Here is a 57,671-nt window from a genome sequence, read left to right on the forward strand (position 1 = left end):
GATACTAAACCTTTCCGTGACGATGTTAAGAGTGGTGAGGATACTTCATTGATTTCTGTCGATGTGACAGATCGCGAAGTCATCTTGGTGGATGATGTGCTCTATACAGGTCGTACAATTCGAGCTGCTATCGATAACATTGTCGGACATGGTCGCCCAGCGCGCGTGAGTCTTGCGGTGTTAGTTGACCGTGGACACAGAGAATTGCCAATTCGACCAGATTACGTTGGGAAAAATATTCCAACCAGTCGTTCTGAAGAAATCATCGTTGAGATGACAGAACTTGATGGCCAAGATAGAGTTTTGATTACTGAAGAAGCTTAATAGCTAAAGGAGTAGCCATGTCAGAAAATCAACAAGTACTGAAACATGTGGTGTCCATGGAAGATCTCACTGTGGATCAGGTTATGAAATTGATTAAACGAGGGATTGAGTTTAAGAATGGAGCTCAGTTGCCTTACGAAGACCATCCCATTGTTTCCAATCTTTTCTTTGAAAATTCGACAAGAACGCATAAATCGTTCGAAGTTGCAGAGATTAAACTAGGATTGGAACGACTTGACTTTGATGTAAAGACAAGTTCAGTCAACAAGGGTGAGACACTCTATGATACCATCCTGACTTTGTCAGCGCTTGGTGTAGATGTCTGCGTTATTCGTCACCCTGAAGTTGATTACTACAGAGAATTGATTGCGAGTCCGACGATCACGACTTCGATTATCAACGGTGGCGACGGTTCAGGGCAACATCCTAGTCAGAGTCTGCTTGATTTAATGACAATTTACGAAGAATTCGGACATTTTGAAGGACTCAAGGTCGCGATTGCTGGAGACTTGGATCATTCACGTGTTGCCAAATCCAATATGCAGATTTTGAAACGCTTGGGAGCTGAACTTTACTTTGCAGGACCTGAGGAATGGAGAAGCCAAGAATTTGCGGACTATGGACAGTTTGTTACCATTGATGAGATTGTTGACCAGGTGGATGTTTTGATGTTGCTTCGGGTTCAACATGAACGTCACGAGAGTGGAGCCGTCTTTTCAAAAGAAGGCTATCATGCGCAACATGGCTTGAACCAAGAACGCTACAATCGCTTAAAAGAAGAAGCAATCATTATGCATCCTGCTCCAGTAAATCGGGATGTAGAAATTGCTGACCACTTGGTTGAAGCTCCAAAATCACGCATTGTCCAACAAATGACCAATGGAGTCTTTGTTCGAATGGCAATCTTAGAATCCGTATTGGCAAGTAGAAAAGCCAAATAAGACACAAAACGTTAAAAGACGCCAGTGAGCGTCCACGAGAGGTGAGAATATGACAAAACGACTTCTAGTTTTAGAAGATGGCACAGTTTTTGAAGGTAAAGCCTTCGGTGCAGATATTGATGTAACAGGGGAAATCGTCTTTAATACAGGGATGACAGGCTATCAAGAATCCATTACAGACCAGTCTTATAATGGGCAAATCTTGACCTTCACTTATCCATTGGTGGGGAATTATGGGATTAACCGTGATGATTACGAATCTATTAGCCCAACTTGTAAGGGTGTTGTAGTTTTCGAAGAGGCACGTAGAGCAAGTAACTGGCGGAATCAAATGACGCTGGATGAGTTCTTGAAAGCTAAGAAAATTCCTGGTATTTCAGGAATTGATACACGTGCGCTTACAAAGATTATCCGTAAACATGGAACCATGCGAGCAACCTTGACACACGCTGGAGACAGTATGGATCATGTTGCTGATCAACTTAAAGCGACTGTTTTACCGACTGATAATATCAGACAAGTTTCTACCAAGACTTCTTATCCAGCTCCAGGAGTTGGTTTGAGTGTTGTTCTAGTAGACTTTGGTCTTAAGCATTCTATTTTACGAGAACTTTCAAAACGTGATTGTAACGTGACTGTAGTTCCATACACAACTACGGCTGAGGAAATCCTACATTTGAATCCTGACGGAGTTATGTTATCAAACGGTCCGGGGAATCCAGAAGATGTTCCAGAAGCGCTCGACATGATTCGTGGGATTCTAGGCAAAATTCCAATCTTTGGTATTTGTATGGGTCACCAGCTCTTTGCAATGGCAAATGGTGCAAAGACTTACAAGATGAAGTTTGGTCACCGTGGCTTTAACCATGCAGTTCGAGAAATTGCAACTGGGCGAGTGGACTTTACTAGTCAAAACCATGGTTACGCCGTTAGCCGTGAGGATTTACCAGAGCACTTGATTATCACCCATGAAGAAATTAATGATAAGTCAGTTGAAGGGGTACGCCACAGATACCAACCAGGTTTCTCTGTGCAATTTCACCCAGACGCAGCTCCTGGTCCTCATGATGCAAGTTATCTATTTGATGAATTCATCGAGATGATGGAAGCCTTCAAACAAACAAATTAATGACGAGTGTGAAATCGTCGGAGAATTTATTTAATGTCGCCCTGTGAGGCGACGAATAGAAAGGAGAAGGGTGGTCCGTATTTGCTGAACTGAATACGGGCTACGGACGGTGCTAAAAAGATAGTTATTTCTAGAACTGACAGTTCTTCGTCATAACTCCTATTTTAGCTTTGTCCGCTTGACGCCCTTAATATCTTATAAATGCCTAAACGTACTGATATTCAAAAAATTATGGTGATTGGTTCTGGTCCAATTATTATTGGTCAAGCTGCTGAGTTTGACTATGCTGGAACCCAGGCTTGCTTGTCTTTGAAAGAGGAAGGTTACGAGGTTGTCTTGGTAAACTCAAACCCTGCGACCATCATGACTGATAAAGAAATTGCAGACAAGGTTTACATCGAACCAATCACACTTGAGTTTGTGACTCGTATTCTCCGCAAGGAACGTCCAGATGCTTTGCTTCCAACTCTTGGAGGTCAAACAGGGCTTAACATGGCAATGGAATTGTCTAAAAACGGTATTCTTGATGAATTGGGAGTAGAACTTCTCGGTACTAAATTGTCTGCCATTGATCAAGCGGAGGACCGTGATCTCTTTAAACAATTGATGGAAGAATTGAAGCAACCGATTCCAGAATCAGAAATTGTAAATACAGTTGAAGAAGCTGTTGCCTTTGCTGCGACGATTGGATACCCAGTTATCGTCCGTCCTGCCTTTACTCTAGGTGGTACTGGTGGTGGTATGTGTGCCAACGAAGCAGAATTGCGAGAGATTGCTGAAAATGGTTTGAAGTTGTCACCTGTTACCCAGTGTTTGATTGAACGTTCCATTGCTGGTTTCAAGGAAATTGAGTATGAAGTCATGCGTGACTCAGCTGACAATGCCCTTGTTGTATGTAACATGGAAAACTTTGACCCAGTTGGGATCCACACAGGGGATTCCATTGTATTTGCTCCAGCGCAAACCATGTCAGATTATGAAAACCAAATGCTTCGTGATGCAAGTTTGAGCATTATCCGCGCTCTCAAGATTGAAGGTGGATGTAACGTTCAATTAGCTCTGGATCCGCACAGCTTTAAGTATTATGTCATCGAAGTAAATCCTCGTGTATCTCGTTCTTCTGCCCTTGCTTCTAAGGCGACAGGTTACCCAATCGCTAAATTGGCTGCTAAGATTGCAGTAGGATTGACATTGGATGAGGTTATTAACCCTGTTACAGGTTCAACTTATGCTATGTTTGAACCAGCCCTTGACTATGTGGTTGCAAAGATTCCACGCTTCCCATTTGACAAGTTTGAAAAGGGTGAACGTCGTCTTGGTACTCAGATGAAGGCAACTGGAGAAGTTATGGCTATCGGTCGTAACATCGAGGAATCACTTCTTAAGGCTTGTCGTTCTCTTGAAATTGGAGTTCACCACAATGAAATGCCTGAACTTGCAGAAGTCTCAGATGATGCCTTGATTGAAAAAGTTGTCAAAGCTCAAGATGACCGTCTTTTCTACGTATCTGAAGCCATTCGTCGTGGTTATACACCAGAAGAGATTGCTGACTTGACTAAGATTGATATCTTCTATCTTGATAAACTCTTGCATATCTTTGAAATTGAGCAAGAATTGGGTTCTCATCCACAAGATCTAGCAGTCCTAAAAACAGCAAAACTCAATGGTTTCTCAGATCGTAAAATTGCTGAACTCTGGAACACTACAGCTGACCAAGTTCGCCAACTTCGTTTGGAAAATAAGATTGTTCCAGTTTACAAGATGGTGGATACTTGTGCGGCAGAATTTGAATCAGAAACTCCATATTTCTATTCTACTTATGGTTGGGAAAATGAATCTATTAAGTCAGATAAGGAATCTGTACTTGTCCTAGGTTCTGGTCCAATCCGTATCGGTCAAGGGGTTGAGTTTGACTACGCAACTGTTCACTCTGTTAAGGCAATCCAAGCTGCTGGCTATGAAGCTATCATCATGAACTCAAACCCAGAGACAGTTTCAACAGACTTCTCTGTATCTGATAAACTCTACTTTGAACCATTAACGTTCGAAGATGTTATGAATGTTATCGATTTAGAGCAACCAAAAGGTGTTATCGTTCAATTTGGTGGTCAAACAGCTATCAACCTTGCTGAGCCTTTAGCCAAAGCTGGTGTGACCATTCTTGGTACACAAGTCGCTGACCTAGACCGTGCCGAAGACCGTGACCTCTTCGAACAAGCCCTCAAAGACTTGGATATTCCACAACCTCCTGGACAAACAGCAACCAATGAAGAAGAAGCGGTGCTTGCAGCTCGTAAGATTGGTTTCCCAGTCCTTGTTCGTCCTTCATATGTTTTGGGTGGACGTGCTATGGAAATCGTAGAGAACGAAGAAGACCTTCGTTCTTACATGCGTACAGCCGTTAAGGCAAGCCCAGACCATCCAGTTCTTGTCGACTCTTATATCGTTGGACAAGAATGTGAAGTTGATGCCATCTCAGACGGACAAAATTTTCTCATTCCAGGTATCATGGAACATATCGAACGTGCTGGTGTCCACTCAGGTGACTCCATGGCTGTTTACCCTCCACAAACCTTGTCTCAAAAGGTGCAAGAAACGATTGCAGATTACACTAAGCGTCTTGCAATTGGCCTCAACTGTCTTGGTATGATGAACATTCAGTTTGTTATCAAGGATGAGAAAGTATACGTCATTGAAGTAAACCCTCGTGCTAGCCGTACCGTACCGTTCCTTTCAAAAGTAACCAATATCCCTATGGCACAGGTAGCGACTAAGTTGATTCTTGGTCAAAGTCTCGAAGAACTTGGTTACCAAGATGGACTTTACCCAGAAAGTACTCGCGTCCATATCAAGGCACCAGTCTTCTCCTTTACCAAACTAGCTAAGGTAGACAGCCTTCTTGGTCCTGAAATGAAGTCAACAGGGGAAGTTATGGGGTCTGATACCACTCTAGAAAAAGCCCTCTATAAAGCTTTTGAAGCTTCATACCTCCACTTGCCAACCTTTGGGAACGTTGTCTTTACCATCGCAGACGATGCAAAAGAAGAAGCTTTAGATTTAGCGCGTCGTTTCCAAAATATTGGTTACGGAATCCTTGCAACTGCAGGAACAGCGGAGTTCTTTGCAAGTCATGGATTACAGACTCAACTTGTTGGTAAAATCGGTCATGATGAACACGATATCCCAAGCTACGTCCGCAAAGGAAAAATTCAAGCAATCATCAATACTGTCGGTACCAAACGGACAGCCGACGAAGACGGAGAACAAATCCGTCGATCTGCCATCGAACATGGGGTGCCTCTCTTTACAGCTTTGGATACAGCAGATGCCATGCTAAAAGTATTAGAAAGCAGAAGTTTTGTCACAGAAGCGATTTAAAAAATAAGATTCTCTTTGGAGAATCTTTTTTTATTTATGAAAACAATGATAAGGTTTTCACAATCATTAAAATGTAATCAAATTGAAATATTTAGAAAAAGAAATATAATAAATGAAAAGATTATTAAATAAAAAATCTTGTATATAAGGACTGATTTATGCATACATGTAAATATATATTATAAATTATAGATAGCTAAAAATACTGTTAAAATCCATAAGAAAGCGTTTTCCAGAGTATATAATTAATTGAATTAATATTTATTTTTTGATATGATAGAAATGCTAAAGTGGGTAAATTCTAGCTTTCAATTATTGTGCATAGGGTACAAGATTTGTAGAAATATTACCTTCTGTTAGTAAAATATATAAAGGAGAACTTATCCATATGATAAGAAAGGAACAACAACGTTTTTCTTTGCGAAAATATAAGGTAGGTGTTGCATCTGTATTTTTAGGGACAACTCTTAGCTTTTTGATGGCTAATGGTGGTGCAGTTCAAGCTTCTGAGCTTCCTACACAACCAGCTTCTGAAGAAAAAACTGAGTTGGTGAAAAAGGATGTCAGCAGTGAGGATTCCTCTAAAAAAGAACAAGATATTGTAGCAAATGTTGCAACAGCTGAGCTTGCTGAAGAAAATAAAGTAGAAGAAGCAAAACCTACTTCTGAGTCTAAAGTAGAAGAAGCTAAATCTGAAGCGACTACTTCAGAAAAAGCATCAGAGGTAAAACCTGCTTCAACTGAGACTGAGGTTGCTAATAAGGAAACTGCTAAGCCGGTTGAAAAAGCTGAAGAAACTAAGCCAGCTATTTCAGAAGGTGATAAACCTAAAGTTCGTAATCGTCGTGCTACAACGGAAGATGCAGTTTCTGGAGATCACAACTCTAAACCAGTCAGTGTTAGTACCTATCTAAAAGATGGTGAAACAGTTGATCCAACTATACAGAATCCAAATGGAGCTAAGGTTGAGTCACAAACTGTTCCTTCTGGTTATGCAAGAAAAGAAGGTGATTACTATACATACAGTATTGTAGACCTTACTCGCTTCAACGAACGTTACAACACAAAATATTACTCTCGTGCTTATAAGAGATTTGATGATTCTACAGATACAGTTGTTGAATTGATTGATAAAACGACTGGTAATGTAGTAGAAACTAGAACTATTACTTCATCAAGTGGTATTCAAAAATTTACAACTACTGCTACTGCATCAAAGGGAGAGTTAACTTATCAAGTAGATTATGATAAAGGGACACCTGCTAGTAAAGCTGAACCAGCTCAACCATTCCTACAATACGGTTATGAAGTTGGCGCGAGTATCCAAGCTTTAGTCGCTCCTGGTCACAACCTTACTCCAGATGAGAAAAAATTATACGATGCTGTATATGCTGCTCGTACATCAACAGATATTATTAACGTTGTAGAACCTGCTTATAATGGTCGTACAATTACCGACTCAAACGCTAAAATCCCAGAAGCAATTAATAAAACAACTTACTATAGAGTAGTTGATAAAAACAATGCGACATTTAACGCCAATAAAACAGATAAAACTGTTCAAGACTACGTTCCAAATGGCAATGAAGAAGATTTGGCTAGATATACCACTAAAGCTATGGAAGGACAAAACTTCACAGCATCTGGTGAGCGTCAATTTGATGGCTACAAATTGTACCAAACGGCAGATTCAGATACAACATCTGGTTATGTAAGTCGCCCATACAAAGTCGGTACTAAATTTATGGACGCTGAGCGTGCAGGAATTAAACGGATTAAAGAAATCGTAGGTGAAGATGGATCTGTAGTTGTTCGTGTTTATCTTCTTGATCCAAAACAACAAAGCAAACGTTCTGATGGTACATTGAGCACTGACGGCTACATGTTGCTAGCAGAAACGAAGCCTATTAAACCAGGTGATTACAATAAAGAAGATTTAGTTGTTAAGAAATCACCTCTTAACACAATTGCTTTCACAGATAGTAAAGGTGTAAACTATCCAAACGGTAAAGAAGTTCCATTTGACTTCCAAACAGCTGCTGGATATACACCTAAGAAAACAGTCTTTGTACCATTCTTAGGAGATAAGATTGGTCACCTTTCTCCAAACGAACAATTGGTTCGTGGAGTAAACGGTATCGGTACAAACGTTGACTTGCTCAACTCATTAACACCATACAAACAACCAATTTATTACTACGTCAAACAAAATCCAGTTGAAGTGACTCCGGAAGTTGAAAAACAATTGGACGGACGTGTCTTGACAGACGGTGAGTTTACATTCAAATTAACAGAAGAGAAAAGTACACCTGACAAACATGAAGAAACAGTTAGCAATAAAGATGGAAAAGCTACATTCAGCAAGCTTTCCTTTAACAAAGTTGGTACTTATAAATACAAGATCACTGAACAGAAGGGCTCTGATGCAAATGTAGATTACGATTCAATGACAGTTACCATGACTGTCAATGTAACTGAGAACACTCAGGGTGACTTGGAAGCTACAGTTAAATACAGTTCAGAAGGTGGATTTAGCGCAAGTAATGATGATAAAATCTTCAATAACTATGTTGTTGCTCCAGTTGTTACAAGATTTGACTTTACTAAAAAATTAGCCGGTCGTAAGTTAAAAGCTGGTGAATTCAGCTTTGTTCTCAAAGATCAAGATGGTAATGTTATTGAAACAGTTAAGAATGATGAAGAAGGAAATGTGACCTTTACTGAATTGTCATATGACAATACTAAAATTGGTACCCACTCATACTCTGTTGAGGAAGTTATCCCAGCTGATGCAGATAAAGAATTTGGTATGACATACGATACCATGAAAGCATTTGTCCGTGTAAAAGTTGCTAAAAATGGCCATACCTTAACAACTGTTACAGATATTGCTTCAACAGGTGGTAAGAATGCTGCTGGGGAATCAACTGACACTCAAGAAGATACTGAATTCAACAACAAAGTCAATCCTCCAGCAACACCTGAATTCCAACCAGAAAAATTTGTCGTTTCTAAAGAGAAATATGATATTACTGGCAACAAGTTGATGAACGACGACGACGAGTTGGCAAATGAATACACTGAAACAAATGCAGATCCATATGTAGACAAGACCACTAACAACGAACCAGAAAACTTGAATACCAAGACAGTTAAACGTGGTTCTAAATTAGTTTACCAAGTATGGCTTGATACTACTAAATTCACTGAAGCAAATAACATCCAATACGTTGGTGTATCTGATACATACGACGCTGATAAATTGGACGTCAATGCAGCGGATATTAAAGCATATGATTCAGTAACTGGTGCAGAAGTAACCAATAAATTCGACATCAAAGTTGAAAATGGTACGATTACTGCAACTTCAAAAGATGAATTTATCAAAGATAAAGTGCATGCTCCTGTTATCGACACAACTGAGTTCGAATTTGGACGTTACTATAAATTTGATATTCCAGCAACTGTGAAAGAATCTGTTAAAGCTGGTGCTGATATTGAAAATACAGCCAACCAAACAGTTCACGTTTACAACCCAGTAAGTAAGACAGTTGAAAAACCTGAAAAACCAACACAAAAACGTGTCAACAGCGTTCCAGTTCCAGTGGAAATGAACTTCACTAAACGTTTGGATGGTCGTGAACTTCAAGCCAACGAATTCGAATTCGTATTAAAGAAAGACGGCGTTGAAGTTGAACGCGTGAAGAATGATGCTGCTGGTAATGTTGTCTTCAAGACTCTCGAGTTCGGTCGCGATGATCTTGGTAAGACATACAACTACACAGTAGAAGAAACTCCTGGTGCAGATGCAACTGTCAATTATGACACAATGGTTGCTACTGTTAAAGTAGTTGTATCACATGATGGTACCGCAAAGGCAATTGTTGCCAACGTAACAGATGCTGCTGATAAAGAGTTCAACAATACAGTTACTCCTCCAGAAGAACCTAAGTTCCAACCAGAGAAATACGTTGTTTCTAAAGAGAAATACGATATCACTGGTGATAAGCTCATTGATGACGATTCTGAGTTGACAGATAAATATGGTGAAACAAACGCGAATCCATACGCGGATAATACCATCAATAATGAAGTGGAAAACTTAAATACTAAGACTGTTGAACGTGGTTCTAAATTAGTTTACCAAGTATGGTTGGATACAACTAAATTTGATGCTGCTAACAAGGACAACATCCAAACAGTTGGTATCTCAGATAACTATGATGAAGCTAAATTAAATCTTAATGCAGCTGACATCAAAGCCTACGACTCTGTAACAGGTGCAGAAGTAACCAATAAATTCGATATCGCTGTAAATGATGGTGTGATTACTGCAACCCTTAAAGATGGCTTCACGAAGTCACTTGGTGACGCAGAAAACACACAAGTGATCGATACAACTAAATTCGAATTCGGACGTTACTACAAGTTCGATATCCCAACAACAGTGAAAGCTGATGTTCCTGGTGGTGTAGACATCGAGAATAGTGCGGCTCAAGTAGTAAACTACTACAACCCAACGACTAAAAAAGTTGAAAAACCAAGCAAACCAACTGAAAAACGTGTAAACAACGTCCCAATTCAAATTGAACTTGACTTCAAGAAAGCTCTTGCAGGTCGTCAATTGAAAGCGAATGAGTTTACTTTCCAATTGTTAGACGATGATGAATTCAATGTTCTTGAAACAGCAACTAATGATAAGGATGGTAAGATTAAATTCACTAGCCTTAAATACACAAACAATGATCTCGGTGTTTACCGTTACAAAGTAGTAGAAGTTGCTGGTACAGACTCAACCGTTACGTATGACAATATGAAGGCTGTTGTAACAGTCACTGTTTCTCATGATGGTACAGCTAAAGCTTTAGTTGCTAAGGTCGGAGATATTGCCGATAAAGAATTTAATAACACAGTTCGCCCTCCAGAAGAGCCTAAGTTCCAACCAGAGAAATACGTTGTTTCTAAAGCGAAATTCGATATTACAGGTACTAAGCTCGCTGATGACGATTCTGAGTTGACAGATAAATATGGTGAAACAAATACAAACCCATATGTGGATACAACTAACAACAACGAAGATGAAAATTTGAATACGAAACCAGTTGAACGTGGTCAAAAACTTTACTATCAAGTATGGTTGGATACAACTAAATTTGACGCAAACAACAAAGACAATATCCAAACAGTAGGAATCACAGATAACTACGACAAGGATAAATTGACTGTTAATGCTTCAGATATCAAGGTTTACGATTCCGTTACTGGTGCAGACGTTACGACGAAATTCGATATCTCTGATAACAATGGTGTTCTGACAGCTAACCTGAAAGATGGCTTCACGAAGTCACTTGGCGACGCTGAAAACACACAAGTGATCGATACAACTAAATTCGAATTCGGACGTTACTACAAGTTCGATATCCCAGCAACAGTGAAAGACGATGTCGTAGCTGGTGCAGATATTGAAAACAAGGCAGCACAAGTCGTTAACTACTACAACCCAGTAAGCAAGACTGTTGAAAAACCAAACAAACCAACTGAAAAACGTGTCAACAGTGTTCCAATCTCAGTAGAATTTAACTTCACTAAGAAATTGGAAGGTCGTGAACTGAAAGCTAACGAATTCACATTCGAGTTGAAAGACAGCGACAATGTTGTGATTGCGACTGCAACCAACGATGCAGCTGGCAAGATCAAGTTTGATCCAGTAGATTACACTAATAAAGCTGGTGAAACTGTTACTGCCCTTAAATACAAGAAGGGTCAAGAAGGTACTTACAAGTACACTGTAACAGAGGTTAAGGGTACAGACGCAACTGTATCATACGATACAATGAAAGCAGAAGTAACTGTAACAGTATCTCATGACGGTACTGCGAAAGCCTTGATCACAAACGTGACAGAACCTGCGGATAAAGAATTTAACAACCGTGTGACTCCACCAGAAACTCCTGAGTTTAACCCAGAAAAATACATCCTTAATGAAGAAAAATTTGATATTACTGGAACTAAACTTCTGGATGATGATAAAGAGTTGACTGATAAAGTAGCTGATACCAACAAAGATCCATATGTGGACAATGTTGATAATAATGAAAAGCAAAATATCAATACACAAACACTCCATAAAGGTGATAAGGTTGTTTACCAAGTATGGTTGGATACAACTAAATTCAAAGAAGGTCACAATATTCAATCTGTAGGAATTACAGATAAATATGACAACGAAAACTTGGATGTTAATGTATCTGAAATTAAGGCTTACGATTCAGTAACTGGAGCTGATGTGACTGACAAGTTCGATATCAAGGTTGAAGATGGTGTTATTACTGCTACGTCTAAGGTTGATTTGACTAAATCACTCGGTGATGCGGAAGATACACAAGTAATTGATACTACTAAGCTAGCGTTTGGTCGTTACTATAAGTTTGATATTCTTGCACGTATCAAGGACACTGCTAAGGAAGGTGTAGATATTGAAAATACAGCTTCACAAATTGTTCACCAATACGATCCAACTAAGAAATCAGTTGAAAAACCAGAAAAACCAACTGAAAAACGTGTTGTAAATATTCCAGTTAAAGTTGAATTCAACTTCACTAAGAAATTGGAAGGTCGTGCGTTGAAAGCTGGAGAATTCAGCTTCGTATTGAAAGACAAAGATGGCAACGTAATTGAAACTGTAAGCAACGATTCAGAAGGTAAGATCAAGTTCTCAGCTCTTGAGTTCAAACGTGGTCAAGAAGGCACTCATATCTATCATGTAGAAGAAGTGAAAGGTACAGAGGCTGGAGTTGAGTATGACAAGATGGTAGTGACTGTTGGAGTTACTGTAACTAAGGATGGTAAAGTGTTGACCCTTACTTCACAAATGCCTGAAGATACTGAGTTTAACAACAAGGTAACACCACCAACACCACCAACACCACCAACACCACCAACACCACCAACACCACCAACGCCGCCAACACCGCCAACACCACCAACACCGCCAACGCCGCCAACGCCGCCAACACCACCAACGCCGCCAACACCGCCAACACCGCCAACACCGCCAACGCCGCCAACGCCGCCAACACCGCCAACACCACCAACACCGCCAACACCACCAACACCACCAACACCACCAACACCACCAACACCGCCAACACCACCAACACCACCAACACCACCAACGCCGCCAACACCACCAACGCCGCCAACACCGCCAACACCGCCAACACCACCAACACCGCCAACACCACCAACACCACCAACACCAGAAAAACCTAAAGGTCCTGAGTTGCCAAATACTGGTGAACAATCTAAATCTGGAGTTGCCGCACTTGGTGCTGCGCTTGGTCTTGTAGGTCTAGGTTTGGTTGTAAAACGTAAAAAACGTGAAGAATAAAATATACAAAATCGAATTCATTTAGCGATGAACTAACGATTTTAGCTCTAAAATGAAGAGGCTTTGCTCGTAAGAGCAAGGCCTTTTTATTATTTTTAAATGTCTATGAAATTTTATTGAAAGAAAATAAAAATTATTGAAATCACATATTTTTTTTGATAAAATTAGTATGTTTTTAAGAATCAAATCTTTTTCTTGAGAATGTTTTAAATCTTAAATAAAAGAAGGAATTGTCATGTCATCGTTAAAGAATAATAAAACGATTAAGTATGCCTTGAGAAAAACCTCAGTTGCTTTTGGTTCTGTTGCAGTCGCAACAGTGATTGCTGCTTCAGGTATTGCCACTGTATCAGCCGATGAAACTTCATCAGTAACGACACCTGTTACTTCAACTACAACAGTAGCTGGAGAAGAAACAAAAGAAGTTGCGGTTCCAGAGAAGTTGGAAGAAGCTAAAACTGCTGCCACAAATGAAGGTCTTGAAGTTAAAGAAACTGAGACTAAAAAGCAAGATTCAGAGGAAGCTGCTGCTAAAGATTACGAAAAACAAGTTACTGATATTAATAAAACTGTAGCTGATTATAAAGCTGAAGTAGCAGCAAATCAAGAAGCTTACGAAAAAGAAAAAGCTGAAGTTGATGCTAAAAACGCTGCTGCACAAGCAAACTACGATAAAGAGCTTGAAGCTTACAACGAAAAACTTACTGCTTATAAAAAAGAATTGACTGAAAAATCAGCAGAAAAAACAGCAGTAGAACAGAGTAATGAAGAGGCACGTGTTGCTTATGAAAAAGCTCTTGAAGAATATAACACAGCACTTGCAGCATACAATGCATCTGTAACAGCAAATCAAGAAGCTACTGAAAGCAATAAATTAGCTCAAGCAGAATATGAAGCTAAATTAGCTGACTACAAGACTAAAAAAGCTGCTTATGATGAAGCACAAGCTGCTTACTTGATTGAGCTCGAAATTTACAACAAGAAAAAAGCACAATACGATGACGCTAAAGATGCCTTTAATAAGATGGTTGCAGAGCGTGGCGGAAATCCTGAGAAATACAAACAAGATTTGACATTCCTCTCTGAAGAACTTACTGATGGTGAAACAACTAAAATTACACACCAAACAACTGGATTAACAAATTACTTGACAAAAGAAGGTCAATCTCGTATGTACGGTGATGGTAAAGCTACTAAGATGTATGAAACAAAGAATCTTCAAGATTCTGATTTGACAGCTACAAATCCATATGCCAACAATGAAATTGAGTGGGGTCTTGTAAAAGTCGGAGACAAATTTGATGTGACATACACAGGACTTACTCAAGCTAAAATTGTAAAAGGTAGCGAAGAAAAACGTATTGCAAAAGTTGTTTATAAATACGAAGTGAAGAGCCTTCCATCATCAGATGGAAAAGGAATCGTTCAAATTTATAACGATCCAGCAGTTACAATGACAATTGGTAGCTCAACAGATACTGAAAACCCAGTAACTGTTGGTGTTGATATTGAGTTTTACGATGAAAATGACCAATTGATTGATTTGTCACAACACAATGCAATCCTTGCCCTTAACTCACTTAACCACTGGAATGGTGCATCTTATGTAGAAAATGACAAACCTCGTCCTCTAGTTGTTGAAGCTAAAGATAGCGAAGGCAATACAGTTCGTGGAACTTGGGATCCATATTCAGATGGAAGTGAACCAAAACTTGATGGTGCAGACGTTGTTGTGAAAAGCGGTAAAGCTGACTTCGGTAGTGCAGAAGTTGATATCAATGCTGATAATCCTTTGAAAATTGTTGCTCAAAAAGCAACATGGGATGCTGATGCCTTCAAAGTAACTGAAGAAACAGTAGTTGATGCTACAACAGTGAATGCATCTGGTGGCGGAAATGGTCACTCAGTTGGTACTGAAGATTACACATTCGGTGATAAATCAGACGTTATCGGTTCTTACACTGTAGACGCTAAATCAGGTGTTTTGAGATACACACCAAAAATGAAACACCAAGATACTCCTCACATTGAGTCTGTAAACATTGGTGACAAAGAGTTTATTAAACTTCCAAATTCAAGTGTAGACCAAGATTCATCGACAAAAGAAGTATCTGCTAAAGAACAAAATCAATACATGGCTCAAGGTGCTACATTTAATGCAGACTCTTCAAGTGAAACTAAGGGTTGGGATGATCCTAAGAGCCCTTACCTTTACTATGGTGGTGGTGCTGTTATTTTGAAAGATGGTCATCTTGAATTTACAGCAAAAGGTGCTAACGCAACAGGCGAAGCAACTCTCTATTGGTTCTCTATCAACTCAAACGTTGGCTTCCCTCAAGATCCAGGTGAAGAGCCAGTTAAACCAACAGAACCAACACCTCCAGTTAAACCTGAAAAACCAGAATTGACAGAAGTACCAACTGTTAAAGAAAAACCAGTTCCACCGACAGAACCAGAATATAAAACAGTACCTGTCTTACCAAGTGAACCGGTTAAACCAGAAACACCTGAGTTGGTGAAGGATCCTGTTAAGAAAGAAACAGAAAAACCAGTTGTTGAATGGAATAAAAATGTTGTGGTTATCAAGAAAGATGAAAAACCACAACCAAAACCAGAGCCTAAGCCGGAACCAAAACCAGAACCAAAACCAGAGCCTAAGCCGGAACCAAAACCAGAACCAAAACCAGAGCCTAAGCCGGAACCAAAACCAGAACCAAAACCAGAGCCTAAGCCGGAACCAAAACCAGAGCCAAAACCAGAGCCAAAACCAGAGCCTAAGCCAGAACCAAAACCAGAACCAAAGCTAGAGTTTAAGTCAGAGTCAAAATCAGAAACTAATCAAAAAGATTCAGAGAGAGTATTACCAAATACTAGTTCAGCTGATCAATCATTCATGACTTATTCAGCACTTATTGGTTTAGCTACTGCCGGTTATGCTTTGTCAAGAAAGAAAAAAGAAGACTAATTCATTCTGACAGTTTTAAAAGAGAAGACTAGTTTAGTCTTCTTTTTTTACTTAACTTTATCCAATAAAATTTAAAATATTAAACCGTTTACACTTGACAAAAATTGGTCTATACCATATAATGAAGTAAAGAAATGTGGAGGAACAATTATGAAAGTTATTCAAGTAAAAAATCCTGAAGAAGGTGGAAAAGTAGCTTTTGAAATTTTAAAAGAAAAGTTAGCAAAGGGTGCTCAAACATTAGGACTTGCGACAGGTAGCAGTCCACTTGAGTTCTACAGAGAAATCGTAGAGAGTGACCTTGATTTTTCAAATCTTACAAGTGTCAACTTGGACGAATATGTAGGATTAGATGGAGATAATCCTCAATCTTATCGTTATTTCATGCAAGAACATCTGTTCAATAAAAAGCCATTTAAAGAAAGCTTTTTGCCTCGTGGAGTTAAAGACAATGCAGAAGAAGAAGTAGAACGCTATAATCAAATTCTTGCTGATCATCCGGTTGATTTGCAAATCTTGGGAATTGGTCGAAATGGTCACATTGGATTTAACGAACCAGGAACTCCGTTCGATAGCCAAACTCATCTTGTAGACCTTGATCAGTCTACCATTGAGGCTAATGCTCGTTTCTTTGATAAAATCGAAGACGTACCAACACAAGCTATTTCAATGGGTATTAAAAATATCTTAGATGCCAAATCTATTCTTCTCTTCGCTTATGGCCCATCAAAAGCAGAAGCTATTGCCGGAACTGTTGAAGGTCCAGTGACTGAAAATCTACCAGCAAGTAGTTTGCAAAATCATTCGGATGTGACTATTATTGCGGATGCAGAAGCACTAAGTTTATTAAAGAAATAAGTTAATCTAAAAGCCATTCATCTAATAAAGTTGGGATGGCTTTTTTGTTGAAAACATTTAAGAAATTGTTATATTGTTTTTTAAAAAGTATAAAAATAAGAAAAAAAGCAATCTTTATATACAGTAATTTTATAATAACAATTTTTTAGTAAATAATTCAAATTATTTCAATTATAAAACTAGACTTTTAAAATAAATATTGCTACAATAAACATTAAATAATAACTAATTAGAAACAAAGGAGACAGATAGAAATGAATATGAAAAAAATTGGATTTTTTTCTATCATCATGTGTTTATTAACAGTCATAATTTCTCTTACTTTAACAAAGGCTTCTGCCGAAGTATCAGAGTTGACTGGTTCTAGTAAGTCTGTAGATGCGATTACTTCGCTTAACATCACAAATAATAAAGGTGGAAATCTTGATGGGGACCTGCCACAATGGGTTACATTCAGATTAAACGCAAACTTTGATTTATCAGGTAAAGATGTTAAAGCCGGTGATACAACTACTATTGATGTTTCAGATGCTCTTTATATAGAATCACAAAACTTTGAAATTCGAGATACAGCAACTAATAATCTCATCGCAACTGGTAAAATTGATGAAACTAAAAAACATATCATCTTAACCTATACTGATTATGCTGAAAAGCACTCTGACACCAGTGGTTCTTTCTTTGTCTATACTCGAGTGGACTTTCAAAAGAATCCTGAAAAAGGAGAAATTCCTGTTCAAATTACTATCAATGGTAAAGTATATAATGCCGGTAAGGTGAATTTTACTGGAGTTGGAGAAGCCAAACCAGAGTTGTTCTCAAAAACTGGATGGATAAGTAATGAAGAACAAAGAATTCTTTCTTATTCCATTTCAATCAACCAGACAAAAGAGAGTTATAAAGATGCAATAGTTGAAGACGCATTGAAGTTCTCTAACGCATCTTACATCAAAGATAGTATTCATATTTATAAAGGGAAATTCAACTATGTAAATGGAGAATGGGAATTTAACGATAAAACAGATGTAACTAATCAACATACTGTTACAGTTAGTGAAGATGGTCGATCATTTGTTATTCAACTTGGAGATATCACTGAAGCTGATCAATACCGTATTGAATATAATGTTCAAGCAAATTATGCATTTGCAGATGGTGAAAAATTAGATAATGATGCTGTTTTAAAAGCAAAAGAAAAAACTTTGGAAAATGCGACTCAAACTACCGTTGCTCAGATAGCAGGTGGTTCAGGTATTGGATATGTCTTCTCGATTAATATCCATAAAGTAGATGAAACGAACCAACCACTAGCGGGGGCTAAGTTTAAAGTTGTACGACAAGCTAATAATCAAGTGATTGGTGAGTTTACCACAGATGCTGAAGGGAAAATTACAGTAACTGGCCTTTTGAAAGACAAGTATATCTTAACTGAAGTTGAAGCACCAAAGGGGTATGTGATAAATACAGCAGACACAGAAGTGAATGCAACAGATTTTGGAGCTGATAAATCAGTTACAAAAACAATCGTCAATCCAAAAGAACAAACCACAACTACGACAACCACAACAGAAGCGCCGACAACAACCACAACGACAACAACGACAGAAGCGCCGACAACAACCACAACGACAACAACGACAGAAGCGCCGACGACAACATCAACGACAACAACGACAGAAGCGCCGACAACAACCACAACGACAACAACGACAGAAGCGCCGACAACAACCACAACGACAACAACGACAGAAGCGCCGACAACAACCACAACGACAACAACGACAGAAGCGCCGACAACAACCACAACGACTACAACGACGGAAGCTCCGATGACAACATCAACGACAACAACGACAGAAGCGCCGACGACAACATCAACGACTACAACGACAGAAGCGTCGACGACAACATCAACGACAACAACGACAGAAGCGCCGACGACAACATCAACGACTACAACGACAGAAGAGTCGACGACAACATCAACGACTACAACAACAGAAGAGTCAACGACAACATCAACAACCACTTCAAAACCAGAAGTATCTGAGACAACTACTACAGAAGATAAGCCAGGTCTTCCATATACTGGTGAGTCTACAGGTATTGCATTAGTAATTGCTGGTGTATCTATCTTGGCAGGTAGTCTCGTTATGAAAAAGAAATTTTCTAAATAATTGAGTTTAGAAAAAGATAGTTAATAAAAAGGACTTTAGGGTCCTTTTTATTTGTCAATGAAAAATAATGAAATGCACTATTTTTCTTGACAATTTTCATCAATACATGTAAAATAGAATAGATCTTGAACTTGAAGGGAGTGAAAATAATGTCTAAAACAGTAGTACGTAAGAATGAATCTCTTGACGATGCACTTCGTCGTTTCAAACGTGCGGTTACTAAAGCTGGTACTCTTCAAGAAACACGCAAACGTGAATTCTATGAAAAACCTTCTGTAAAACGTAAACGTAAATCAGAAGCAGCTCGTAAACGTAAAAAATTCTAATTTGAAATGAAAGACTAGACTTATCTAGTCTTTTTTTGCTAATCACAAAGAGTAAAATCACAGTGAAGATTGTTAATTCAGTGTTAAACAGATATTCTAAACTTGGAAGCTTTTTGATTGTAGTTATGTGTTTTATATAAAGTTAAAATGTTGACGTTGAGAAAGTATCCTCGTTGAGGAAATTAAAAACATACTGACAGAAGTATAGGAAAACTGCTAGATATAGGTGCTGACAAAAACTATTAAAAGTCAATTTTTGAGAATAGATTTACTGATAAAAGAAAATTAAAACTCATCAATTAATCTGAAACAGTGTTGCTAAAGTCATTTGGCGCAGTAAAAATGACATTTTGTATTTTACCCCCCCTTTTTTCTTGTTTTTTTGGTATAATTAAAAATATCAGTAGAAAAAATCTGAGAGGGCTTTATCATGAGAAAAACAAAAGTCGCAGTCGCTTTAGGAGCATTTTTGTTTCTTAGTGTCGGCGCGAGAGTAGAGGCGGACACAACTTCGCGGTCCGACGTCAATCGGATTCATTTCATTAATACCAAAGGAAGTCCAGGGACTGATGCCATTTTACTTGAAAGTAACGGGCATTATGCGTTGATAGATATGGGTGAAGACTATGACTTTCCAGATGGGAGCGATCCGCTTTATCCATTAAGATCGGGTATTATTACTTCAAATGTCTATGCAATTGAAGATCGACTTTTCCGTCATCTTGACCATGTAGGTGTTAAGAAGTTGGACTTTATGCTTGGAACGCATGTCCATAGTGACCATATTGGTGGAGCTGATGAAGTTCTAAAAAAATATAAGGTTGATAAATTTTATCTAAAACGATATTCGGATGATCGAATTTCCACTCAATGGGGCTTGTGGGATAATCTTTTTAACTATAATAATGCACTGAATGCCGCTAGAAAATATGGCGTTAATCTTATTCAAGATATCTCAGATAATGATAGTCATTTCAAATTGGGTGATATGGATATTCAGTTGTATAACTACAAAAATGAATATGGCCCAGATGGGAAATTAAAGAAAGTATATGATGACAATCCCAATTCTATTGTTGCTGTAGTTACAGTAAATGGGAAGAAAATTTATCTGGGTGGGGATCTTGATAACGTTTATGGAGCTGAAGATCGCTTAGGCCCACAAATTGGGAAAGTCGATTTAATGAAATGGAACCATCACCTTGACGGAAAAGTTTCAAACAGCATTAATTTTCTTAATAATCTTTCCCCATCTATTGTTGTGCAAACAACAGGATTGGATATAAATGTCCAAGCAACGAGAGATAAATTGAAACAGATGAATGTCCAAGTTGTTCATGCTTCAAGTGATAAGAAAGATGCGACTGTTTTTGATATAAAAACAGATGGCATTAATAATATTTCTCAAGAATTCCCAGATATTCCGAATACGAATTCACGTTGGATCACTGAAGATGGATATAAGAAGTATTATTTCGCTGATGATCAGATGGCAACAGGTTGGCATACAATTGATGGAGCAAAATACTTCTTCAATGGGAAAGGACATCTGCAACAAGATAAATGGCTTCAAGATTTTGATGACGAAGGTACTCTTAAGTCTTTATATATGGATAAAGATGGGAAGTTACAAACTTCCAAATGGCTTCAAATTGACAAGCAATGGTATTATGTGGATTCTAAAGGATATCGAAAAGAGTCGGAGTTAGCAATCATTGACGGTAAGACCTATTACTTTGACGAAAAAGGGATTATGCAAACTGGTACCAGAACAGTGAATGGAGCAACTCTGGTCTTTGATGATACAGGTGCGCTTTCAAATGAACTAAGAGCATCATCCTGGAATAAAATCGGTAATAAATGGTATTACCTAGATGAAAATAAAAAAATGACCATTGGTTTCAAAGAAATTGATGGAAAGATGTACTATTTCAATGAAGCCGGAGAAATGGGAACTTATTGGCAATATACGCACCAAAAATGGTATTACTTTAGCGCTTCAGGTGAAATGAAACGTGGTTGGCTCAATGATGCAGGTAAATGGTATTATCTAGATCCTAAAACTGGAGAAATGTTCACTGGTTCAAATAAAATTGACGGCAAACTCTATCGCTTTAATGATGGAGGCGTCATGGCAACTGGTTGGGAACAGTTTGATGGCAAATGGTACTATTATACATCTAGTGGCGATCAGAAAAAAGGCTGGCTTAAATACAACAATGACTGGTACTATCTCGAACTGAAAGATGGAGAGATGGTTACAGGAACCAAAGAAATCGATGGGCAACAATATAGCTTTAAAGATAGTGGTGCTATGGTTACTGGCTGGAAACAAACAGATGACAAATGGTACTATTATGCATCAAGTGGTGAACTGAAAAAAGGCTGGATTAAATATGCTGGTGATTGGTACTATCTTGATTCGAAAGATGGAGAGATGGTTACAGGAACCAAAGAAATCGATGGACAACAATATAGCTTTAAGGCTAGTGGTGCTATGGTTACTGGCTGGAAACAAGAAGATGATAAATGGTACTATTATGCATCAAGTGGTGAGCAGAAAAAAGGTTGGATAAAATCTGCAGGTAAGTGGTACTACTTGAATCAAAATGACGGCGTTATGGTGACCGGTAGACAGGAAATTGATGGTGTCAAATATAGCTTTAACCAATCTGGAGCTATGGAAACCGGATGGGTATTTGACGGCAAAGATTGGTACTATCATAAAGAATCTGGAGCCATGGAAACTGGTTGGTTTAAATATTCTGGCAAATGGTTCTTCCTAGATGGTGATTCTGGAAAAATGCTTACTGGTATCCATGAAATCTCTGGAGATAACTATTACTTTAATATTGCAGGTGAAATGCAAGTTGGTTGGATTCAAGAAAAAGGGGACTGGTATTATTTCAAACCAAGTGGTGAAATGCTTCGTGATGGAATTACACCTGATGGCTATAAAGTCGCTAGTGATGGTAGATGGCGTTCAAATGGAGTGACTACCACAACGACGAGTGTAGAAGAAACAACTTCAAAAGATTCATCGCTTAGAGAAGCTTTTGAACCTACAACAGATGCTACCCAAACTAGTGAGGAAAAATCAGTTCCAGTTAGTGATGACAAAGCTTCTAACTAATCACTTTGTCGAATAGATTTTAAAGAAGGGATTAAATAACAGTTTGTTGTTTAATCTCTTTTTCGATAGGTTAAATCTTTTAAAGAGTTCTTCCTAAATAAATAGCGTAAAGACTGTTAAAAACATAAACTTATTTCTACAATCTGATATAATAGTAGGAGAACCTTATTGAAGGAGAAAAATATGTCGGTTTTAGTCAAAGAAGTAATTGATAAACTCAGACTAGACATTGTCTATGGTGAGCCAGAATTACTTGAAAAGGAAATAAATACGGGCGATATTTGTCGACCAGGTCTCGAAATGACGGGCTATTTTGATTACTATACTCCAGAACGTATCCAATTGTTGGGAATGAAGGAGTGGTCCTATCTCATTAGCATGTCTTCTCACAACCGCTACCAGGTTTTGAAGAAATTATTTCAACCAGAAACACCTGCAGTTATTGTTTCGCGTGGTTTAGTAGTTCCAGAAGAAATGCTAAAGGCTGCTAGAGAATGTAAAATCGCTATTTTAACAAGTCGTACTGCAACCAGTCGTCTATCTGGTGAACTATCAAGTTACTTGGACTCTCGTTTGGCCGAACGCGCAAGTGTGCATGGTGTTTTGATGGATATCTATGGTATGGGTGTTCTGATTCAAGGTGATAGTGGTATCGGTAAGAGTGAGACCGGACTTGAGTTGGTCAAACGCGGACATCGTCTAGTCGCAGATGATCGCGTGGATATCTATGCTAAAGACGAGATGACACTTTGGGGTGAGCCAGCAGAAATCTTGAAGCATTTGTTAGAAATTCGCGGCGTTGGTATTATTGATATCATGAGCCTTTATGGGGCTAGTGCCGTTAAGGATTCTTCACAAGTTCAATTGGCTGTCTATTTAGAAAATTACGATACTGATAAGGTCTTTGACCGTTTGGGGAATAATGCGGAAGAATTGGAAATCTCAGGTGTTTCTATTCCACGTATTCGTATCCCAGTAAAAACAGGACGTAATATCTCTGTCGTTATCGAGGCGGCTGCAATGAATTATCGTTCGAAGGAGATGGGCTTTGATGCGACACGCCTCTTTGAAGAACGATTGACAAAACTAATTGAAAGGAACGAGATGAAGAATGATTGATCCAGTTGCTTTTCAAATTGGTCCTTTGGGTATTAGATGGTATGCACTCTGCATCGTTTCAGGTCTTATTTTAGCAGTCTATCTTGCAAGTAAAGAAGCACCAAAAAAGAACATCTTATCCGATGACATTTTAGACTTTATTTTAATTGCTTTTCCTTTAGCTATCATTGGTGCTCGACTTTATTATGTCATTTTTAGATTTGACTACTATAGTCAGCATATGGGAGAGATTTTTGCCATTTGGAATGGAGGTCTTGCCATATACGGCGGTTTAATCACCGGAGCAATCGTACTCTATTTCTTTGCTGATCGTAGATTAATCAACACATGGGATTTCTTGGATATTGCTGCTCCAAGCGTTATGATTGCTCAGAGCCTTGGACGTTGGGGGAATTTCTTTAACCAGGAAGCCTACGGAGCAGTTGTTGAAAATCTTGATTACCTACCTGGTTTTATTAAGAATCAGATGTATATCGATGGCTCCTATCGACAACCAACCTTCCTTTATGAATCTATCTGGAATCTCATTGGGTTTACGTTGATTATTATTTTTAGACGTCGATTAAAGAGTATTCGTCGTGGTTATATCACTGCCTTCTATCTAATTTGGTATGGATTTGGACGTATGATCATTGAAGGTATGCGAACAGATAGTCTCATGTTCTTTGGACTTCGAGTATCTCAATGGTTGTCAGTTCTATTAATTGGACTTGGAATTTATATTATCGTTTATCAAAATCGAAAAAAAGCACCATTTTATAATGTGAAAAAGGAGAATTAAAATGTTAGAAGTTGCTTATATCATTGTGGCAATTGCCTTGGTTGTATTCTTAGTTTATCTGATTATTACCCTTCAAAAAGTTGGTCGTGTAATCGATGAAACTGAAACGACTGTTAAAACCTTAACTTCAGATGTAAATGTTACTCTACATCACACAAACGAACTACTTGCAAAGGTCAATGTTCTTGCTGACGATATCAATGTCAAAGTTGCAACCATTGATCCACTCTTTACAGCAGTTGCAGATCTTTCTGTTTCTGTTTCTGATCTAAATGAGCAAGCTCGTGTCTTGAGTAAAAAAGCTTCATCTGCAGGTTCAAAAACTTTAAAGACTAGTGCTGGTTTGTCTGCCATTCGTGTTGCAAGTAAATTTTTTAAAAAATAAAAAGGAGATAGCTCATGGGTAAATTATCATCAATCCTTTTAGGAACTGTTTCAGGTGTTGCCGTTGCTTTATTCCTAACAAGTGAAAAAGGGAAACGAGTTACGAGTCGAGCACAAGACTTTATTGAAGATTTGAAAGAAGATCCTGAATACGCTAAAGAACAAGTCTGCGAAAAGCTGACTGATGTCAAAGATCAAACCAAAGAATTTGTTCTTAAAACAAAAGAACAAATCGAATCTGGGGAAATTACTCTCGATACCGTCCTCGATAAAGCAAAATATCACGCTCAACAAGCTACTGAAGCTTCGAAAGAAACCTTGAACAGTCTCAAAGAACAATTGGAAGAAAAAGTAGTTGTTGAAGATCAAGAAGATGGTCAAGAAATTGTCATCGATATTCAAGAAGACTAAATAGAATCGCCATTTCCTGATTTTCAAATGAATCAGGAATGGTGATTTTTTTCTTGAGTGAACTCTTTGTGGTATAATAAATACTATGCAGAAGAAACCGACATCAGCTTATGTGCACATTCCATTTTGTACACAAATCTGTTATTATTGTGACTTTTCAAAAGTTTTTATCAAGAATCAACCGGTGGATAGCTATCTAGAGCATCTACTGCAAGAATTTCATTCTTATGATATTCAAAAATTACGTACACTCTATATTGGAGGTGGAACACCGACAGCCTTGTCTGCGCCACAGTTAGAGTTGCTTCTGGATGGATTGACTAAAAACTTAGATTTATCAGTCTTAGAAGAATTGACCATTGAGGCCAATCCCGGTGATTTGGATGCTGATAAGATTGCTGTTTTGAAAAATTCTGCAGTCAATCGTGTTTCACTAGGTGTTCAGACCTTTGATGACAAAATGTTGAAAAAAATAGGGCGTAGTCATTTGGAGAAGGATATTTATGAAAATATTGACCGCCTCAAATTGGCTGGTTTTGATAATATCTCTATTGATTTAATCTACGCACTTCCTGGTCAGACTATGGACCAGGTTAAGGAGAATGTTGCCAAGGCTATCGCTCTGGATATTCCTCATATGAGCCTTTATAGTTTGATTTTGGAAAACCATACGGTCTTTATGAATCGTATGAGACGAGGGAAATTACCTCTTCCTAAGGAAGAATTAGAAGCTGAGATGTTTGAGTATATCATTTCAAAGCTAGAAAAAGCTGGCTTCGAGCATTATGAGATTTCTAATTTTTCTAAACCAGGATTTGAAAGTCGTCACAATCTTATGTACTGGGATAATGCCGAGTATTATGGTATTGGTGCAGGTGCATCTGGCTATGTAGATGGTGTTCGCTATAAAAATCATGGGCCTATTCGCCATTATTTAAAGGCAGTAGAAGATGGGAATGCTCGTATTAACGAAGAACATCTGACTCAAAGGGAGCAAATGGAAGAAGAGATGTTCCTTGGACTTCGCAAGAAGTCTGGAGTTTCCATGGAGAGATTTGAAGAAAAATTTGGACAGTCTTTCCAAGAACTTTATGGAGATATCATCAAAGACTTGATTCAACAAGGTCTTATGCAGGTTGATGGCGATCATGTTCGTATGACTAAGAGAGGTCTCTTCTTAGGTGATACAGTAGCAGAACGATTTATATTGGAGTAAAATTATGGGCTTAACTTATCAAATGAAGATGAAAATTCCTTTTGATATGGCTGACATGAATGGTCATATCAAACTACCAGACGTTATCTTGTTGTCCTTACAGGTATCAGGGATGCAGTCAATTGAACTTGGAGTGAGTGACAAGGATGTTTTAGAACAGTATAATCTAGTCTGGATTATCACAGATTATGATATCGATGTGATACGCTTACCTCAATTTGCTGAGGAAATTACCATCGAAACAGAGGCCTTGAGCTACAATCGTCTATTTTGCTACCGCCGATTTACTATTTATGATGAAGATGGTCAAGAAATCATTCGCATGGTAGCTACATTTGTCCTTATGGATCGTGATAGTCGGAAGGTTCATCCTGTAGAACCTGAAATAGTCGCACCTTATCAATCTGAGTTTTCTAAGAAACTGATCCGTGGACCAAAATACGCTGAGTTGGAAGAAGCGATTAGCAAGGACTATCATGTCCGTTTTTACGACTTAGATATGAATGGCCATGTCAATAATAGCAAATACCTAGACTGGGTTTTTGAAGTTATGGGGGCAGATTTTCTAACCAATCATATTCCTAAAAAAATCAACCTCAAATATGTCAAGGAAGTTCGACCAGGTGGTATGATTACTTCTAGTTACGAATTGAATGGACTGGAAAGCAATCACCAAGTTACAAGTGATGGCGACATCAATGCTCAGGCAAAGATAACTTGGCAAGAAATTAACAAAGATTAGAAAGAAATATATGACTTATAAAGGCTATTTGATAGATTTAGACGGAACAATCTATAAGGGAAAAGATAGAATCCCAGCTGGTGAAGCATTTGTTCACGAGTTGCAAAAAAGAGAGATTCCGTATCTCTTTGTGACAAATAATACCACTCGTACACCAGAAAGTGTTCAGGAGATGTTAGCCAATCACTTTAACATCGACACACCTGTATCGACAATTTATACTGCAACCTTAGCGACTATTGATTACATGAATGATTTGGGGCTTGAAAAGACAGTCTATGTGATTGGAGAAGCGGGGCTCAAGGAAGCAATCAAAGCAGCAGGCTACGTTGAAGATAAAGAAAACCCTGCCTATGTGGTTGTTGGTTTGGACTGGCAAGTTGACTATGAAAAATTTGCTACGGCAACCCTAGCTATTCATAAAGGTGCTCATTTTATCGGCACCAACCCAGATTTGAACATCCCAACGGAACGAGGCCTTTTACCTGGTGCTGGTTCACTGGTTACTCTGCTCGAAGCAGCAACTCGCATAAAACCAGTTTATATTGGAAAACCTAATGCGATTATTATGGACAAAGCTGTTGAACACCTAGGACTTGAGCGCCAAGAAATTGTCATGGTGGGCGATAATTACCTGACTGATATTCGTGCTGGTATTGATAATGAAATCCCTAGCCTTTTGGTGACGACAGGATTTACAAAACCTGAAGAAGTAGCAGACCTGCCAATCGCTCCAACCCATGTTCTCTCAAGTCTAGCGGAGTGGAATTTCGATGAAAACTAAACTAACTTTTGGAGGAAGTCTTTTCTTTCTCCTCTCGCTTGCTATTTTATTGACCATTTATCTAGCTTGGTTTCTTTATCCTCTGGAAATTTCTTGGTTACACCTAACAAGTCGTGTTCCTTTCCAACCTCAGACAATCCAGCATAACTTTAATGTTTTGATGGATTATTTGACAAATCCATTGAATCAAGCATTGAAAATGCCAGATTTTCCTTCGTCTGCTTCTGGCATCCATCATTTTGCGGTTGTGAAGGGGCTCTTTCACCTAACGCAAGGAGTAGCGATGGTTACCCTACCGATTTTCTATCTTTTTTGGAAGCAGGTCATTCAGAAAGGTTTTCTGTCTCTATTTCGCAGAGGCCTCTTGATTATGCTGTCTCTACCTTTGATTCTTGGTTTTGTTGGTGTTTTCATTGGATTTGAACAATTCTTTACTTTGTTTCATCAAATCCTTTTTGTGGGAGATGATACTTGGCTTTTTGATCCTGCAAAAGATCCAGTCATTCTCATCCTACCAGAGGACTTTTTCCTTCATACCTTTCTTTTATTTTTCTGCTTGTATGAATTGATTTTTGGATTTATGTACCTTAAAAGTCGAAAAACAGGCAATTAAAAGAATAAATGCATAAAATTATTTGAACAAATTGTGGGAAAACCTATTTTTCTTGAAAAAATAGGTTTTTTTACGGAAATAACTAGTCAAGCGCTTTATTTTTTTGTATAATAGAGTGAGAAAAGTATGCAAAGAAGAGAATAGCATGATTACACTATTTTTATCACCGAGTTGTACATCATGTCGTAAGGCAAAGGCCTGGCTTAATAATCATAAGGTGCCTTTCCAAGAGCACAATATTATGACCAGTCCTTTATCAAGAAAAGAATTGCAACAAATTCTTTCCTTGACCGAAAACGGTACCGATGACATTATTTCAACTCGTTCAAAAATTTTCCAAAAGTTAAATATCGATGTGGAAAGTATCTCGGTGACTGAGTTGCTTAGTTTAATTGAGCAGTACCCTAGTCTTTTGCGTCGTCCTATTATCATTGATGATAAACGTATGCAGATTGGCTTTAATGAAGATGAAATTCGTGCTTTTCTTCCTCGTAGTTATCGTAAGCAAGAATTGAAAGAAGCTACATTGAGAGCTGGTATTAATTAGATGAATAAACAGTATAGTTACCCACTAGATTTGTCGTGGAGCACTGAAGAACTTGCTTCAGTGCTTTCTTTTTTTAATGATGTTGAAGCCGCCTATGAAACTAAGGTAGAAGCAAAGAAAATATTAGATTCCTATAAATTGTTCAAGTCTGTCGTGCCGAGTAAGAGTGAAGAAAAACGTTTGGGACGTGAATTTGAAGCAGTTAGTGGATATTCTTTCTACCGTGCAGTCCAATTGGCAAAAGAAAAAGGAGAAGGGAAGATTTCACTTGGAAAATAAATTTACATTTGCCAAAGAAATTGTCAGGGAAGCTGGGGATTACATTCTCCAGCATATGAAAGAAGATCTCCATGTTGAGAGAAAGTCTTCCCCTACAGATTTGGTAACTAAGTTAGATAAAGAAGTTCAAGACTTACTCATTGAGAAAATTCGTTCTCGCTATCCAGATGATTTGTTTTGTGCAGAAGAAGGATGTATGCGTGCAGCAGTAGGACAAGGTTGTGTATGGATTATTGATCCTATTGATGGAACCAACAACTTCGTAGCACAAGGTGAAGATTTTGCCGTTATGCTAGCCTATTTTGAGGATGGTGTTGGGAAATTTGGGATTATCTATGATGTCATGAAAGGCGATTGCTATCATGGTGGAGGAGATTTTCCGCCCTGTCGTAATGATGAACCTTTACCAGCATTTAAAAAGAAACCTTTGAGAGAATTTTTGGTAGCTGGGAATTCTGGTATGCTAGAAAGCAACGAATGGGGCTTGGCAGAATTGGGAAATGCTGCACTTGGCACACGAGTTTATGGCAGTGCTGCCATTAGTTTTGCAAAGGTGCTATCAGGTCGACTACTAACGTATATCACTTATCTTCAACCCTGGGATTATGCAGCAGCGAGTATCCTAGGTGAAAGTTTAGGTTATAAGGTTCTTACGATTGCTGGTGAGGAAGTTGATTTCCAAACACGGCAGGCTGTTATGATGGTACCAGTCGAGATGCAAGATGAAATTCAATCCTATATCTACGAAAGGAAATAAACTTACATGCAATTTCCAGAAGGATTTGTAAAAAAATATGAAACAATATTGGGAGATGAGGCAAGAGCTTTTCTTGCCTCTTTTGATGATGAAGCCGTTTCTGCTTTTCGTGTCAATCCCTTAAAAGAAAGTCAAGTTTCTTTTTCAGACGCTATTCCAAATACACCTTGGGGCTACTATGGTAAGGTTTCTGGAAAGTCTCCAGAGCATGTAACTGGTCTGGTCTATTCCCAAGAACCAGCTGCACAAATGGTGGCGCAAGTAGCTCATCCAACTCCTGGCATGAAGGTTTTGGATTTGGCAGCAGCACCAGGTGGAAAATCGACACAATTGGCAGCCTATCTAGAAGGTGAGGGGCTTCTCGTTTCCAATGAAATTTCAAGTAAGCGAGCAAAAATACTGGTTGAAAATATGGAACGTTTTGGTGCGACTAATGTCGTTGTGACCAATGAATCAGCAGACCGTTTAGCCAAGATTTTTAAAGGCTATTTTGACCTAATCGTTTTAGATGCACCTTGCTCAGGAGAAGGGATGTTTCGTAAACAACCTGACGCTATGGATTATTGGAGTGTCGATTATCCTAGTCAGTGCGCTAGTTTACAACGTGAGATTTTAGCAGATGCAGTTACTATGTTGGCTGATGGTGGTCGACTAATCTATTCAACCTGTACCTGGGCGCCAGAAGAAAATGAAGAAATCATTAGCTGGCTCATGGATAATTATGATTTTGAACTCATTCCAGTAGAACATATAAATGGTATGTCACAAGGAATCAACCAAGCTGAGACTGCTAGAATGTACCCTCATCACTTTAAGGGAGAAGGTCAGTTCGTGGCCCATCTTCAGTTTAAAGGTCAAAACAAGGCTGGGAAGTTCAAACCTTCTAAATCAAACCTTTCTCGTGAACAACTTTCCTTGTGGCAGGATTTTGAGAAGAAACATTTAAAAGAAAAATTGACTGGAGTCTTACAAGTTTTTGGAGACCAACTGTATTTGTTACCAGAAGTTCTACCGGATTTAGGAAAACTTAGAATTGCTCGGAATGGACTACATCTTGGAACTTTTAAGAAAAAACGTTTTGAACCAAGCTTTGCTCTTGGCCTGGCTTTAAAACCAAGCCAAGTCAAACAATCAATTGAAATCCATCAAGAAGACTTCGTTAAATACGTGGCCGGTGAGACAGTTCAATTGTCTGAAACTCTACCAAATGGTTGGTACCAAGTTTTGGTTGGTGGGAATGGTCTGGGATTTGCTAAAGTAACCGGAAATACTCTAAAGAATTATTTCCCCAAGGGCTTGAGGTTTAAGGTAAAAAACTAGTCAAAATCAGTATTCTATGTTATAGTGGAAGTATGGATTTTTCGTGAAAAATATTAGAAAATAAGGGCGAAAATCCGGGTTATTCATCATTATTTTCAAGGAGACAAATAGTGAAAAAATTTAAAAAACTCACCATCTCTCTTGCAACTCTTTTACTTGCTGGTTCGCTAGCAGGGTGTGCAAGTTGGATTGACCGTGGAGAGTCTATGACGGCTGTCGGTTCAACTGCCCTTCAACCTTTAGTCGAGGCAGCTGCTGATGAATTTGCGTCAACTAACATCGGTAAAACAGTCAATGTTCAAGGTGGTGGATCTGGTACAGGACTGTCTCAGGTTCAATCAGGAGCAGTAGATGTTGGAAACTCTGATGTATTTGCTGAGGAAAAAGACGGTATTGATGCCTCTGCCTTGGTAGACCATAAGGTAGCCGTTGCTGGAATTGCTGTTATTATTAATAAAGAGGTGGATGTCGATAATCTAACGACAGACCAGCTCCGTCAAATCTTTACAGGAAAAATTACCAACTGGAAAGAAGTTGGTGGGAAAGATTTGGCTATTTCTATTATCAACCGTGCTGCGAGTTCAGGTTCTCGTGCGACCTTTGATAGTGTGATTATGAATGGTCAATCAGCGATTCAGAGTCAGGAGCAAGATTCAAATGGTATGGTTAAATCAATCGTTTCCCAAACCCCTGGGGCTATTTCCTACCTAGCATTTGCATATGTTGATGATTCAGTTGGGACCATCAAACTTAATGGCTATGAACCAAATTCAGAGAATGTAACTACTAATAATTGGCCTTTGTGGTCTTATGAACACATGTATACACTTGGTGAACCAAATGAATTGGTTGCCGAATTCTTAAACTTTGTCCTTTCAGACGAAGTTCAGAACGGAATCGTTAAAGGAATGGGCTATATTTCTGTTAAAGAAATGAAAGTCGAAAAAGATGCTGCAGGTACTGTGACAGCGATAGAAGGGAGTCAATAATGAATCAAGAAGAATTATCAAAAAAATTGCTCTCTCCGTCAAAGAACTCTCGTCTTGAGAAATTAGGGAAAAGTCTGACTTTTGCCTGCCTCTCTTTGATTGTTATTATTGTGGCTATGATTTTAATCTTTGTAGCCCAAAAAGGTTTGTCAACCTTCTTTGTCAATGGTGTGAATATCTTTGATTTTCTCTTTGGTGCAACTTGGAACCCTTCAGGTAAACAGTTTGGCGCCCTTCCAATGATTTTAGGTTCCTTTATCGTTACCATTCTATCAGCTCTGATTGCAACACCATTTGCCATTGGGGCAGCTGTCTTTATGACAGAAGTATCGCCAAAAGGAGCTAAGATTTTGCAACCTGCTATCGAACTTCTAGTTGGGATTCCTTCAGTAGTTTATGGATTTATCGGTTTGCAGGTCGTTGTACCATTTGTACGTAGTGTCTTTGGTGGAACAGGTTTTGGGATTTTGTCAGGGATTTTCGTTCTCTTTGTCATGATTTTGCCGACTGTAACCTTTATGACAACTGATAGCTTACGTGCAGTTCCTCGTCACTACCGTGAAGCTAGTTTAGCAATGGGAGCAACTCGTTGGCAGACCATTTGGCGTGTAACCTTGAAGGCTGCTCGTTCAGGTATTTTTACAGCTGTAGTCTTTGGTATGGCGCGTGCTTTCGGTGAAGCCCTTGCGATTCAGATGGTTGTTGGTAACTCAGCAGTTATCCCAACGTCATTGACAACACCAGCAGCGACTCTGACATCTGTTTTGACCATGGGAATCGGAAATACCGTTATGGGAACTGTTGATAATAATGTTCTTTGGTCACTTGCCTTAGTATTGCTCTTGATGAGCTTGGCCTTCAACAGTGTGATTAAATTGATTACGAAAGAAAGAGGAAAGAAAAACTATGCACGCTAAGAAATTAGATAAACTTGCAACAGCTGTCCTCTATACCATCGCAGGAGTCATTGTGACCATCCTAGCTTCCTTGATTCTCTATATCTTGGTTCGAGGCTTGCCTCATGTTTCATGGTCATTCTTGACTGGGAAATCATCTTCTTATCAAGCAGGTGGTGGTATTGGAATTCAACTTTATAATTCCTTCTTCCTTCTGGTCATCACCCTATTCATTTCTGTACCATTATCCATGGGGGCTGGAATTTACTTGGCTGAGTATGCCAAAAAAGGTCGTGTTACCAATTTCGTTCGTACCTGTATTGAGATTTTGTCTTCATTACCATCAGTCGTTGTAGGTCTCTTTGGTTATCTCATCTTTGTAGTTCAGTTTGAGTATGGATTTTCAATTATTTCAGGTGCCTTGGCTTTAACGGTCTTTAACCTTCCACAGATGACTCGTAATGTTGAAGACAGTTTGAAGCACGTTCACCATACGCAACGTGAAGCTGGTTTGGCTCTAGGACTTTCTCGTTGGGAAACAGTTCTTCATGTTGTCATTCCTGAAGCTTTACCTGGTATCGTTACTGGGGTTGTACTTGCATCAGGTCGTATCTTTGGTGAAGCTGCGGCTCTTATCTACACAGCAGGACAATCAGCACCAGCACTTGACTGGTCTAACTGGAACGTTCTAAGTGTATCTAGTCCAATCTCTATCTTCCGTCAAGCAGAAACCTTGGCTGTTCATATCTGGAAAGTCAACAGTGAAGGAACTATTCCTGATGGAACTCTTGTTTCAGCAGGTTCTGCTGCGGTGCTCCTCATCTTTATCTTAATCTTTAACTTTGGAGCTCGTAAACTTGGAAGCTATCTACATAAGAAATTAACTGCTGCCTAAAGGAGAAGCCATGTCAAAATATAATTGGGATGAAAAGCATATCATTACCTTTCCAGAAGAAAAAGTGGCCCTCTCTACTAAGGATTTACATGTTTACTACGGTAAAAACGAATCCATTAAGGGCGTCGATATGCAATTCGAAAAAAATAAAATCACAGCCTTGATTGGTCCGTCTGGATCAGGGAAATCAACCTACCTTCGCAGTCTCAACCGTATGAATGATACCATTGATATTGCTAAGGTGACAGGACAAATTCTCTATCGAGGTATTGACGTTAACCGTCCTGAAATTAATGTTTATGAAATGCGTAAACATATCGGAATGGTGTTCCAACGTCCAAATCCATTTGCTAAATCAATCTACCGCAACATCACCTTTGCACATGAACGTGCAGGAGTTAAGGACAAGAAAGTTCTTGATGAAATTGTAGAAACCTCACTTCGCCAGGCTGCCCTTTGGGATCAGGTAAAAGATGACCTTCATAAGTCAGCCTTGATGCTTTCAGGTGGTCAGCAGCAACGTCTCTGCATTGCTCGTGCTATTTCTGTAAAACCAGATATTCTCTTGATGGATGAGCCGGCGTCAGCCTTGGATCCGATTGCGACAGCTCAGCTTGAGGAAACCATGTTGGAGTTGAAGAAGAACTTTACCATTATTATCGTAACTCACAGTATGCAACAGGCTGCTCGTGCAAGTGATTATACAGGATTTTTCTACTTGGGTGATTTGATTGAGTATGATAAAACTTCAAATATTTTCCAAAATGCTAAGCTACAGTCTACTAATGACTATGTAACTGGACACTTTGGTTAGAAAGGGAACAGTATGACAGAACCGATTTTGCAGGTTTCAGACCTGTCAGTCTATTACAATAAAAAGAAGGCCTTGAATAGTGTTTCCTTATCATTTCAACCCAAGGAAATTACAGCCCTTATCGGTCCGTCTGGATCTGGGAAGTCAACACTTCTAAAGGCTATTAACCGAATGGGTGACCTTAATCCTGAAGTGACGACAACTGGATCAGTGGTCTATAATGGGCACAATATCTATAGTCCGCGTACCGACACGGTTGAATTACGTAAGGAAATCGGAATGGTTTTCCAACAACCCAATCCATTCCCAATGTCTATCTATGAGAATGTCGTCTATGGTCTCCGTATCAATGGGGAAAAAGACAAGCAAGTCTTGGACGAAGCTGTGGAGAAAGCTTTACAGCGTGCATCAATCTGGGATGAGGTCAAGGATCGCTTGCATGATTCAGCTATTGGTCTATCAGGTGGACAACAACAACGTGTCTGTGTAGCCCGTGTATTGGCGACTAGTCCAAAGATTATCCTCTTGGATGAGCCAACCTCGGCCTTAGACCCTATCTCGGCTGGAAAAATCGAAGAAACCCTATATAGTCTCAAGGACAAGTACACCATGCTATTGGTTACTCGTTCCATGCAGCAAGCATCTCGAATCTCTGATAAAACAGGCTTTTTCCTTAATGGAGATTTGATTGAATTTAACGATACCAAGGAAATGTTCCTCTATCCACAACATAAGGAAACAGAAGATTACATTTCAGGTAAATTTGGATAAGGAGAAAAAGATGTTACGATCTCAATTTGAAGAAGATTTAGAGAAATTGCACAACCAATTCTACGCCATGGGACAAGAAGTTCTTTCCCAAATCAATCGTACTGTACGTGCTTTTGTGACACATGACCGTGACTTGGCAAAAGAAGTCATCGAAGAAGATGCAGAAGTCAATGAATACGAAGTGAAACTTGAAAAGAAATCATTTGAAATCATTGCACTTCAGCAGCCTGTTTCACAAGACTTGCGTACAGTTTTGACAGTACTTAAGGCTGTTTCAGACTTGGAACGTATGGGTGACCATGCTGTATCCATTGCTGAAGCTACCATTCGTATGAAGGGGGAACAACGTATCCCAGCTGTCGAAGAAGAAATCAAAAACATGGGACGTGATGTTAAAGATTTCGTAGAAACAACCCTCGAACTTTACCTAAATGGATCAGTTGATAAGGCCTATGAAGTTGCAACGATGGATGAAAAAATCAACCATTATTTCGAAAATATTCGTGATTTGGCAACTGAAGAAATTAGAAAGAATCCAGATGCTATTGTCACAGGTCGTGATTACTTCCAAGTTATTTCTTACTTGGAACGCATTGGTGACTATGCAAAGAATATCTGTGAATGGGTTGTTTACTTTGAAACAGGTAAAATTGTCGAATTGTAAAATTGATTAAATATACAGAAAAAGGAGCTGAAAATTGAATAAAAGCTCCTTTTTTGTTAGAGAATATAAAAAAAATAAATAAATATTAAATTTATACTTGACAATTAAAGTTTATAGAGTTATAATTATACAAAATTAATATAGAGGTTGTTTATTTATGAAATTTAAAAAATGGATATTTGTTTTATGTAGTTTTCTTGCAAGTTTCTTTTTAGTAGCTTGCCAATCGTCTAGCTCAAGCTCACAGTCTGCAGTAGAGGCTATCAAACAAAAAGGGAAATTGGTGGTCGCAACAAGCCCAGATTATGCTCCATTTGAGTTCCAAGCACTTGTGGATGGTAAGAACCAAGTTGTAGGTGCTGATATTGATATGGCACAAGCAATCGCTGATGAACTTGGTGTGAAACTAGAAGTTTCAAGTATGAGTTTTGACAACGTCTTGACTAGTCTTCAGACAGGAAAAGCAGATTTGGCCATTGCGGGTATCAGTGCCACTGAAGAAAGAAAAGAAGTCTTTGATTTCTCAATTCCTTACTATGAGAACAAAATTAGCTTCCTTATCAGAAAATCTGACCTTGAAAAATACAAGGATTTAGATTCTCTTGCAAGTGCTAATATTGCGGCTCAAAAAGGAACTGTCCCTGAATCTATGGTCAAAGAACAACTTCCTAAAGCGCAGTTAACATCTTTGACTAACATGGGTGAGGCAGTCAATGAGCTTCAATCAGGCAAGGTTGATGCTGTTCATATGGATGAACCAGTTGCTCTAAGCTATGCTGGTAAAAACTCTGATTTGGCAGTTGCTACAGTAAGCTTGACCATGAAAGAAGGCGAAGCAAATGCTGTAGCTATCAAAAAAGGCAATTCAGATTTGAAGGAAGTAGTAGATAAGGTCATCCAAAAATTGAAAGATGACGGAACTTACCAAACCTATCTTGAGAAAGCTTCTAAATTAACCGAAGTAGAACAATAAAAAATAACAGAGTTGGACTTTAGTCCAGCTCTGTTTTTAAGTATTTTAGTGTTGCTTCAATATTTTCAAAGGGAACTTTTGCAAAGTGATAGGGACAAGTCCCTATGTAGGATGATTCGAAAAAGTCGAGATTTAAAGGACTATGTTTGAGACTTGCAATCTTAGGATAGTCTCTAAGATCAAGTAAGGCTCCATCATGGAGAGGATAGATTGGCAAGGAAATGGGATAGTTATTTAAAAGTTGTTGGATGTGCTCCTGACTTTTTTCCTGAAGTGCTAATCTTGCTAGTCTGTTTTTCTCAAAGAGTTGACTATCAATATAAAGAGATAAGGCTTTTTGCATGATAAGGTTGTTATCATAGTCCAGAATATTTTTATAAGTTACAAAAGCATCCTTGATAGCATTTGGAAGAAGAAGTGCAGTTATCCGGAGGGCTGGAAAAAGACTCGTAGAAAAAGATTTAATATAAATGACCAAATCATGCTGGTCCAGATAATGAAAGGTTTGTCCCATTTTAGGATCCAAGTCACCTAGATAGTCATCTTCAACGATATAGATCTGGTGTTTTGCAGCCAAGTCAAGGATAGCAAGTTTTTCCTCCTCGGAATAGGAATGCCCCAGAGGATAATGAAAACGAGGAATGGTATAGAAAAACTTAATCTTTCCACTCTTAAACTGTTTCTCAAGTTCGTTTAAATCAATACCGTCCACCCGACGTTCAATGGTTTGATAGGGAATGTTTTGAGCTAGTAGTAGTTGATTCATCCGATGATAGGTCGGTTGTTCAACCAGTATTTCCTGAGCTTGACCTGGAAAATCAATCTGAGAAAGAATAAACAGTGCTTGCTGGGTTCCAGATGTCATGACTAACTGGTCTGACTTACTATAAATCGCTTGATCAAAAAGTAATGTCTGAACAGATTTTCTTAATTCTTCTAGTCCCTCTTGGTTTTCATAGTAGTTGTAGAGATAATTTTCTCGTCCAATCAAGCTTTCATTGACGCAAAGCCGAAAATCATCATAGGCAGCCACATGTTCATCGTTAACGGAGATAATTAGGTCTTCGTGACTGGTTTGTTGCTCTAAAACATAATAACCACTCTGAGGTTTGGAGTAGATGTAATTTTCGTATCGAAGTTCCATGAGTGCACGCTGAATGGTGTCTTTACTACAGTGGAAATCTTGACTGAGTCTTCGAATAGATGGCAGGCGACTTCCTGTCGCAAATCTACCTGATTCTATCTCATTTTTTAGATAGTGCACGACTTGTTCGTACTTGCTTTCTTGCTTCATCCCAGACCTCCCTTGATTTTGTTACATTGTACCTTTTTTTTAAACGTTTGGCAATGTTATACTTTTCGAAAATTAAATTCAAACCGCGTCAACGTCGCTTTGTCGTATGTGTAGGATACTAACTACGTCAGTTCCATCTACAACCTCAAAACAGTGTTTTGAGCTGACTACGTCAGTTCTATCCACAACTTCAAAGCAGTGCTTCGAGCAACCTGCGGCAAGTTTCCTAGTTTGGTCTTTGATTTTCATTGAGTATTAAAAAGCAGTCTAGCATTCAATTCTAATCAGAAATGTGATATACTTAGTAAGTAAAATTTCAAGAAGAGTGAGATGATAAAGGTGCAAGAACCAGTGAAATTATTCCAATACAATACTTTGGGAGCCTTGATGGCTGGACTTTACGGTGGGACTATGACCGTTGGTGAGTTACTTGAACATGGAGATTTAGGGCTAGGAACCTTAGATTCCATTGACGGGGAATTGATTGTCTTAGATGGAAAGGCTTATCAAGCTAAGGGGTCAGGTGATAAACCTGAAATCGTTGAAGTGTCGCCAGATGCTCTGATTCCTTATGCGGCAGTTGTACCCCACCAGGCAGAAGTTATTTTCCGCCAACGTTTTGAAATGACTGATAAGGAACTAGAAAAACGTATTGAATCCTACTATGATGGAGAAAACCTTTTCCGTTCGATTAAGATTCATGGTGACTTTAAACATATGCATGTTCGCATGATACCAAAATCGACAAGCGAAACGAAGTTTGCTGAGGTTGCGACTCATCAGCCTGAATATAGTTGCGAAAATATCTCTGGGACTATCGTTGGATTCTGGACACCTGAAATTTTCCATGGTGTCAGTGTCGCAGGCTATCATTTGCATTTTATTTCAGATGACCTAACCTTTGGTGGTCACGTTATGGACTTTGTCATCAAGGAGGGAATCGTAGAGGTTGGAGCTGTCGATCAGTTGGATCAACGTTTTCCTGTCCAGGACCGTCAGTATCTCTTTGCTAAGTTTAATGTTGATGAGATGAAAAAAGATATTGATCAGGCAGAATAGAGGGAGTCAAATATGAAAATTCATGTAATAATTACTATGATAGCTTTAGTTGTATTTCTTATAGCAGCCATTTGGTATGCAAGGAAGAAATACAAGATTAATTTTGCAGTTTTGGGACTTGGGGCAGTTGCATTTTTTGTCTCATCTCAAGTACTGGAGAAAATTGTTCACCTTTTGGTGCTTCATCCACAAAAAGATGGAACCATTTCGCTCATGCAGGAGCATCCTTTTTTATATGTCCTTTATGGAATTGCTATGGCAGCTATCTTTGAAGAAACGGCTCGCCTTGTCTTCTTTAAATGGTTAGAGAAGAAGAGAAGCTTAGAAGATTCAGATGCCTTAGCTTATGGGTTGGGGCATGGAGGTTTGGAGTTGCTCTACCTCGGAATGGGAAGTTTGATTAGTCTTTTGATCCTCCTTTCATTATTAGAGTCTCCAAATCCCGATGTAGCAAATCTCCTTCCCAAAACTACACTCGAAACAGTCCAATCTCTATCTGGATGGCAGGTTTATTTACTCGGTGTTGAGCGTGTGCTTGCTCTTGTTATGCAAATTGGTCTCTCTTTCTGGGTTTATCAAGCAGTCCGTCAAAAGAATTGGATTTACCTAGTAGCTGCTTATGGTTTGCACGCCTTATTCGATCTAGCTCCTAGTCTTTCACAGGTTGGTTGGATTTCAAATCCACTTATAGTGGAAGGATTACTAGCCGTGGAAGTTGTCTTATTTGTATACTTTACAAAGTCAATTTTTTATAAAAAACAATAAACGAAAAGAGGCCTAGCCTCTTTTTAATATTGTCAGAGAAAAAGCTTAGAAAATCATCGAAAAAAATCGCTAAAAATGGTATAATGGAATGAATTTTACAAAAGGATAAGAAAAATGACTGTATTAGATAAATTAAAAGAAACCTTAGAAGGAATTGACATTCGATTCGATGAGCCGTTGAAAACTTATACCTATACAAAAGTTGGAGGGAAAGCAGATTACTTAGTTTTTCCTCGTAATCATTATGAGATGGCCCGTGTGGTTAAATTTGCCAATCAAGAAAATACCCCATGGATGGTTCTTGGAAATGCAAGTAATATTATCGTTCGTGAAGGTGGCGTTCGTGGTTTTGTCATCATGTGTGACAAGTTAAATAATGTCACAGTTGATGGTTATACGATTGAGGCAGAAGCTGGAGCTAACTTGATTGAAACGACTCGTATAGCTCTTCGTCATAGTTTGACGGGTTTTGAGTTTGCTTGTGGAATTCCAGGAAGCGTCGGTGGTGCTGTCTTTATGAACGCTGGTGCCTATGGTGGTGAGATTGCTCATATCTTGCAATCGTGTCAGGTTTTAACAAAAGATGGTGAAATCGAGACTTTATCTGCCAAAGACTTAGCCTTTGGTTATCGTCATTCAGCCATTCAAGAATCTGGAGCAGTCGTCTTATCAGCTAAATTCGCACTATCTCCAGGAAATTATGAGACTATCAAACAAGAAATGGAACGCTTGAGTCATTTACGAGAACTCAAACAACCGTTGGAGTATCCATCTTGTGGTTCTGTCTTTAAACGTCCGGTTGGGCATTTTGCAGGGCAATTGATTTCAGAAGCTGGTTTGAAGGGCTACCGTATCGGTGGTGTAGAAGTCTCAGAAAAGCATGCAGGCTTTATGATAAATGTAGCTAATGGAACTGCTAGAGATTATGAAGACTTAATTGAGTCTGTCATTGAAAAAGTTAAAGAACATTCAGGCGTTACGCTCGAGCAAGAAGTTCGTATCCTGGGTGAACACGAATAACATTATTTTTACACATCATTCAAAGATTGGGATTTTATCGCTAGATGAGATTTAGGCCATTTTATGTCCTAAGCTTCTTTCTAGCATTCAAAAAGGTCCCAATCTGTTAATTTACGAAGAAAAAGGAATTTAGAGGAATTGAAAAAACCAATTATCGAATTCAGAAACGTTTCTAAAGTTTTTGAAGATAGCGACACCAAGGTTCTCAAGGATATTAACTTTGAGTTGGAAGAAGGAAAATTTTACACACTGCTAGGAGCGTCTGGTTCAGGGAAATCAACTATTCTCAATATCATCGCAGGTTTGCTGGATGCAACGACTGGTGATATTTTGTTGGACGGCGTGCGAATCAATGATATCCCGACCAATAAGCGTGATGTTCATACTGTCTTCCAGTCTTATGCCTTGTTCCCACATATGAATGTCTTTGAAAATGTTGCCTTTCCATTGCGTTTGCGTAAGGTCGATAAGAAAGAAATCGAACGACGTGTGCTAGAAGTACTTAAGATGGTACAGTTGGAAGGTTTCGAGAAACGTTCCATTCGTAAGCTTTCGGGAGGACAACGTCAACGTGTAGCGATTGCGCGTGCGATTATCAACCAACCACGTGTGGTCCTCTTGGATGAGCCTTTGTCAGCTCTTGACCTGAAGTTACGAACCGACATGCAGTACGAACTCCGTGAATTGCAACAACGATTGGGTATTACCTTTGTTTTTGTTACCCACGATCAGGAAGAAGCTCTTGCCATGAGTGACTGGATTTTCGTTATGAATGACGGTGAAATTGTTCAGTCAGGTACACCAGTGGACATCTACGATGAGCCCATCAACCACTTTGTTGCAACTTTTATCGGTGAATCAAACATCTTGCCAGGAACCATGATTGAGGACTACTTGGTCGAGTTTAACGGCAAACGCTTTGAAGCGGTCGACGGTGGTATGAAGCCAAATGAACCAGTCGAAGTCGTCATTCGTCCAGAAGACTTGCGCATTACCCTTCCAGAAGAAGGGAAGCTCCAAGTGAAGGTTGATACCCAGCTTTTCCGTGGGGTTCACTATGAGATTATCGCCTATGATGAACTCGGCAATGAATGGATGATTCACTCAACTCGTAAGGCTATCGTTGGTGAGGAAATCGGTCTGGACTTTGAACCAGAAGATATCCACATCATGCGTCTCAATGAAACAGAAGAAGAGTTTGATGCTCGTATCGAAGAGTACGTAGAAATCGAAGAGCATGAAGCAGGTTTGATTAACGCTATTGAGGAGGAAAGAGATGAAGAAAACAACCTCTAAACTCTTTGTAGTGCCTTACATGCTTTGGATTGCACTCTTTGTATTGGCCCCCTTGGTCTTGATTTTCGGACAATCCTTTTTCAACATCGAAGGCCAGTTCAGTTTAGAAAACTATAAATCCTACTTTGCGTCACAAAACTTGACCTATCTCAAAATGAGTTTTAACTCAGTGCTCTATGCAGGTATTGTAACTCTAGTGACGCTACTTATCAGCTATCCAACAGCCCTATTTTTGACTCGTCTCAAACACCGTCAACTCTGGCTTATGCTGATTATTTTGCCAACCTGGATCAACTTGCTCCTTAAGGCCTATGCCTTTATCGGTATTTTTGGTCAAAATGGCTCTATTAATCAATTCCTAGAATTTATTGGAATTGGTTCGCAGCAGTTGCTCTTTACAGATTTCTCATTTATCTTTGTTGCAAGCTATATTGAACTTCCATTTATGATTTTGCCCATCTTCAATGTTTTGGATGATATGGATAACAATCTCATTAATGCCAGCTATGACCTCGGTGCAACCAAATGGGAGACTTTCCGTCATGTCATCTTCCCTCTTTCTATGAATGGAGTGCGAAGTGGTGTCCAATCTGTCTTTATCCCTAGTTTAAGTCTTTTCATGTTGACCCGTTTGATTGGGGGGAACCGAGTGATTACCTTGGGGACTGCCATCGAGCAGAACTTCCTAACCAACGACAACTATGGTATGGGTTCAACTATCGGTGTTGTTCTTATCCTGACTATGTTCGTCACTATGTGGGTGACTAAGGAAAGGAGAGAACGATGAAAAAATTATCGAATCTTTACCTAGCCTTCGTCTTTATCGTCCTCTATCTGCCAATCTTCTACTTGATTGGTTATGCCTTCAATGCTGGGGATGATATGAATAGTTTTACAGGTTTTAGCTTATCTCACTTTGAAACTATGTTTGGTGATGGAAGGCTCATGTTAATTTTAGTTCAAACCTTTTTACTAGCTTTTCTATCAGCCTTGATTGCGACAGTGATTGGGACTTTTGGTGCCATCTACATCTACCAATCACGAAAGAGATACCAAGAAGCCTTTCTATCACTCAATAACATTTTGATGGTTGCTCCAGATGTTATGATTGGTGCTAGTTTCTTGATTCTCTTTACACAACTCAAGTTTTCACTTGGATTTTTGACAGTTCTATCTAGTCATGTGGCCTTTTCAATTCCAATCGTAGTGCTCATGGTCTTGCCTCAATTGAAAGAGATGAATGGAGATATGATTCATGCAGCCTATGACCTTGGAGCTAGTCAGTTCCAGATGTTCAAGGAAATTATGCTTCCTTACCTAACACCGTCTATCATTGCAGGTTACTTCATGGCTTTCACCTATTCCTTAGATGACTTTGCCGTGACCTTCTTTGTAACGGGGAATGGTTTTTCAACCTTGTCAGTCGAGATCTACTCTCGAGCTCGTAAGGGAATTTCGCTAGAAATCAATGCCCTTTCAGCCCTAGTCTTTCTTTTTAGTATTATCTTGGTTGTCGGCTATTACTTTATTTCGCGTGAGAAGGAGGAGAAAGCATGAAAAAGCTCTATTCATTTTTAGCAGGAATTCTTGCGATTATTCTCGTCTTGTGGGGAATTTCTTACCATCTTGATAGTAAAATCAATAGCCGTGATAGTCAAAAATTGGTTATCTACAACTGGGGAGACTATATCGACCCTGAACTTCTGGAAAAATTTACAGAAGAAACGGGAATCCAAGTTCAGTACGAAACCTTTGATTCTAACGAAGCCATGTACACGAAAATCAAGCAGGGTGGAACAACCTATGATATTGCTATCCCGAGTGAGTACATGATTAACAAGATGAAGGACGAAGATCTTCTAGTGCCTCTGGATTATAGTAAGATTGAGGGAATTGAGAATATCGGTCCAGAGTTTCTCAACCAGTCTTTTGACCCAAACAACCAGTACTCAATCCCATACTTCTGGGGAACATTGGGAATTGTTTATAATGAAACCATGGTGGAAGAAGCGCCTGAACATTGGGATGACCTCTGGAAACCAGAATACAAGGATTCAATCATGCTCTTTGATGGGGCGCGTGAAGTGCTTGGGTTAGGTCTTAACTCACTAGGCTATAGCCTCAACTCTAAAGATCCACAACAACTGTCACAAACGGTCGATAAACTTTATGAGCTAACTCCTAATATCAAGGCTATTGTAGCCGATGAGATGAAGGGTTACATGATTCAGAATAACGCTGCCATCGGTGTGACTTTCTCAGGGGAAGCTAGCCAGATGTTGGAAAAGAATCCTAACCTCAAATTCGTCGTACCTACAGAAGCAAGTAACCTCTGGTTTGACAATATGGTCATTCCTAAAACAGTTAAGAATCAGGATGCAGCTTATACCTTCATCAACTTCATGTTAAAACCTGAAAATGCTCTCAAGAATGCAGAGTATGTCGGCTATTCAACACCAAATACAGCTGCTAAGGAAATGCTCCCAGAGGAGACAAAAGAAGACAAGTCCTTCTATCCAGATGCAGATACTATGAAACACCTAGAAGTTTATGAGAAGTTTGACCATAAATGGACAGGAATCTACAGCGACCTCTTCCTACAGTTTAAGATGTATCGGAAGTAGTGCTATAAAGTAAACGAATCAGCTAAGCTGGTTCGTTTTTTGAGTAGAAAGTAATTTGTATAGTTGTTTATTTTTACTATCCTATTTGCTTATTTTATAGCCTCGTAGTATACTAAGTTTATACGAATAGAAAGCGGTAACAAATCATGAAAATGTCTACTTTTTTCAAAAAAGTTACTGGCCAACCTTTTTGATTGTTAACGAAACAATTATACTATTCCATTTAAAGGATGGCTTGGATCGGCAATATCTAACAACGGATTCCATACATTTGGTGATAGGTTACTTTATATTTGCAAATATTTTCATAGCTATCCTTAGTAATTCGAAAATTTGGAATAAAAGTTGGGATAAAAAGAAAAATGGCAGTAAGAAAAAATATATCCTAAAAAGTAATCTGAGATTGTAGGGAATGTTTTTTTAATAGAATATAATTTCCAGAAATTTTTGAAAAAAATTAATACCTTGACTGCTATTAAGGTCTTTTTTATAATAATATATGAGAGCGGAATTATGCATATACTCTCTATAAAAATTAAAGGGAAATGCAATATGGATAATAAGATATATTTGAAGGATATTTTCAGATTTAATGAGCTGTTATCGCAATTAGAGTACAAAGGTTGTCGTATTAAGTTGAGATTTAATAAGAATTGGGATGATTACAGTTTTGTTGAAGATTATATCAGTGGATCTGAAGATTTTTTACCTTGGATTTTAAGTAATGGTTCAGATAGAAAAAGTCGAAATCGTAGAAATGAAATTCAGTTTCAATTTATAGAAGTAGAGTACCATAAATGGCTTTTTGTTGGTGCCTATCTTATAAAAGAAAAGAATAGTCAGATAAAGAAAGTGGCCTATGGGAACCATCATGTCAAGTTTGCTTTAGCTGAACGATTAAAAGAGTATGATAAGTTTATAGAAAAAGTTTTGGTCAATCATACCAACACAGGCCAATCATGGTTTTATGTCAATCCTAAAATAATTGAATCAGTTGTAGTAGAATCTGTAAGCAGTATCTCCTATTTTAATCAAACATCTCAATTTCCAGGTTATGAAAATATCTCATTTTCTTACCAAGAATTAAAGAAAAATTGGGCAAATAGTTCTTGGCGACAATATCTTTCAGCTGTTTATGGTGTCTATGTTATTACTGATGCTAAGACAGGAAAGCTTTATGTTGGTTCTGCTTATGGAGATAATGGAGTTTATGGAAGATGGTCTACATACTTAAGTGAAGGTTATGATAAATCCGAAATGGAAGAAAATCGTTATCCAAATAAAAGATTGTATGAAATAGTCGAAAAATATGGAATAAGTTATATTAAAAAGTATTTCCAATATAGTTTATTAGAGATTTTTCCAAAGAATGAAGTTGGAAAACAAAAGGCACTCCAACGTGAACGATATTGGAAGAAAGTATTAAAATCTAAGGAACATGGTTATAATGCAAACTAGGAGGGAATATGAATAGTCTGAATGATTGGGAAAAAGCTCGTCGAGAAGAAGAATTGAATCAAGAGCTAAAAAGACAAAATAACTTGTTGGAACAGCAGAGATGGGAACAGCAGTTTTCTAACCAAAAGCAACAGGCAGCACTAGATGAACAAAATCGTCTTGCTAGAGAACAAAAAGAAACATTAAAAGAGAGAAATGAGTTAGAACGTCAGAGGCAATGGGATGAAGAATCTCGTCATCAAAGAGAAATAGAACTGCGTATAGAACAACAATATAAAGATAATATTTTTGATTTAAAAAAACTGTGGGCTAAAGCTGAATCAGAAGACGAGAGAGGTAGGATACAGATACTTCTAGCAGAAGCAGAAACTGAATATGATGAGTATTTACTTGAGAAAGAGAGAGAACTAGAACGAAAACGTTTAGCTGCGGAGCAATTTCAATTAAAACAACAGGAAGAAATAGAACAGAATGAATTATTAGAGCGTCGTAGACAAAAAATAAGTAGAATAAAGTGGTTTTTCGGAATAGCTATAAGCTTACTTTTATTAGCGATAATTGGAACTTTTCTCATAGGTATGAGCAAGTCTAAATCATCTTATACTCATAACAGTAATAATCATTTAACTCAACCAACTACTTCAGAAACCTCGACTAGTTCAACAACCAAAAGTTCACCTAGTACTAGTAAATCTCAAGATAAACAAACTTCAACAACGTCTCCCACTACTAGACCACAGGCTACAAGAGTATATATTGGAAACTTTATTGGCCGAAAATCAATAGATGTGGTTGCTGAGCTCAAGGAGAAAAAAGTTCCTGAAAATCTCATTAAGATTGTAGAAGAAGAATCAAGTGAAACAGAGGCAGGTCTTGTTATAAAACAAAGTCTGCCAGAAGGAACCACTTATGATCTTAGTAAGGCGACGGAGATTACTTTGACCATTGCCAAGAAGGTAACAAGCGTTCCTATGCCAAGTTATATTGGATCAAGCCTTGAATTTACCAAGAATAACTTGATTCAGATAGTCGGTGTTAAAGAGGCAAATATTGAAGTGATAGAGGTCTCTACAGCACCAGAAGGGACTGTTGAGGATACTGTGGTTAGTCAAAGTCCAAAACCAGGTGAAGGTGTAGATTTGAACAATACACGAATTAAAATTTCAATATATAAGCCCAAAACTACTCAAACATCACAAGGCCGCTCTAGGTAAATTAAGAGATTTAAAGCTAAATTTATGATTCATGGCATTTACCTTGACCCCAAGATAAAAAAACGGTATAATAATAGAGTTGAGAATTGATTTTCTCCCCATCTTAGTTCAGAGAATTGGCGGTGCTGCGAGCCATCTAAGATAGAAAATCATGCTACTCGATTGTAACAATTGCATAAGAATCAAGAATGACAAGTTCATTGAATGAAGGTGGTACCGCGGTTTTTCGCCCTTCGTGATATGGATTTGTCTTTTATTTTTGGAGGTGCTTATGAGAAGATTTCTTGTCAAACAAAAATTTCGCCTAGGTGGTGAACGCTTTGATATCAAGGATGAGTTAGGCAATGTCGCCTATCAGGTTGAAGGTTCTTTCTTTAAGATTCCAAAGACCTTTACCATCTATGATACAGTTGGTGAACAGGTCAGTGGAATTAGTAAAGAAATTCTTACCTTCATGCCACGTTTTGAGATTCAACTAAGTAATGGAGATAGTTTCTATATCCGAAAGAAGTTGACTTTCTTTAGAGATAAGTATGAATTTGACAACCTTGGTCTTCGTATCGAAGGAAATATTTGGGATTTGAATTTTAAACTCCTAGATGATCGTGATCAAGTGATTGCGGAGATTGCCAAGGAACTCTTCCATTTAACCTCTACCTATTCCGTAACAGTCTACGACGAATCTTATGCAGACCTAGTTATTTCCCTCTGCGTTGCTATCGACTATGTGGAAATGCTAGAAAGCCAATCTAATTAGTAAAAAGGAGACATTATGAAACAATTATCTAGTGCACAAGTCCGCCAAATGTGGCTTGATTTCTGGGCAAGTAAAGGCCACTCAGTAGAACCATCTGTTAGCTTGGTTCCAGTAAACGATCCAACACTTTTGTGGATCAACTCAGGGGTCGCAACCCTTAAGAAATACTTTGATGGAACTATCAAACCTGAAAATCCACGTATTACCAATGCGCAAAAAGCCATCCGTACCAATGATATCGAAAACGTAGGGAAGACTGCTCGTCACCATACTATGTTTGAAATGTTGGGGAACTTCTCAATCGGTGATTACTTCCGTGATGAAGCCATTACTTGGGCATATGAGCTTTTGACAAGTCCTGAGTGGTTTGACTTCCCTAAAGACAAACTCTACATGACCTACTATCCAGATGATACAGATTCTTACAACCGCTGGATTGAAGTAGGAGTGGACCCAAGCCACTTGATCCCAATCGAAGACAACTTCTGGGAAATCGGTGCGGGACCTTCTGGACCTGATACAGAAATCTTCTTCGACCGTGGAGAAGCCTTTGACCCAGAAAATATCGGTATTCGCCTTCTTGCAGAAGATATTGAAAACGACCGTTATATCGAAATCTGGAACATCGTTTTATCACAATTTAACGCAGACCCTGCGGTACCTCGTAGCGAATACAAGGAATTGCCACACAAGAACATTGATACGGGCGCTGGTTTGGAGCGTTTGGTAGCAGTGATCCAAGGGGCGAAGACAAACTTTGAAACAGACCTCTTCATGCCAATTATTCGTGAAGTGGAGAAGTTATCTGGTAAGGTCTACGACCAAGATGGCGACAACATGAGCTTCAAGGTTATTGCAGACCACATCCGTTCGCTTTCATTTGCGATTGGGGATGGTGCCCTTCCTGGAAATGAAGGTCGTGGTTATGTCCTTCGTCGTCTCCTCCGTCGTGCCTCTATGCATGGTCAAAAATTGGGAATCAACGAGCCTTTCCTTTACAAACTCGTTCCAACTGTTGGAAAAATCATGGAAAGCTACTACCCAGAAGTGCTTGAAAAACGCGACTTTATCGAAAAAATCGTCAAGAGCGAGGAAGAGTCATTTGCTCGTACACTTCACTCAGGTCAACACTTTGCAGAAACCATCGTAGCAGACTTGAAAGAAAAAGGTCAAACGGTTATCGCTGGTCAAGATGTCTTCAAACTCTATGATACATATGGATTCCCAGTAGAATTGACAGAAGAAATCGCAGAAGAAGCTGGAATGACTGTCGATCGTGAAGGCTTTGAAGCAGCCATGAAAGAACAACAAGAACGTGCGCGTGCGTCAGCTGTTAAAGGTGGCTCAATGGGTATGCAAAACGAAACCCTTCAAAACATCACTGTTGAGAGTGTCTTCAACTACAATGCTAGCCAATTGTCTTCTAAGTTAGTGGCTATCGTAGCGGATAATGCTGAAGTAGAAGCTGTATCAGAAGGGACTGCATCTCTTATCTTTGCAGAAACACCATTTTACGCTGAAATGGGTGGACAGGTTGCGGACCACGGTCAAATCTTGGATGCTGCAGGAAACGTCGTAGCGAATGTGACAGACGTTCAAAAGGCACCAAATGGACAAGCACTCCATACCGTTGAAGTTCTTGCACCACTTGCTTTGAACCAAGAATACACCTTGGCAATTGATACTAATCGTCGTCATCGTGTCATGAAGAACCACACAGCCACTCACTTGCTCCATGCAGCTCTTCATAATATCCTTGGCCACCATGCTACTCAAGCAGGATCTCTGAATGAAGTGGAATTCCTTCGCTTTGACTTCACCCACTTCCAAGCTGTGACTCCTGAAGAATTGCGCGCCATTGAGCAACAAGTCAATGAAAAGATTTGGGAAGCCATTGCAGTGGAAACTGTTGAGACAGACATTGACACCGCTAAAGAAATGGGAGCTATGGCCCTCTTTGGTGAGAAATACGGTAAAGAAGTCCGTGTTGTCACCATTGGTAATTACTCAGTTGAGCTCTGTGGTGGTACTCACGTAGGTAATACATCTGAAATTGGTCTCTTCAAGATTGTCAAAGAAGAAGGTATCGGATCAGGAACTCGTCGTATCTTGGCAGTAACTGGTAAGGAAGCCTTTGAAGCTTATCGTGACCAAGAAGATGCACTGAAAGCAGTCGCAGTAACCTTGAAAGCCCCTCAACTCAAGGAAGTTCCTCATAAGGTTGAAGGACTTCAAGAACAACTCCGTCAATTGCAAAAAGAAAATGCAGAATTGAAGGAAAAAGCGGCAGCAGCGGCAGCAGGCGATGTCTTCAAGAATGTTCAAGAAGCAAACGGCCACCGTTACATTGCCAGCCAAGTATCTGTTTCAGACGCGGGTGCCCTTCGTACCTTTGCGGATAACTGGAAACAAAAAGACTATTCGGATGTGCTTGTTCTTGTCGCAGCCATCGGTGACAAGGTGAATGTCCTTGTAGCCAGCAAGACAAAAGAGGTCCATGCAGGTAATGTGATCAAAGAATTGGCTCCAATCGTTGATGGACGTGGTGGTGGTAAACCAGACATGGCCATGGCAGGAGGAAGCAACCAAGCGAAAATCCAAGAATTGTTGGATGCGGTAGCAGGTAAATTATAATCAAGTAAATACCTATCCATTTGGATAGGTATTTTTTGTATAAGAAAAACTCCTCGCTGAAAGTGAGGAGTTCATTTTTGGAATTACACAATCCCTTGAGCGATCATAGCGTTTGCTACGTTTTCGAAGGCTGCAATGTTTGCACCTGCAAGGTAGTCAGTACCAAGACCGTATGTTTCTGCAGTTGTTTTAGCAGTGTTGAAGATATTAGTCATAATATCTTTCAAACGACCGTCAACTTCTTCACGTGTCCATGAAAGGCGGAGGCTGTTTTGGCTCATTTCAAGAGCTGATACAGCTACACCACCAGCATTGGCAGCTTTGGCAGGTCCGTAAAGGATTCCATTTTCCTTATAGACTTTGATAGCTTCAAGATCGCTAGGCATGTTAGCTCCTTCAGATACACAGATAACTCCTTGAGCAACCAAGCGTTTAGCAGCTTCACCGTTGATTTCGTTTTGAGTCGCACATGGAAGAGCGATATCGTAGTTTCCAGTGTAAGTCCATACAGAACCTTCGTGGTATGTAGCAGTTGGTTTTTCTGCAGCATACTCAGTCAAACGAGCACGACGTTTTTCTTTAACATCTGTAAGAAGGTCAAAGTCGATACCATTTTCATCGATGACATAACCGTTTGAGTCAGAGACTGAGATAACAGTTGCACCTAGTTCAGTTGCTTTTTGAAGAGCGTATTGTGCAACGTTACCAGAACCTGAAATCACCACTTTCTTACCAGCAAAACTGTTTCCGTTAGCTTTAAGCATTTCTTCAGTGTAGTATACCAATCCATAACCAGTTGCTTCTGGACGAATCAAGCTACCACCAAATCCAAGCGGTTTACCAGTCAAGACACCAGCATCAAATTGGTTGAGGCGTTTGTATTGTCCGTAAAGGTAACCAATCTCACGTCCTCCAACACCGATATCACCAGCAGGTACGTCAAGAGATGGTCCGATGTATTTTTGCAATTCAGTCATGAAGCTTTGGCAGAAACACATTACTTCAGCATCAGTTTTGCCTTTAGGATCGAAGTCTGATCCACCTTTACCTCCACCGATTGGAAGTCCAGTCAAAACGTTTTTAAAGATTTGTTCGAATCCGAGGAATTTCAAGATCCCTTGGTTTACAGTTGGGTGGAAACGAAGTCCGCCTTTATATGGTCCAACAGCTGAGTTAAATTGAACACGGTAACCACGGTTAACTTGAACTTTTCCATCACGGTCAACCCAAGGAACACGGAAAGAAATTACGCGCTCAGGCTCAGTGATACGTGCCAAGATATTTTCTTCAATATACTCAGGGTGTTTTTCAAAGACAGGCTCCAAAGTGCTGAAGAATTCTTCAACCGCCTGGAGAAATTCAGCCTCATGCCCGTTACGAGTTTTTACAGTTTCAAACACGCTTTGGATATATTCTTTAGCAGATGTCATATCGTTCTCCTTTTTGTTGTCATATTTTATTACATGAGACATTATAGCAGAAAAATTTTTTACTGTAAAGGAAAAAACACAAATTTTCTAAAAATTCTTTCAATTTAGCAACAGCTCTATTTTTCAGCTAAAAAAGCCAACATTTTTATAAGGTCAGTTTTATTAAAAAGGTCCTATCAAAGTATGGTATAATAGTAGAGATATTAAGGAATCTGGAGGAATAGAATCATGGTATCAACTAAAACACAGATTGCTGGTTTTGAATTTGATAATTGCTTGATGAATGCGGCAGGAGTTGCTTGTATGACCATTGAGGAATTGGAAGGTGTTAAAAACTCAGCAGCAGGAACCTTTGTCACTAAAACAGCAACCTTGGAATTTCGTCAGGGGAATCCTGAACCACGCTACCAAGATGTTCCACTTGGCTCTATCAACTCTATGGGTCTGCCAAATAATGGTTTAGACTATTACTTGAACTACCTTTTGGAATTGCAAGAAAAGGAACCAAATCGTACCTTCTTTCTATCTTTAGTTGGAATGTCTCCAGAGGAAACTCATACCATTTTGAAGAAGGTTCAAGAGAGTGATTTCCGTGGTTTAACTGAACTCAATCTCTCATGCCCAAATGTTCCAGGAAAACCTCAGATTGCCTATGATTTTGAAACAACAGACCGTATCTTATCAGAAGTCTTTGAGTATTTTACAAAACCTCTAGGAATTAAGCTTCCACCTTATTTTGATATTGTACATTTTGATCAAGCAGCAGCTATTTTTAACAAATATCCACTTAAGTTTGTCAATTGTGTCAACTCTATCGGAAATGGTCTTTATATTCAAGATGAGTCGGTCGTGATTCGTCCAAAGAACGGCTTTGGTGGAATCGGTGGAGAATACATCAAACCTACTGCCCTTGCAAATGTCCATGCTTTCTACCAACGCTTAAATCCAGAAATCCAAATCATTGGAACTGGTGGGGTGCTTACAGGACGTGATGCTTTTGAACATATTTTATGTGGTGCTAGCATGGTACAAGTAGGAACTACTCTTCATAAAGAAGGAGTAGGTGCTTTTGAGCGTATTACCAAGGAACTCAAAGAAATCATGGTGGAAAAAGGTTACGAAAACTTAGATGATTTCCGTGGAAAATTACATTATATTGATTAAAGAAAAGCGAAACTAAAAAGAAAGGAGAATAGATGCTAGCCATAGAAGAAAGCCGAAAACTGTCCTTAGCTAACCTCCCGAGTTTGACTATGTTTACAGGGGTCGATCAAGGTCAGTATGACGTCATGAAAACACAGGTTCTTAAGCAAATCGGCTACGATCCTGCAGATTTGAACTTTGCTTATTTTGACATGAAAGAAGTAGACTACAAAAGCTTGGAACTAGAGCTAGTTAGTCTTCCTTTCTTTGCGGATGAAAAGATTGTTATTTTAGATCATTTTCTCGATATAACGACAGCTAAAAAACGCTATCTATCTGATGATGAACTTAAGTCTTTTGAAGCCTATCTGGAAAATCCTTTACCTTCTAGTAAACTAGTCATTTTTGCTGAAGGGAAGTTGGATAGTAAGAGACGTTTGGTTAAATTGCTCAAGCGGGATGCGACAGTTTTTGAAGCCATCGAGCCAAAAGAGCAAGAAATACGAGCTTATTTTCAAAAGTGGGCTCAAGAATTAGGACTGACTTTTGCTGGAAAGTCCTTTGAACAGTTGCTTATCAAATCAGGTTTTCAATTTAGTGAAATTCAGAAAAATCTACTCTTCTTACAGACCTACAAGGATAATGGTGACATTACAGAAGAAGACATTGTTGAGGCCATACCAAAGACTTTGCAGGATAATATCTTTGATTTAACCCAATTGATTTTAGGGAAGAAGATTGATCAGGCGCGAGATTTAGTGAAAGATTTGACCTTGCAGGGAGAAGATGAGATTAAACTGATTGCCATTATGCTGGGACAGTTCAGACTCTATACACAGGTAAAAATATTGCAAGAGTCTGGTCAGACAGAGACTCAGATGGTCAGCAGTTTAGGTCACTATCTTGGTCGCAATCCTAATCCTTACCAAATCAAATTTGCCCTTCGTGACACGCGAGGATTGTCCTTGAATTTCTTACAGGATTCTATTCGTTATCTCATCCAGTCAGATTATCAAATTAAGACTGGTGTTTACGAAAAAGGCTACCTATTTGAGAAGGCTTTATTGCAGATTGCTAGCCAGTCGAATTGAGCAAAAAACTTGAAAAAACAGGATGATTGCGTTATCATTTTTATATAGAAAGAAAAAGAGGTATTACAGATGGCTATTATCTTACCAGATCTTCCATACGCATACGATGCATTGGAACCATACATTGATGCTGAAACAATGCACTTGCACCATGACAAACACCACCAAACATACGTAAACAACGCAAATGCAGCTCTTGAAAAACACCCTGAAATTGGTGAAGACCTCGAAGCATTGCTTGCTGACGTAGACTCTATCCCTGCTGATATCCGTCAAGCGCTTATCAACAACGGTGGTGGACACTTGAACCACGCTCTTTTCTGGGAATTAATGACTCCTGAAAAGACAGCTCCTTCAGCAGAACTTGCAGCAGCAATTGATGAAGCTTTTGGTTCATTCGAAGAATTCCAAGCAGCCTTCACTGCAGCAGCAACAACTCGTTTCGGTTCTGGATGGGCATGGTTGGTTGTTAACAAAGAAGGTAAACTTGAAGTGACTTCAACAGCAAACCAAGACACTCCAATCTCAGAAGGTAAAAAACCAATCTTGGGCTTGGACGTTTGGGAACATGCTTACTACGTGAAATACCGCAACGTTCGTCCTGACTACATCAAAGCTTTCTTCTCAGTGATTAACTGGAATAAAGTAGACGAGCTTTACGCAGCAGCTAAATAATAGTAACACTAACACCTTTTGGTTAGAATTTTATCTACCTTAAAAGGTGTTTTTTGTTTGCTTTGATTAGAACTATCTGCCTCATGATTTTCCTTTGTTGGATAGGCTTTATTTATGGTATAATGATAAGATAGAAAACGAAGGAGAAATCATGAATATTCAACAATTACGCTACGTTGTGGCTATTGCTAATAGTGGTACTTTTCGTGAAGCGGCTGAGAAGATGTACGTTAGCCAACCGAGTCTATCTATTTCTGTAAGAGACTTGGAAAAAGAGCTCGGATTCAAGATTTTCCGCAGAACCAGTTCTGGAACTTTCCTTACTCGTCGAGGTATGGAATTTTATGAAAAGGCACAAGAGTTGGTCAAAGGATTTGATGTTTTTCAGAACCAGTATGCCAATCCTGAAGAGGAAAAGGATGAGTTTTCAATAGCCAGCCAGCACTATGATTTCTTGCCACCAACCATTACAGCTTTTTCGCAACAATATCCTGAATATAAGAATTTCCGTATTTTTGAATCTACAACTGTTCAGATTTTGGATGAAGTAGCTCAAGGACATAGTGAGATTGGGATTATCTATCTCAACAATCAAAACCAAAAGGGAATCATGCAACGGGTTGAAAAGTTAGGACTTGAAGTAATTGAATTGATTCCTTTCCAAACCCATATCTATCTGCGTGAAGGACATCCTTTAGCCAAGAAAAAAGAGTTGGTTATGGAAGATTTGGCAGATTTACCAACGGTTCGATTCACACAAGAGAAGGATGAATATCTATATTACTCAGAAAACTTTGTGGATACAAGTGCCAGCTCTCAAATGTTTAATGTAACAGACCGAGCTACTTTAAATGGGATTCTTGAAAGAACAAATGCTTATGCGACTGGTTCTGGATTCTTAGATAGCGACAGTGTGAACGGAATCACCGTTATTCCATTAAATGATAATCTCAATAATCGCATGGTTTATGTGAAACGTGAAGAAGTAGACTTGAGCCAAGCAGGGACTTTATTTGTAGAGGTCATGCAAGAGTATTTTGATCAGAAGAGGAAAGCATGAAAAAAAGAGGAATAGTAGCAGGGATTATAGCAGCCTTGATTGTCTTAGATCAATTGGTAAAGTCTTATGTCGTTAAGAATATTGCTCTTGGTGAAATCAAGTCATGGATCCCAAATCTAGTCAGTTTAACCTATCTACAAAATAGGGGGGCGGCATTCTCGATGCTTCAAGATCAACAGTGGTTTTTTGCAGTGATTACCCTGGTAGTCATGGTTGGAGCTATCTGGTATCTACATAAGCATATAGAGGATTCCTCCTGGACAGTCTTTGGATTGATTTTGATTATTGCAGGTGGCCTTGGGAACTTTATCGATCGCATCAGTCAAGGATTTGTCGTGGATATGTTCCACTTAGACTTTATCAATTTCGCGATTTTCAATGTAGCTGATAGTTATCTGACAGTAGGAGTAGTTGTGTTATTGATTGCAATGCTAAAAGAGGAAATGAATGGAAATTAAAATTGAAACCGGTGGAGTACGCTTAGATAAGGCTTTGTCCGATTTGACAGAATTGTCTCGTAGTCTCGCCAATGAACAAATCAAGTCTGGTCAGGTCTTGGTCAATGGTCAGTTAAA

The 57,671-nt window shown here is 38.9% G+C and carries 47 protein-coding genes and 2 pseudogenes (2 of these 49 cut by a window edge); 47 read left to right on the forward strand and 2 right to left on the reverse strand.

The annotated features are described in order from the left end of the window. The 29 genes from pyrR to GOM46_RS03325 form a co-directional block, all read left to right on the forward strand. Positions 1-324: the 3' portion of a bifunctional pyr operon transcriptional regulator/uracil phosphoribosyltransferase PyrR gene (gene pyrR / locus GOM46_RS03185; RefSeq protein WP_000850019.1), read on the forward strand. Its footprint begins 198 nt before the window's first position; 324 of the gene's 522 nt are visible here — the last part of the coding sequence; its start codon lies off the left edge, out of view; the stop codon is at positions 322-324. Positions 325-341: 17 nt separating this feature from the next. After that, positions 342-1,265: an aspartate carbamoyltransferase catalytic subunit gene (locus GOM46_RS03190; protein ID WP_235084009.1), complete on the forward strand. Its 924-nt coding sequence runs from the start codon at positions 342-344 to the stop codon at positions 1,263-1,265. 49 nt (positions 1,266-1,314) lie between these two features. After that, positions 1,315-2,394 (forward strand): carbamoyl phosphate synthase small subunit, encoded by a 1,080-nt coding sequence (locus GOM46_RS03195; RefSeq protein WP_006150768.1) that lies wholly within the window; start codon positions 1,315-1,317, stop codon positions 2,392-2,394. Between the two features lie 201 nt (positions 2,395-2,595). Further along, entirely contained in the window at positions 2,596-5,772 is a 3,177-nt protein-coding gene (gene carB / locus GOM46_RS03200; RefSeq protein ID WP_235084010.1) for a carbamoyl-phosphate synthase large subunit, read from the forward strand. Positions 5,773-6,160: 388 nt separating this feature from the next. Beyond that, positions 6,161-13,162 carry a Spy0128 family protein gene (locus tag GOM46_RS03205; RefSeq protein WP_235084011.1) on the forward strand — a complete coding sequence of 2,334 codons (7,002 nt, stop codon included), beginning with the start codon at positions 6,161-6,163 and terminating at the stop codon, positions 13,160-13,162. Positions 13,163-13,397: 235 nt separating this feature from the next. Further along, positions 13,398-16,127, forward strand: coding sequence for a GbpC/Spa domain-containing protein (locus GOM46_RS03210; RefSeq protein ID WP_235084012.1), 2,730 nt, complete (start codon positions 13,398-13,400; stop codon positions 16,125-16,127). Between the two features lie 150 nt (positions 16,128-16,277). Continuing rightward, entirely contained in the window at positions 16,278-16,985 is a 708-nt protein-coding gene (locus GOM46_RS03215; protein WP_006150776.1) for a glucosamine-6-phosphate deaminase, read from the forward strand. Positions 16,986-17,239: 254 nt separating this feature from the next. Continuing rightward, on the forward strand, positions 17,240-19,162 hold the full coding sequence (locus tag GOM46_RS03220) for an LPXTG cell wall anchor domain-containing protein (RefSeq protein WP_235084013.1): 1,923 nt from the start codon (positions 17,240-17,242) through the stop codon (positions 19,160-19,162). Positions 19,163-19,311: 149 nt separating this feature from the next. Continuing rightward, a complete protein-coding gene (gene rpsU / locus GOM46_RS03225) occupies positions 19,312-19,488 on the forward strand; it encodes a 30S ribosomal protein S21 (protein WP_000048054.1) in 177 nt (58 codons plus the stop codon). Between the two features lie 430 nt (positions 19,489-19,918). Continuing rightward, positions 19,919-22,621, forward strand: coding sequence for an MBL fold metallo-hydrolase (locus GOM46_RS03230; protein WP_235084014.1), 2,703 nt, complete (start codon positions 19,919-19,921; stop codon positions 22,619-22,621). Positions 22,622-22,804: 183 nt separating this feature from the next. Next, positions 22,805-23,740, forward strand: a complete 936-nt coding sequence (gene hprK, locus GOM46_RS03235; protein ID WP_235084015.1) for an HPr(Ser) kinase/phosphatase — start codon at positions 22,805-22,807, stop codon at positions 23,738-23,740. After that, positions 23,733-24,521, forward strand: coding sequence for a prolipoprotein diacylglyceryl transferase (lgt, locus tag GOM46_RS03240; protein ID WP_235084016.1), 789 nt, complete (start codon positions 23,733-23,735; stop codon positions 24,519-24,521). Before hprK ends, lgt begins: the two co-directional genes overlap by 8 nt. A gap of 1 nt (position 24,522) precedes the next feature. Continuing rightward, entirely contained in the window at positions 24,523-24,906 is a 384-nt protein-coding gene (locus GOM46_RS03245; protein ID WP_045615599.1) for a DUF948 domain-containing protein, read from the forward strand. A 14-nt stretch (positions 24,907-24,920) separates the two neighbouring features. Then, complete coding sequence (locus GOM46_RS03250; RefSeq protein WP_006150786.1) at positions 24,921-25,316, forward strand: YtxH domain-containing protein; 396 nt, start codon at positions 24,921-24,923, stop codon at positions 25,314-25,316. Between the two features lie 85 nt (positions 25,317-25,401). Next, positions 25,402-26,532, forward strand: coding sequence for a radical SAM family heme chaperone HemW (gene hemW / locus GOM46_RS03255; protein WP_235084017.1), 1,131 nt, complete (start codon positions 25,402-25,404; stop codon positions 26,530-26,532). Positions 26,533-26,536: 4 nt separating this feature from the next. Then, complete coding sequence (locus GOM46_RS03260; RefSeq protein ID WP_235084018.1) at positions 26,537-27,274, forward strand: acyl-[acyl-carrier-protein] thioesterase; 738 nt, start codon at positions 26,537-26,539, stop codon at positions 27,272-27,274. A gap of 10 nt (positions 27,275-27,284) precedes the next feature. Continuing rightward, positions 27,285-28,058, forward strand: a complete 774-nt coding sequence (locus GOM46_RS03265) for a TIGR01457 family HAD-type hydrolase (protein ID WP_235084019.1) — start codon at positions 27,285-27,287, stop codon at positions 28,056-28,058. Then, a complete protein-coding gene (locus GOM46_RS03270) occupies positions 28,048-28,671 on the forward strand; it encodes a TIGR01906 family membrane protein (RefSeq protein WP_235084020.1) in 624 nt (207 codons plus the stop codon). The genes GOM46_RS03265 and GOM46_RS03270 overlap by 11 nt, the downstream gene beginning before the upstream one ends. Before the next feature lie 145 nt (positions 28,672-28,816). Then, entirely contained in the window at positions 28,817-29,218 is a 402-nt protein-coding gene (locus GOM46_RS03275; RefSeq protein ID WP_025170030.1) for a Spx/MgsR family RNA polymerase-binding regulatory protein, read from the forward strand. Further along, positions 29,219-29,497 (forward strand): UPF0223 family protein, encoded by a 279-nt coding sequence (locus tag GOM46_RS03280; RefSeq protein ID WP_235084021.1) that lies wholly within the window; start codon positions 29,219-29,221, stop codon positions 29,495-29,497. Then, the gene (locus tag GOM46_RS03285) at positions 29,487-30,254 is read left to right on the forward strand and encodes an inositol monophosphatase family protein (protein WP_235084022.1); all 768 of its coding nucleotides are present in this window, start codon (positions 29,487-29,489) and stop codon (positions 30,252-30,254) included. The genes GOM46_RS03280 and GOM46_RS03285 overlap by 11 nt, the downstream gene beginning before the upstream one ends. A gap of 6 nt (positions 30,255-30,260) precedes the next feature. Then, a complete protein-coding gene (locus tag GOM46_RS03290) occupies positions 30,261-31,574 on the forward strand; it encodes an RsmF rRNA methyltransferase first C-terminal domain-containing protein (protein ID WP_235084023.1) in 1,314 nt (437 codons plus the stop codon). 110 nt (positions 31,575-31,684) lie between these two features. Next, positions 31,685-32,563: a phosphate ABC transporter substrate-binding protein PstS gene (locus GOM46_RS03295; protein WP_235084024.1), complete on the forward strand. Its 879-nt coding sequence runs from the start codon at positions 31,685-31,687 to the stop codon at positions 32,561-32,563. After that, positions 32,563-33,480 carry a phosphate ABC transporter permease subunit PstC gene (gene pstC, locus GOM46_RS03300; protein WP_235084025.1) on the forward strand — a complete coding sequence of 306 codons (918 nt, stop codon included), beginning with the start codon at positions 32,563-32,565 and terminating at the stop codon, positions 33,478-33,480. The genes GOM46_RS03295 and pstC overlap by 1 nt, the downstream gene beginning before the upstream one ends. Continuing rightward, the gene (gene pstA, locus GOM46_RS03305) at positions 33,470-34,354 is read left to right on the forward strand and encodes a phosphate ABC transporter permease PstA (RefSeq protein ID WP_235084026.1); all 885 of its coding nucleotides are present in this window, start codon (positions 33,470-33,472) and stop codon (positions 34,352-34,354) included. The genes pstC and pstA overlap by 11 nt, the downstream gene beginning before the upstream one ends. 10 nt (positions 34,355-34,364) lie before the next feature. Continuing rightward, positions 34,365-35,168 (forward strand): phosphate ABC transporter ATP-binding protein PstB, encoded by an 804-nt coding sequence (gene pstB, locus GOM46_RS03310; RefSeq protein ID WP_235084027.1) that lies wholly within the window; start codon positions 34,365-34,367, stop codon positions 35,166-35,168. Positions 35,169-35,180: 12 nt separating this feature from the next. Beyond that, entirely contained in the window at positions 35,181-35,939 is a 759-nt protein-coding gene (gene pstB / locus GOM46_RS03315) for a phosphate ABC transporter ATP-binding protein PstB (protein WP_016466007.1), read from the forward strand. Between the two features lie 10 nt (positions 35,940-35,949). After that, positions 35,950-36,603 carry a phosphate signaling complex protein PhoU gene (phoU, locus tag GOM46_RS03320; protein WP_178895157.1) on the forward strand — a complete coding sequence of 218 codons (654 nt, stop codon included), beginning with the start codon at positions 35,950-35,952 and terminating at the stop codon, positions 36,601-36,603. 157 nt (positions 36,604-36,760) lie between these two features. Further along, complete coding sequence (locus tag GOM46_RS03325) at positions 36,761-37,576, forward strand: ABC transporter substrate-binding protein (protein ID WP_235084028.1); 816 nt, start codon at positions 36,761-36,763, stop codon at positions 37,574-37,576. Between the two features lie 19 nt (positions 37,577-37,595). On the opposite strand, the gene GOM46_RS03330 is transcribed toward GOM46_RS03325, so the two are convergent. Next, positions 37,596-38,870: a PLP-dependent aminotransferase family protein gene (locus tag GOM46_RS03330; protein WP_235084029.1), complete on the reverse strand. Its 1,275-nt coding sequence runs from the start codon at positions 38,868-38,870 to the stop codon at positions 37,596-37,598. A gap of 330 nt (positions 38,871-39,200) precedes the next feature. Between GOM46_RS03330 and budA the strand changes: the two genes are divergently transcribed. The 12 genes and pseudogenes from budA to alaS all read left to right on the forward strand — a co-directional run bounded on the left by budA (position 39,201) and on the right by alaS (position 51,697). Next, a complete protein-coding gene (gene budA, locus GOM46_RS03335; RefSeq protein ID WP_235084030.1) occupies positions 39,201-39,929 on the forward strand; it encodes an acetolactate decarboxylase in 729 nt (242 codons plus the stop codon). Positions 39,930-39,941: 12 nt separating this feature from the next. After that, positions 39,942-40,694, forward strand: coding sequence for a YhfC family intramembrane metalloprotease (locus GOM46_RS03340; protein ID WP_235084031.1), 753 nt, complete (start codon positions 39,942-39,944; stop codon positions 40,692-40,694). A 114-nt stretch (positions 40,695-40,808) separates the two neighbouring features. Next, on the forward strand, positions 40,809-41,714 hold the full coding sequence (gene murB, locus GOM46_RS03345) for a UDP-N-acetylmuramate dehydrogenase (RefSeq protein WP_235084032.1): 906 nt from the start codon (positions 40,809-40,811) through the stop codon (positions 41,712-41,714). A gap of 138 nt (positions 41,715-41,852) precedes the next feature. Then, positions 41,853-43,010 (forward strand): ABC transporter ATP-binding protein, encoded by a 1,158-nt coding sequence (locus tag GOM46_RS03350; RefSeq protein ID WP_006150793.1) that lies wholly within the window; start codon positions 41,853-41,855, stop codon positions 43,008-43,010. Continuing rightward, on the forward strand, positions 42,991-43,797 hold the full coding sequence (locus GOM46_RS03355; RefSeq protein ID WP_016466000.1) for an ABC transporter permease: 807 nt from the start codon (positions 42,991-42,993) through the stop codon (positions 43,795-43,797). Before GOM46_RS03350 ends, GOM46_RS03355 begins: the two co-directional genes overlap by 20 nt. Beyond that, positions 43,794-44,567 (forward strand): ABC transporter permease, encoded by a 774-nt coding sequence (locus GOM46_RS03360; protein ID WP_235084033.1) that lies wholly within the window; start codon positions 43,794-43,796, stop codon positions 44,565-44,567. The genes GOM46_RS03355 and GOM46_RS03360 overlap by 4 nt, the downstream gene beginning before the upstream one ends. Continuing rightward, on the forward strand, positions 44,564-45,634 hold the full coding sequence (locus GOM46_RS03365) for an ABC transporter substrate-binding protein (protein WP_235084034.1): 1,071 nt from the start codon (positions 44,564-44,566) through the stop codon (positions 45,632-45,634). The genes GOM46_RS03360 and GOM46_RS03365 overlap by 4 nt, the downstream gene beginning before the upstream one ends. Positions 45,635-45,780: 146 nt before the next feature. Continuing rightward, positions 45,781-46,043, forward strand: a pseudogene (locus GOM46_RS08365) (hypothetical protein). 143 nt (positions 46,044-46,186) lie between these two features. Beyond that, positions 46,187-47,092, forward strand: coding sequence for a GIY-YIG nuclease family protein (locus GOM46_RS03370; protein WP_235084035.1), 906 nt, complete (start codon positions 46,187-46,189; stop codon positions 47,090-47,092). Positions 47,093-47,850: 758 nt separating this feature from the next. Beyond that, positions 47,851-48,306 (forward strand): annotated as a pseudogene (locus GOM46_RS03375) (PASTA domain-containing protein); the annotation flags it as partial. A gap of 271 nt (positions 48,307-48,577) precedes the next feature. Next, the gene (locus GOM46_RS03380) at positions 48,578-49,063 is read left to right on the forward strand and encodes an LURP-one-related/scramblase family protein (RefSeq protein WP_235084036.1); all 486 of its coding nucleotides are present in this window, start codon (positions 48,578-48,580) and stop codon (positions 49,061-49,063) included. A 15-nt stretch (positions 49,064-49,078) separates the two neighbouring features. Continuing rightward, a complete protein-coding gene (alaS, locus tag GOM46_RS03385) occupies positions 49,079-51,697 on the forward strand; it encodes an alanine--tRNA ligase (RefSeq protein WP_235084037.1) in 2,619 nt (872 codons plus the stop codon). Between the two features lie 83 nt (positions 51,698-51,780). On the opposite strand, the gene gdhA is transcribed toward alaS, so the two are convergent. Further along, a complete protein-coding gene (gene gdhA / locus GOM46_RS03390; protein ID WP_235084038.1) occupies positions 51,781-53,127 on the reverse strand; it encodes an NADP-specific glutamate dehydrogenase in 1,347 nt (448 codons plus the stop codon). A 228-nt stretch (positions 53,128-53,355) separates the two neighbouring features. Here gdhA and GOM46_RS03395 point away from each other — a divergent pair, with 228 nt between their 5' ends. The 6 genes from GOM46_RS03395 to GOM46_RS03420 form a co-directional block, all read left to right on the forward strand. Then, positions 53,356-54,291 carry a dihydroorotate oxidase gene (locus GOM46_RS03395; protein ID WP_235084039.1) on the forward strand — a complete coding sequence of 312 codons (936 nt, stop codon included), beginning with the start codon at positions 53,356-53,358 and terminating at the stop codon, positions 54,289-54,291. Positions 54,292-54,323: 32 nt separating this feature from the next. Then, positions 54,324-55,361, forward strand: coding sequence for a DNA polymerase III subunit delta (gene holA, locus GOM46_RS03400; protein ID WP_235084040.1), 1,038 nt, complete (start codon positions 54,324-54,326; stop codon positions 55,359-55,361). Positions 55,362-55,430: 69 nt separating this feature from the next. Further along, positions 55,431-56,036: a superoxide dismutase SodA gene (gene sodA, locus GOM46_RS03405; RefSeq protein WP_214262072.1), complete on the forward strand. Its 606-nt coding sequence runs from the start codon at positions 55,431-55,433 to the stop codon at positions 56,034-56,036. 151 nt (positions 56,037-56,187) lie between these two features. Further along, entirely contained in the window at positions 56,188-57,096 is a 909-nt protein-coding gene (locus tag GOM46_RS03410; protein WP_070459568.1) for a LysR family transcriptional regulator, read from the forward strand. Next, positions 57,093-57,554 (forward strand): signal peptidase II, encoded by a 462-nt coding sequence (lspA, locus tag GOM46_RS03415; RefSeq protein ID WP_235084041.1) that lies wholly within the window; start codon positions 57,093-57,095, stop codon positions 57,552-57,554. Before GOM46_RS03410 ends, lspA begins: the two co-directional genes overlap by 4 nt. After that, a protein-coding gene (locus GOM46_RS03420; RefSeq protein WP_235084042.1) for an RluA family pseudouridine synthase crosses the window boundary here: on the forward strand, positions 57,544-57,671 show its 5' portion. Its footprint extends 763 nt past the window's final position; only the first 128 of its 891 coding nucleotides appear in the window; the start codon lies at positions 57,544-57,546; its stop codon lies beyond the right edge, outside the window. Before lspA ends, GOM46_RS03420 begins: the two co-directional genes overlap by 11 nt.

It is taken from the genome of Streptococcus infantis, assembly GCF_021497965.1.
Lineage (GTDB): Bacteria > Bacillota > Bacilli > Lactobacillales > Streptococcaceae > Streptococcus > Streptococcus infantis_B.

Excerpts from the sequence above, each read along its gene's own strand:
- GOM46_RS03190 (WP_235084009.1), top strand. The coding sequence starts at position 342 with ATGTCAGAAAATCAACAAGTACTGAAACATGTGGTGTCCATGGAAGAT.
- GOM46_RS03195 (WP_006150768.1), top strand. The coding sequence starts at position 1,315 with ATGACAAAACGACTTCTAGTTTTAGAAGATGGCACAGTTTTTGAAGGT.
- carB (WP_235084010.1), top strand. The coding sequence starts at position 2,596 with ATGCCTAAACGTACTGATATTCAAAAAATTATGGTGATTGGTTCTGGT.
- GOM46_RS03205 (WP_235084011.1), top strand. The coding sequence starts at position 6,161 with ATGATAAGAAAGGAACAACAACGTTTTTCTTTGCGAAAATATAAGGTA.
- GOM46_RS03210 (WP_235084012.1), top strand. The coding sequence starts at position 13,398 with ATGTCATCGTTAAAGAATAATAAAACGATTAAGTATGCCTTGAGAAAA.
- GOM46_RS03215 (WP_006150776.1), top strand. The coding sequence starts at position 16,278 with ATGAAAGTTATTCAAGTAAAAAATCCTGAAGAAGGTGGAAAAGTAGCT.
- GOM46_RS03220 (WP_235084013.1), top strand. The coding sequence starts at position 17,240 with ATGAATATGAAAAAAATTGGATTTTTTTCTATCATCATGTGTTTATTA.
- rpsU (WP_000048054.1), top strand. The coding sequence starts at position 19,312 with ATGTCTAAAACAGTAGTACGTAAGAATGAATCTCTTGACGATGCACTT.
- GOM46_RS03230 (WP_235084014.1), top strand. The coding sequence starts at position 19,919 with ATGAGAAAAACAAAAGTCGCAGTCGCTTTAGGAGCATTTTTGTTTCTT.
- hprK (WP_235084015.1), top strand. The coding sequence starts at position 22,805 with ATGTCGGTTTTAGTCAAAGAAGTAATTGATAAACTCAGACTAGACATT.
- lgt (WP_235084016.1), top strand. The coding sequence starts at position 23,733 with ATGATTGATCCAGTTGCTTTTCAAATTGGTCCTTTGGGTATTAGATGG.
- GOM46_RS03245 (WP_045615599.1), top strand. The coding sequence starts at position 24,523 with ATGTTAGAAGTTGCTTATATCATTGTGGCAATTGCCTTGGTTGTATTC.
- GOM46_RS03250 (WP_006150786.1), top strand. The coding sequence starts at position 24,921 with ATGGGTAAATTATCATCAATCCTTTTAGGAACTGTTTCAGGTGTTGCC.
- hemW (WP_235084017.1), top strand. The coding sequence starts at position 25,402 with ATGCAGAAGAAACCGACATCAGCTTATGTGCACATTCCATTTTGTACA.
- GOM46_RS03260 (WP_235084018.1), top strand. The coding sequence starts at position 26,537 with ATGGGCTTAACTTATCAAATGAAGATGAAAATTCCTTTTGATATGGCT.
- GOM46_RS03265 (WP_235084019.1), top strand. The coding sequence starts at position 27,285 with ATGACTTATAAAGGCTATTTGATAGATTTAGACGGAACAATCTATAAG.
- GOM46_RS03270 (WP_235084020.1), top strand. The coding sequence starts at position 28,048 with ATGAAAACTAAACTAACTTTTGGAGGAAGTCTTTTCTTTCTCCTCTCG.
- GOM46_RS03275 (WP_025170030.1), top strand. The coding sequence starts at position 28,817 with ATGATTACACTATTTTTATCACCGAGTTGTACATCATGTCGTAAGGCA.
- GOM46_RS03280 (WP_235084021.1), top strand. The coding sequence starts at position 29,219 with ATGAATAAACAGTATAGTTACCCACTAGATTTGTCGTGGAGCACTGAA.
- GOM46_RS03290 (WP_235084023.1), top strand. The coding sequence starts at position 30,261 with ATGCAATTTCCAGAAGGATTTGTAAAAAAATATGAAACAATATTGGGA.
- pstC (WP_235084025.1), top strand. The coding sequence starts at position 32,563 with ATGAATCAAGAAGAATTATCAAAAAAATTGCTCTCTCCGTCAAAGAAC.
- pstA (WP_235084026.1), top strand. The coding sequence starts at position 33,470 with ATGCACGCTAAGAAATTAGATAAACTTGCAACAGCTGTCCTCTATACC.
- pstB (WP_235084027.1), top strand. The coding sequence starts at position 34,365 with ATGTCAAAATATAATTGGGATGAAAAGCATATCATTACCTTTCCAGAA.
- pstB (WP_016466007.1), top strand. The coding sequence starts at position 35,181 with ATGACAGAACCGATTTTGCAGGTTTCAGACCTGTCAGTCTATTACAAT.
- phoU (WP_178895157.1), top strand. The coding sequence starts at position 35,950 with ATGTTACGATCTCAATTTGAAGAAGATTTAGAGAAATTGCACAACCAA.
- GOM46_RS03325 (WP_235084028.1), top strand. The coding sequence starts at position 36,761 with ATGAAATTTAAAAAATGGATATTTGTTTTATGTAGTTTTCTTGCAAGT.
- GOM46_RS03330 (WP_235084029.1), bottom strand. The coding sequence starts at position 38,870 with ATGAAGCAAGAAAGCAAGTACGAACAAGTCGTGCACTATCTAAAAAAT.
- budA (WP_235084030.1), top strand. The coding sequence starts at position 39,201 with ATGATAAAGGTGCAAGAACCAGTGAAATTATTCCAATACAATACTTTG.
- GOM46_RS03340 (WP_235084031.1), top strand. The coding sequence starts at position 39,942 with ATGAAAATTCATGTAATAATTACTATGATAGCTTTAGTTGTATTTCTT.
- murB (WP_235084032.1), top strand. The coding sequence starts at position 40,809 with ATGACTGTATTAGATAAATTAAAAGAAACCTTAGAAGGAATTGACATT.
- GOM46_RS03355 (WP_016466000.1), top strand. The coding sequence starts at position 42,991 with ATGAAGAAAACAACCTCTAAACTCTTTGTAGTGCCTTACATGCTTTGG.
- GOM46_RS03360 (WP_235084033.1), top strand. The coding sequence starts at position 43,794 with ATGAAAAAATTATCGAATCTTTACCTAGCCTTCGTCTTTATCGTCCTC.
- GOM46_RS03365 (WP_235084034.1), top strand. The coding sequence starts at position 44,564 with ATGAAAAAGCTCTATTCATTTTTAGCAGGAATTCTTGCGATTATTCTC.
- GOM46_RS03370 (WP_235084035.1), top strand. The coding sequence starts at position 46,187 with ATGGATAATAAGATATATTTGAAGGATATTTTCAGATTTAATGAGCTG.
- GOM46_RS03380 (WP_235084036.1), top strand. The coding sequence starts at position 48,578 with ATGAGAAGATTTCTTGTCAAACAAAAATTTCGCCTAGGTGGTGAACGC.
- alaS (WP_235084037.1), top strand. The coding sequence starts at position 49,079 with ATGAAACAATTATCTAGTGCACAAGTCCGCCAAATGTGGCTTGATTTC.
- gdhA (WP_235084038.1), bottom strand. The coding sequence starts at position 53,127 with ATGACATCTGCTAAAGAATATATCCAAAGCGTGTTTGAAACTGTAAAA.
- GOM46_RS03395 (WP_235084039.1), top strand. The coding sequence starts at position 53,356 with ATGGTATCAACTAAAACACAGATTGCTGGTTTTGAATTTGATAATTGC.
- holA (WP_235084040.1), top strand. The coding sequence starts at position 54,324 with ATGCTAGCCATAGAAGAAAGCCGAAAACTGTCCTTAGCTAACCTCCCG.
- sodA (WP_214262072.1), top strand. The coding sequence starts at position 55,431 with ATGGCTATTATCTTACCAGATCTTCCATACGCATACGATGCATTGGAA.
- GOM46_RS03410 (WP_070459568.1), top strand. The coding sequence starts at position 56,188 with ATGAATATTCAACAATTACGCTACGTTGTGGCTATTGCTAATAGTGGT.
- lspA (WP_235084041.1), top strand. The coding sequence starts at position 57,093 with ATGAAAAAAAGAGGAATAGTAGCAGGGATTATAGCAGCCTTGATTGTC.